Here is a 55,617-nt window from a genome sequence, read left to right as displayed (position 1 = left end):
AGCTGCCGACGAAGATCACGGCCGCGACCGCGCCAATGGCCAGGTTTGTTTTGCGCGACGGGTACATGGACCGCATGAAGACGAGCATGAGGACCGCCATCGGCGCGACCATCATCAGGGTCATGTAGACGTTGTTCAGGTTGAGATAGAAGTGACCGAGCGTGGCGATCATCGTGTACATGACCAGGTACATGATGACGAAGTCGAGCGCCAACTCCAGGTACAGGCTTCGGTAAGGGCCAAGTCCACGAGCGTTGCCTTGACCGCCGTGGTCCATCTGTTGATGAGACATCGTCCGTATCCTCTTCAGAAATTTCAGTTCGTCATCGCCTGCCGCTGCGAATGCTTGGAGACTGCGGTCAGCGTCTAAATCAATCCGGCCCGTCACAGCCGGTTCCTCCCTTAGGTGGGTGGGCGGACTGTTGATTGCCTATCTTGGCTAAAGCCTCACCGCGCGCAGTCTCAGCGCATTGCCGATGACGCTGACCGAGGAGAGCGCCATTGCGAGCGCCGCAAGGGCAGGCGAGAGAAGCCAGCCGAAGACGGGATAAAGCAGGCCAGCCGCCACGGGGATGCCAAGGGCGTTGTAGCCGAAGGCGAAAACGAGGTTCTGGCGGATGTTGCCCATCACCGCACGGGACAGATGCCGTGCGCGCACGATGCCTTGCAGATCACCGCCCAGCAGCGTGACGCCGGCGCTCTCGATGGCGACGTCCGAACCCGCCCCCATGGCGACGCCGACATCGGCTGCGGCGAGGGCAGGGGCATCGTTGACGCCATCCCCCGCCATGGCGACGATCCGACCCTGCGAACGAAGCTGTTGAACGACAGACGCCTTGTCCTGCGGCAGAACCTCCGCCTGGACTTCGTCGATGCCGAGGCGACGCGCGACCGCTTCGGCCGTCGTCCGGTTGTCCCCGGTCATCATCACCAGCCGCAGACCGGCCGCTTTCAGCGCGAGGATCGCAGCCGGCGTGGTGGCCTTGATGGGATCGGCGATGCCGATGACCCCGGCCGCCTTTCCGTCGATCGCCACGAATATGGCGGTGGCGCCGTCGTGGCGAAGGGCCTCCGCCTTCGGCTCCAGCGCGGAGACGTCGATCGAAAGCTCGCCGAGAAAACGGGTGTTGCCCAGGGCGACCTGGCGGCCCTCAATCGTCCCGCGAACGCCGCGACCGACCGGGCTGTCGAAGTCCACGGCCTCGGTAAGGGGGATGTCCCGGTCCTTGGCTGCCCGGACAATCGCGTCGGCCAACGGATGTTCGCTGCCCCGCTCGAGGCTGGCCGAAAGACGCAAGATGTCGGCTTCAACGAAGCCGAGGGCGGGCAGGATCGCCGTTACCGACGGACGGCCCTCCGTCAGGGTGCCGGTCTTGTCCAGAACGAGAGTGTCGACCTTCTCGAAGCGTTCGAGCGCCTCGGCGTTTTTGATCAGGACGCCGGCGTGGGCGCCACGTCCCACCCCGACCATGATCGAGATCGGCGTCGCCAGACCCAACGCACAGGGACAGGCGATGATGAGCACCGAAACGGCGGCGACCAGGGCGTAGGACAAACGGGGCTCGGGACCGACCAGGCCCCAGACGACGGCGGCGAGCAGGGCGATCGCGATCACCGTGGGAACGAACCATCCGGAGACCGTATCGGCCAGCCGCTGGATCGGGGCGCGACTGCGCTGGGCCTGGGCCACCATCTGGACGATCTGCGACAGCAGGGTGTCGGCGCCCACCTTGTCGGCGCGCATGATGAAGGATCCGGTCTTGTTGAGCGCGCCGGCCACGACGCGGTCGCCGACATCCTTGGTCACCGGCATGGACTCGCCGGTCACCATGGATTCGTCGACAGCGACCCGACCCTCCAGGAGTTCGCCATCGACCGGGATCTTCTCTCCGGGCCTTACCCGCAGGCGGTCGCCGACGGCGATCTGGTCAAGCGAGACATCTTCATCGACGCCGTCCGCCCGGATTCGGCGCGCGGTCTTGGGCGTGAGGTCCAGCAGGGCTCGGATCGCGCCCGACGTCTGTTCGCGGGCGCGCAGTTCCAGAATCTGCCCGACGAGGACCAGCACGGTGATGACCGCCGCCGCCTCGAAATACACCGGCGCGCTTCCGTCGGCCTTCAGGAAGGCGGGCGGGAACAGGGTTGGCGCGACGACGGCCACGACGCTGTAAAGCCATGCCACGCCGACCCCCATGGCGATCAGGGTGAACATATTCAGCCGCCGGGTGCGCAGCGATGTCCAGCCGCGCTCGAAGAAGGGCCAGCCGCACCAGAGAACCACGGGGGTCGCCAAAGCGAACTGGATCCAGTTCGACATCTGGCCCGGGATGAACATGTGGAGATTGGCCAGGTGTCCGCCCATTTCCAGGGCGAAGACCGGCAGGGTCAGGACCAGACCAACCCAAAAGCGTCTGGTGAAGTCGATCAGCTCGTGGTTGGGCGGGGCTTCCGCCGTGACCGTCTCCGGCTCAAGCGCCATGCCGCAGATCGGGCAGGAGCCTGGGCCTTCCTGCCGGATCTCGGGGTGCATCGGGCAGGTGTAGATGGCGCCGGGAACGGCCGGCTCGGCCTCCACGCGAGGGTTCAGGTAACGCATCGGATCGCCGATGAATTTGGTCCGGCACCCCGCCGAGCAGAAGAAATAGTCCTGACCGCCATGACTGGCTCGGTGAGCGGTAGTCGTGAGATCGACCGACTTGCCGCAGACGGGATCCTTGACCGTAGCCGCGCCATCCAAGGCCTTCGCCCCGCAGCAGGCGTGACCCGAGGCATGATTGTGAGGATGCGTGGACATGTCGCTCTCTCCGGCTGACCGAAGGGCTCACATATACCCATGGGGGGTATATCGCAAGATACCCGTCTGGGGTATATGGGGGCGCTCAGGAGGACAGGCCGCATGCAAACCGACACGAAACCCAAAGTCCTCAACAGGCTCAGCCGGATCGAAGGCCAGGTGCGGGGAATCTCCCGCATGGTTGAAGATGACCGGTATTGCGTCGACTTGCTGACCCAACTTCAGGCCGTTCGAGCCGCGCTCCATCGCGTGGAGACCGAAGTGCTACGGGATCACCTCGACCACTGCGTCATGGGCGCCATGACCGGCGACGATCCCGAGGATCGCAAGGCCAAGGCCGGCGAGCTGATCGAGCTCTTGGCGCGGGCCGGACGGTAGAGTTGGCGGAACGAATGGGCCCTCCTGGTCGCTAACGTCGGATCCCAAGGAGCCGTCATGAAACGCATCAGCCTCGTCCTCGCCGCCTGCGCCTTGGCTACGGCCTGTTCCCCGCAAGCCGAAGAGCCCGCCGTAGCCGCGCCTGAGGCCGCCGCAGCGGCGGACGCCCATGGCGGAATGGAGGGCGGCATGGCTGCGCCTGCGCCCGGCGACTCCGTCGCCACCCAAGGCTACAAGGCATCGATGAACACGATGATGGAGGCGATGCCTCCCTTCACCGGGGACGCGGACATCGACTTCATGACGCAGATGCGAGGTCACCACGTCGCAGCCGTCTCGATGGCCCGTGTGGAGCTCGCGCAAGGCAAGGACGCCCAAGCGCGGAACCTGGCCCAGGCGGTGATCTCGGCTCAGGAGCGCGAAATCACCCTGATCGACGCCTGGCTCGCCCAGAAGGGAGCGTCAGCGACTCCCGCCGCCTGATCGCGAGATCAGGGCACCGCGTCCGAGGACCAACGGATGTGCGTAATCCGCCATCTGTCGTCCTCGTGGCGAAAGACCGATCGGCCAGTCCCGCCGTCGTCGAAAATCAGGACGCCGTCGGCCGCAAAGCCAGTGCGGCGTTTGCATTCCGGTCGTCGAGCGCGGCATGACAGGCATCGACGACGCTTGTCGCTATCGCCATACGATCGAGCCGGTAAGCTCGACGACGAACATGCGCATGAGATACAGTGTACGTCCGAGTGATGGTGCAAAGTGGCAAGGCGAATCGAACTCGTTGCATTGCATCTCGGTGCTCAGAAAGTCCGATAGACCGCAAAAGATGACGAATTCACGCAAATGTTATTGCTTAGAATTTTCTGAATGTTTTCAGAATACTTCCCGTTTGTCGGTTATTCAATCGGTCCGGCGACCGATATGCGAGAAAAAACCCCAAGCCGATCAGCGGCTTGGGGTAATTTGTGTAATCGAGTGGGAGTGAGGCGGCGAGGTCCGCGGCGCTCGGCCAAGTGGTCGGGTCGCATTTCCGACACAGAGAACGTCGGCAGGCGTGGCGGATTGGTGAAGCGCGCATGTCGCGCGGGACCAGGAATATCGCCAATGAAACGTCTGATGATCAGCATCGCCGCCGCCGCCCTGGCGTCGGCCTGCGCCGCCGGGCCCACCGGTGAGGCCGTCACCGTAGCCCAGTCCGCCATGGACCAACCCGCGCCGACCGCCATGGACTTCGTCCGCATGGCGGGCGCTAGCGATCTCTACGAGATCCAGTCCAGTCAGCTTGTCATGCAAGACGGCGGCGATCCGGACCTGCGCCGCTTCGCCGAGATGATGATCGAGCATCACACGATGACCACCCGCACGGTGATGGACGCGGCCCGGGCCGCCGGCATGACGCCCCCGCCGCCGGCCCTGGACGCGCCGAAGGCCGAGATGATCCGGCAGCTGCAGTCCGCGCGCGGTGAGGCGCGACAGGCCCTGTATGTGGAGCAACAGGTGATGGCGCACCGGGAGGCGCTGATGCTCCACACCCGCTATTCCCGGAACGGCGACACGCCGCAACTGAAGCAGGCCGCGGCCGCGGCGGTCCCCATCGTCTCGCGCCACTACAACGAGATCGTGGCGATGCAGCGCGGGATGGGCGGCGCGGACCACGCCGGCCACGAAGGCGGCGGTTCCCGCTGAGGCAGGCGGCGCAGCGCTGGCGGAAGCCTCTCGAACGCCAGCGCTTCCAACCCGTGCGCAAGCGCCTGCGCCCGATCCCGGCCGGGGATCGTGATTTCGGCGGAATGGCGGGAGTCGGATTTTGGCGCTGCCGAAGGCATCGGAGCGAACCGGCGTCCTGAGAGTTCGGCTCTTTCCCCCATCCGTTCCAGGAGACCGCATGCGCGATTATCCCAAGCCCCCGTTCGATACGCCGGAGCAGCCCGTCCCAGGCCGAACCGACGCGATGAACCCGCGTCCCGACCACGGCGAAGAGTCCTACAAGGGCTCCGGGCGTCTTGAAGGCAAGGTCGCCGTGATCACCGGCGCCGATTCCGGGATCGGGCGGGCCGTCGCCCTGGCCTATGCGCGCGAGGGCGCCGACGTGGTCGTGGGTTATCTCAGCGAAACCCAGGACGCAGAAGAGACCGGACGCCTGGTCGAGGCGAGCGGGCGGTCGTGCCTGCTGTTCGCGGGCGACCTGGCGGACCCGCAGACCTGTCGCCGGATCGTTCAGGAGGCCGTCGATCGGTTCGGCCGGATCGACGTGCTGGTGAACAACGCAGCCCACCAGATGACGTTCGAGGCGATCGAAGACATCCCGGACGAGGAATGGGAGCGCACCTTCGCCGTCAACATCTCCGCCATGTTCTACATCACCAAGGCGGCGGTCCCGCACATGAAGCCGGGGGCGGCGATCATCAACACGGCCTCGATCAATTCGGACAAGCCCAATCCGACGCTTCTGGCCTACGCCACCACCAAGGGCGCCATCCAGAACTTCACCGCAGGCCTGGCGCAGCTGCTGGGCCCGAAGGGAATCCGCGCCAACGCCGTGGCCCCCGGCCCGATCTGGACGCCGCTCATCCCCTCGACGATGCCGGCGGACAAGGTCGAAAGCTTTGGCGCAAGCACGCCGATGGGCCGCCCCGGCCAGCCGGCGGAGCTGGCGCCCGTCTATGTCCTGCTGGCCTCCGACGAGGCCAGCTACGTCTCCGGCGCGACTGTGGCGGTCACCGGCGGCACGCCCATCATCTGAACAGCCCAAGGGGAACGAGAGGACCGCATGATGTCGAGGGACGCCAGGGTGCGGTCGCGCGCCAAGACACTCGACCTTGAGGGCGCCGTCGTCGTGATCACGGGCGCTTCCAGCGGGATCGGCGAGGCCGCCGCCGAGGCCTTTGCGCGTGAAGGCGCCCGCCTGGTCCTGGCCGCGCGCGATCCTGCGGCGCTGGACGCGGTGGCGGCGCGGTGCCGTGCTCTGGGCGTGGACGCCGTCGCGGTCGAAACGGACGTGACCGACGCCCAGGCCGTGCGCGCCCTGGCGGAGCAGGCCGTCGCCTTCGGCGGTCGGATCGACGTCTGGTTCTCCAATGTCGGGGTGGGGGCGGTCGGTCTGTTCCACGAAACGCCCATGACGGCGCATGAGCAGGTGATACGCGCCAATCTGATCGGCCATATGAACGACGCCCACGCCGTGCTGCCCATCTTTCTGAGGCAGGGCAGGGGCGTCTTCATCAACATGATCTCCTTGGGCGGTTTCGCCGCCGCGCCCTGGGCCGCCGCCTACAGCGCCAGCAAGTTCGGCCTGCGCGGGTTTTCCGAAGCGCTCCGCGGCGAGCTGACGGCGCACCGCGACATCCATGTGTGCGACGTCTATCCCGCCTTTGTGGACACGCCGGGTCTGAGGCACGGCGCCAACTATACGGGCGGCCAGGTATCCGCGCCGCCGCCGGTGCTGGATCCGCGACGTGTGGCGCGGGCGGTCGTGCGGCTGGCGCAACGTCCGCGTCCGGGCGTCACCATCGGCGCCCCGGCTTTCGCCGTCCAGGCGGCGCATGCGCTGGCGCCGAAGACTTTGGCGGCGGGTATGGATGTCTTCATGCGCGCCTACTTCCGCAGAGCGCGTCGCGCGCCTCGCTCAGACGGCAATCTGTTCGGCCCGCCCGCCGATCCGGGCGGCGTGGAGGGCGGATTCAAGCCGGTCAACGTCAAGGCCGCGCTGGTCGCGGGAGCCGGGGCGTTGCTGGTCGGCGGCCTGATCCTCGGCATGAGGCGTCGCCCCGCCTCGGAATGACCGGCGCCGGCGGATGAGCGGCCGAGCGGACGTCGCCGTTCGGCGCGACGGACCTGGGCCGTCGTCAGCCCGAGCAGGCGAGGCTCGGGCCTGCGTCCGTTTCCCGACATGCGGAAACCTCGGCCCCCCGCTCCGTTAGCCCTGCATCCCAATCGAAGGAGCGGATGCATGGCAGTGATGAACGACGATGTCTGGCGCGAGGTGTTCGTGACCGGGCTGAAGAACGCCCACGGCGTCGAGCATCAGGCCTTGGCCCTGATGGATCGCCAGATCGAACGCGCCAAGAACTTCACCGAAGTGGCGGATCAGCTGCGGGCGCACCGAGCCGAGACCGAACAGCAGATCACGCGCCTGGAGGAGGTGCTGGGGCAGTTCGAGGAGAACCCCTCCGGCCTGAAGGACGCGGCCCTGTCCATGGGCGGGTCCATGGCGGCGATGGGACATATGTTCGCCGAGGATGAGATCCTGAAGAACGCCTTCGCCAACTTCGCTTTCGAGAACTACGAGGCGGCCGTCTACAAGGGACTGATCCTCCTGGCGCGCCACGGCGACTTCTCACCAGCCCTCGATCCGCTGAATGAGACCCTGGAAGAGGAGCAGCGGATGGCCCGCTGGGTCGACGAAAGCCTGCCCGCCCTGACCGAGAAATACCTGCGCCTGAAGCGCGACGGCGAAAACCCCAGCCGTTGATCGGCGATCCAAATAAGGACTGACCCATGTTCATGCACAACAAGAAGCTGATGTACACGGTGCGGGTGGCGGAGCCGAACCCCGGCCTGGCCACCCTGATGCTGGAACAGTTCGGCGGGCCTCAGGGCGAACTGGCGGCGGCGATGCGCTATTTCACCCAGGGGCTGGCCGACGAGGACGTCAATCGGCGCGACCTGCTGATGGACATCGCGACGGAGGAACTGAGCCACCTGGAAGTGATCGGCTCGATCGTCGCCATGCTGAACCGCGGCGCCAAGGGCAAGCTGGCCGAGGCGGCGGAGGAAGAGGCGGATCTGTACGCCAGCATGACCTCAAAGGGCGACAGCCACACCATGTCCATCCTGTACGGCGGGGGCACGGCCCTGGTGAACTCGTCCGGCGTGCCGTGGACCGCGGCCTATATCGACTCCATCGGCGATCCGGCGTGCGACCTGCGCTCCAACATCGCCGCCGAGGCCCGCGCCAAGATCGTCTATGAGCGGCTGATCAATGTCACCGACGATGCAGGCATCAAGGACGCCCTGTCCTTCCTGATGACCCGCGAGGTGGCGCACCAGAAGTCGTTCGAGAAGGCGCTGTACGCTATCCCCGCCAACTTCCCGCCCGGCAAGATCCCGGGTCGTCCCGAGTTCGCCGACAAGTACTACAACATGTCTCAGGGCGAGGGCGACGCTACGGGCCCTTGGAACGAAGGCGAGCAGTGGGAGGTCGTCTCCGATCGCGAGACCCAGATGGCGGTGGACGGCGGCGACGGCCACGCCACGGTCAGTCTGCCGGCCAAGGAGCAGAAGGCGGTTGACGCCTTCATGACCCGGACCATGTCCGACCCCTCTTCGGCGCCGCTGACCGGCGCGGATTTGGGCGCGGGCCCCGGAGCCGGGCGGACCACCCCGTACAATCCGCAGACGGAGTGACAGCGTCCGAAGGGGCGTGAGCCTGTCTGAGCTACGACGACGCCCGGGCGCGACTGCGCGCCGGGCGTTTTCGTGGGGCGACCAGCGCAGCGGACACCTTGAAGCGCTCTCTTGGGTCACCGGCGGCGGCTGTCGCGCCCTTTGGCGGCGCCTTACCGCCTGCACGCCCCCACGCCTTGAGGGGCCATGAAAGGGCAAGGCCGGCTGGCGAGCGGCGCGGTGACGATTGCCGTCAGAAAGGCGGGGGTTGGGTGCGGAAGAAGGCTGTCGCGCCCACGCCGATATAGAGAAGGGCGAAGGCGATCAGAAGCAGGACTATCAGTCGGGCGAGCTTGCGACGGTTGCGAAGAACGGGCGGCTTGCGAGGATCAGAACCGGCCATGACGATCAGCGCCTGCGTGGCGCGGACGGGGCGCCGACTTCGGCGCGAGGCCCATCCGTCTTCATGGCGGCCAGGAAGGGCGGGGTTCGCCAGACGGCTGATACGTCGACGAGGTTCAGGATTCTCATGGCGCTCTCCTCCATCACGGACATCAATCCTGCAGGGTTTCATCTGACAGCGCGAAAGCCCGCGTGCGCGTTCCTGTGTCTGAAAGCAGACCTAGGTCGGGCAGCGAAAAAGGATCGTCTTTTCATGGAGATCGCGTCGCGCCTCGGCGGGGCAGGAACCGTGGCGGCGAGGGCGAGGTTGGCTGGAAGAATCCAGAGGAGCTCACCTTGTCGAACCCCGATCCCGAACGCGCGCCTCTACCGTCTTCGCCTCCGCGCTTTTTGGGGCGTTGCGCCATCGTGACCGGCGCGGCGCGCGGGATCGGCCGAGCCGTCGCCGTCGCCTTGGCTCGCGAAGGTTGTGACCTCGTTCTGGGCGACGTCCTCGCCGATCTGCCCGACGGCACGCCCTATCCCAAGGCGACCGCCGATGACCTTCAGGCCACCGTGGACGCCGTTCAGGCGGAGGGTGTCCGCTGCATCGCGCTCAAGGTCGATGTGGCGAGACATGATGAGGCGGCGATCCTGGTTCGGCGCGCCGAGGAAGGCTTCGGCCGTCTGGACTTCCTGGTGGCCAACGCAGGCCTGTCGATCGAGGGGCCGATCGCCGAGATGCGGCCCGACACCTTCGACACGGTGATGCGAGCGAACCTGAACGGCGTGTTCCATGTCTTGTCGCCAGCGTTGAAGCTGATGTTGGCTGCAAAGCGCGGGCGGGTCGTGGCCATCGGCAGCGGCCTCAGCAAACATGGGGAAAAGGAAGCCGCCCCCTATGTCGCCTCGAAGTTCGCCCTCGTCGGACTGTGCAAGACGGCGGCGTTGGAAGCGGCCAAGAGCGGCGTGACGGTCAATGTCGTCCTGCCTGGTCCCGTCGATACGCCGATGATGTCCAGCCAGGAGCGGTTCCAGCAGGCCGTGCCCGACAAGTCGGATCCGACGCGGGACGACTATCTTGAGGCCAACAAGGACGCCACGCCCATGGGCCTGGCTTGGGTGACGCCTGAAGACATCGCCTCGGCCGTGCTGTTCCTGCTGAGCGACGAGGCGCGCTTCATCAGCGGCGAGACGCTGGGAGTGGATGCGGCGGATTCCGCCAACTGGTCCTGATCGTTGCCGCCTCCGGTCACCACCTGGCCTGGACCGGACGGCGATCCGCCGGCGGGGAGCGGCGGTTCGCCTTGCAAAGCCGGCGCCGGACCGCTCGCGCCCCTGATGGTCGTGGCCGCGGTTGGGCTTTTCGCCTGCGCCGACCTGTTCGCCAAACCGCTGAGCGCGAGCTTGCCGGCCGCCCAGATCGCCTGGATGCGCTATGCCGTCCTGCTGGCCGTCGCCGTTTGGATCGTACGACGACGCGGCCGGCGGGGGGGGGCGAGCCGGCCGGAGCTCCAGCTTCTGCGCGGTATCGCGCTGCTGGGTTCGGGCCTGCTGTTCATCCGCGGTCTTCGCGATCTCGGCGTCGCGGAGGCGACGGCGATTTCGTTCGTCACCCCAGCCTTCGTGACCCTGTTGTCGATCGTCGTTCTGGGCGAGAGCGTCCACGTGCGGCGCTGGGCGGCGCTTCTCATCGGCCTGGCCGGAGTGCTGGTCATCCTGCGGCCGGGGGGCGAGGCTCTGCAGCCTGCGGCCCTGTTTCCGCTCGCCTCCGCGGCGTGCGGGGCGGCCATGGTCGTCACCACACGCAGGATCGGCGACAGCGATGCGGTGGAGACGATCCTGTTGTGGTCTTCAGGCGTGGGCTTTTTGGCGCTGACGGCGTCATGGCCGACGTTCGCCGTGGCGATGACGCCGTTGCAGGTCGCCCAGGCCGTGACGATGGGCGGTCTCTATGCGCTGGGGCAGTATCTGCTGATCGTCGGTTATACGCGGGGTGAGGCGTCGCTGCTGGCGCCCTTCTCCTACGCCCAGGTTCTGTTCGCGGTTGGGCTTTCCGCCCTCGTCTTCGGCGTGGTCCCCGATCGGACGACGCTGGCGGGCATCGGGCTGATCCTTCTGGGCGGGGCCTATACGCTGCATCGCGAAAGGGCGCTCTCGCGGCTCAGGCTGAGAGGCATGTCACCTCAGCGCGCGCGTCGCCGCGCCACGCTCTGATCCGGGCCTGACACCCGCGAAGCCGGGCCCGCCCGATCTCGACAGCCAGGCCGCGGCCCCCGGGTCATGCCGCATTAGCGGGCGTAGGGCGGATCGACGTGGATGGAAGCATGGCCGCCACGCCGTTCGTGGCGCTGGTCGATCTGCGCGATCAGGGCCAGACCGCGTTCCTTGCCGACCAGCTCAAGCAGCGCATCCAGCTTGGCCTCGGTCCGGTCGTCGTTCTCCTTGGACGACGGCGAGCCGACGTAGAGGAAGTAGGCCAGGCCGACGACCTGCCACAGCAGTTGCAGGAACTCCGACTGCCAGTTCTCGAAAGTGTCCCGCGCCATCTCGACCAGATAGGGGGTGAGCTGCGCGGCCTGGCCGTGCTCTCGCGCCTCGTCCACGAAGGCGAACCAGCCGAACAGCCAGTGCAGGATTATGGAGACGGAAAAGAAGGCCAGGGTGATCCAGGCGTAGCCATAACGCTTCAGCATAGGAGCCTCTCCCTTGGCGGCGAGGACGCCGCGCGATCGGTTGGAAAAACACGGGCGCCGTCCATTGGCATCAGTCCATGTCCGGCGATTGCAGCGCCGGCTGCATCCGGTCGTTCACCGGCGCGCCATGCCCATGGGCGCCGATCGATCTGCGACAGGCCGGGCGGCCGAGCGAAACGTAGTCCAGGCCCGCATCCACGACGGCATCGGGTGCAAAGAGGTTGCGGAAGTCGATCACGCGATGGCCCCGCATAACCCGTCGTATCCGCTCGAGATCAAGGCTCGCATAGGCCGGCCATTCGGTCAGCACGACCAGGACGTCCGCGCCCTGCGCCGCGGCATATGCGTCTCGGAAGAAGGCGGCGCCGGGCATCGTCGTCCGCGCGGCGTCGATAGCCTCAGGGTCGCTGGCGCGCACGATGGCGCCGCGCGCCTGGAGGCCGGGTATCAAGTCGAGAGCGGCGGCTTCGCGCATGTCGTCGGTGCCTGCCTTGAAGGCGAGGCCCAGCACAGCCACGACCTTGTCGGTCAGGTCGCCCGTCGCATCAGCGACACGCGCCGCGAGATTGCGTTTGCGGCGCCGGTTCGCGGTCTCTGCGGCCGCGACCACGGACAGGGTCGTATCGGCCCGTCGCGCCGTGGCGAGCAGGGCCTGAGTGTCCTTGGGAAAACAGGAACCGCCATAGCCGGGACCGGGCTGAAGGAACCGCGCGCCGATGCGCGCGTCCAGTCCCATGCCCTCGGCGACGCAGAGGGCGTCAGCGCCGATATTCTCGCACAGGTCGGCGATCTCGTTGATGTAGCTGATCTTGACCGCCAGGAACGCGTTGGAGGCGTATTTGATCAGCTCCGCCGTGCGGCGATCGCAGGCGAGCAGGGGGTGGCCTCGTGCGGTCAGCGGACGATAGACGGCCTCCATCATCGCCCTTGCGCGGGATGTTTCGGCGCCGACCACGATCCGATCGGGTTTCAGAAAGTCGCCGATGGCGCACCCTTCGCGCAGGAACTCCGGGTTGGACACCACGGCCGTTTCGACGTCCGGGGCATGGGCGGCCAGGATCGCTTCCACATCGTCGCCGGTCCCGACGGGAACGGTCGACTTGGTCGCCACCAGCGTGAAGCCACGCAGATGGCCGGCGATGTCGCGCGCGGCGGCGTGAACGAAGCTGAGGTCGGCCTCGCCGTCAGCGCCGGGCGGGGTGCCGACGGCGATGAAGACGACGTCGCTGGAGGTCACGCCGTCGGCCGTATTGCTGGAGAAGCTGAGACGACCCGCCATCCGGTTGCGCGCGATCAGGGCCGGCAGGTCCGGCTCATAGATGGGGCAGTCGCCGGCCAGCAGACGATCGACCTTGGCGCGGTCGTTGTCGATGCAGCAGACCTCATGCCCCAGTTCGGCAAGGCAGGCGCCGGTGACGAGGCCGACATAGCCGGTTCCGATGACGCCGATCCTCATGCCGCGCTCGCCTTGATCCGTTGCGGCGTGACGACCGGCGCGCGGGCCGGCGCATAGCGGGCGGTCATTTCGGCGCAGAACGCCGCGAACTCCTCCGGCGCCTGGGGCGGACTGGTGTGGTGGGCCTCCAGCCCGCGATGTTCGGGCGTGAAGCAGAAGGTGACGGTGACGTCGAAGTCGGACAGCGCCTGCATCTGGCGGTCGAACCAGTCCAGCGCGCCTTCGCGGTATCGGTCGGCCCAGGACAGTCCGGTGCGCAGCTGGCGGACGCCCAGATCCTTCAGCCAGCGCACGGCGTCGTCCAGGCGATGGTCCTGGAAGTGGAACCACTGACACACGCCCATGTCCGACGCATAAGGCCGGAAGGCCTCCACGGCGGGCTTGGGCGAGCCGTCCTCGCGCAGCAGGCCCATGTGGAAATGCCGGTAATAGGACGAGCCTTCGGCCTCGCGATGGCGCGTGGTCGCCTCCCATGTCCGCGGCAGGTCATAGAGGCTGTACCAATGGATGCGCGGCGCCTTGCCGATCAGCAGTTCGGCGGTCTTGCGCACGCCCCAGGCCTGGACCTCTTCGGAGCCGAAGGCGGAGACGCCGACCTCCGTCACCCAGACGGGCTTGTCCGTGACCGCCTTGATCTCCTCGATCCGGGCCGGCCATTCGTCGATGGGCCACAGGTTCCAGTCCAGCGGAAACCCATGGACGGCGATCACATCGACGGCGTCCATGACCCCTTGCGCCTCCAGCCTGCGGACGAAGGACGGGTCGATGGGCGACATTCCGCCAAGCACCCGCGTGAGCGCAGGATTTTCCGCACGGATGGCCGCCCCCGCCAGCCGCGTCATTTCGGAGAAGCGCTCCCATTCGGGGTCGAGCAGCGGATCCCAATGCGACTTGTTGTTGGGTTCGTTCCAGATCTTGACCGCTTCGATCATCGGCGTGTGTCCTTGGTCATGTCATGGCCGTTGGCGGCCCCACGGGCGGGATAGACGGGGCCGGCGTCGGTGGGCCGGTCCACGCGGCGGCACAGGAAGACTTCCTCCTCCGGCCGGTCGAGGACGTGGAACCCCGCACTGCGCAGCATGGCCGCGCTGGCCGAGGCGTTGGGCGCCCACCAATTGGTCCAGTCCCCGGCGTAGCGGTGCTCGATGAAGTGCAGCTTCGGATAGTCGGCGCGGTCGAAATGGGCCGTCTGGCTGAAGTCGTAGTCGATTTCGGGTTCGAAGATGTCTTGCGCGCCGCGTTGCATCGATTGGAACAGCAGCAGGTCGTCGGCCACGTGCTCGTGGATCAGGTCCAGCGCCAGCAGCGGGTGGCGCAGGTGGTAGAGAACGCCCATGAAGATGACGAGATCGAACCGTTCGCCGAGCTTGGCCAGGTCGTAGACGGACAGTTTGCGGAACTCGATGTCCGCGCCTTCGACCTCGGCGGCGAGCCGCGCCTGGTCGAGGTAGCGGTCGTCGAAGTCGACGCCCAGGACCCGGTTCGCCCCCCGCCGCTTCATCTCCAGCGAGTAGAAGCCGGCGTTGCAGCCGATGTCGAGGACGCTGCGGCCGCTCAGGTCTTCGGGCACCACATGGGCGAAGCGAGAGAATTTGTTGGCCGGATAGTCGTGCAGGAAGTGATCCGGCGCGGTGCGCACCCCCTTCAGCTCCATGTTGTGAAACCAGGGGCCCAGTTCGGAGACCCGGGCGCGGACCTGTGCAGGCGTGAGTTCAGCCATGAGGAACCTCGTTCAGGCGAAGAAGAGTGAGGGCGTCCGGCGTCGCGGACACGGTGGTGACCGATCCCGGCGCGACCTCGAACCGGTCGTGGTTTCGCAGCGACAGGCCCAGGGCCAGGGCGACGACTGATTTGACGACATCGGCGTGGCTGACCGCGGCCACTGTGCCTGCATCCGCCTTGGCCAGGGTTTCCAGCCAGCGCGCCAGGCGGCCCTGCACCTCCAGCATCGACTCGCCGTTCGGCGGTCGCGCCTGGTCACGTTCGGCGTTCCACCGCCGCCATTCCGCCAGGGGGTCGAGCTGGGCGAAGTCTTGGCCGGTCCAGTCTCCGAAATCGATCTCGTTCAAGGCGGCTTCCTCCTCCAGGGGACGGTCGTGGGCGGCGGCGATGACGGCGGCCGTTTCACGCGCCCGTTGCAGCGGGCTGGTGAGCACCCGGTCGGGCCGGGGGAGGGTGCGCGACACGGCCTGGGCCTGACGTCGGCCGGCCTCGCCTATCCCCACGCCCCCAGCGCGTCCGCAGAGCCGTCGGGAGACAAGATCGTGGGCGCCGTGCCGGATCAGGTGGATGATCGTCACGAAACCAGGCGGGCGGCGCGAACGGCGGGGGCGGGGGCGACCTCGTCCCCGCGGATGAAGCGCAGCGTCCGTTGGCGCGCCTCGTCGTCGGTGAACTGCTCGGGCGGGGATTTCATGAACCAGCTGGACGGTCCGACCAGAGGGCCCGAGACGCCGCGATCCATCGCCACCTTGGCGCAGCGCACCGCGTCGATGACCACGCCGGCGCTGTTGGGGCTGTCCCACACCTCCAGCTTGACCTCCATGCTGATCGGCACGTCGCCGAAGGTGGTGCCCTCCAGCCGGATGTGCGCCCATTTGCGATCGGTCAGCCACGGGACGAAATCGCTGGGGCCGACATGGACATCGTCATCGGCCAGGGGCGTCTCGAACTGGCTGGTGACCGCCTGGGTCTTGGAGATCTTCTTTGAAGTCAGCCGCTCGCGCTCCAGCATGTTCTTGAAGTCGGCGTTGCCGCCGAAGTTGAGCTGATAGGTGCGGTCCACCCGGACGCCCCGCTCGCGCATCAGATTGGCCAGAACCCGGTGGACGATGGTGGCGCCAACCTGGCTCTTGATGTCGTCGCCGACGATCGGCAGGCCGGCCTGACTGAAACGCTTCGCCCAGGCCGGGTCGGAGGCGATGAAGACCGGGATGCAGTTGACGAAGGCGCAGCCGGCCTGGAGCGCCTGCTCCGCATAATATTCGCTCGCCCGCTGCGACCCGACGGGCAGATAGGAGACCAGCACCTCGGTCCCGCTGTCGCGCAGAGCTTGCGCCACGTCGACGGCCGGGGCGGGGCTCTCTTCCAGGTCGTCGACCATATATTGGCCGATCCCGTCCAGCGTCGGCCCACGCTGGACGACTACGCCCGACGGTTGGGGCGAGGCGAAGCGGAAGGTGTTGTTCGGCGGGGCGAAGATGGCGTCCGACAGGTCGCGGCCCACCTTGGCCGCATGGATGTCGAAGGCGCTGACGACCTCCATGTCCCCGACACGATAGCCGCCGAGCTCCACGTTCATCAGGCCGGGCGGCGGGGCGTTGCCGGTCGCCCCCGCATAGTGGGCGAGGCCCTGTACGAAGGACGATGCGCAATTTCCGACGCCCACGACGCCGATCCGTACGGAGTTTCGCTGCATTGGCGGTCCCCTTGCCGTGAGGCGACCCAATCGGCCGCTGCAGGAGGAAGGATCTACAAAGCTGCCGGTTCCGCGAAACGGTCAAGTATCCATCAGATCAAAGAAGGAAGCGCGATCCAAGCGTCGATGTGTCGGGTTTTGAACACTGATTAAGTGCTGTATTCGCTCGCGATCCGGAAATATGTTCATAATTGAACACTTCGAAAATCGGAACGGATCGGTAGAAGAAGCTGTTGCTCAGGTGAACCCACCGGAGCCGCACCATGTCCGAAGCGAACCCCCTGACGAGCCACGACGATATCCGCGCCTGGGCTGAGGCGAGGGGCGCTCGGCCTTCTCGCGTGAAGAGCACGGCCGACGCCGACGGCGGCGGGGTGCTGCGGTTCGACTTCGGCGACAAGGAGGAGGCGCTGGAGGAGATCTCCTGGGACGACTTCTTCCGCATCTTCGATGAAAGCGATCTCGCCCTGCTCGCGCAGGAGGAGACCAGCGGCGGTCAAATGAGCCGCTTCTCGAAATTCGTGCAGCGCTGAGCCGGAGAAACATCATGACGGACACCGTCCTGATCACCGGCGGCGCGGGCTTCGTCGGTCGCCATCTGGCCCGTGCGCTTCTGGAGCAGGGGCACAGGGTGCGAGCGCTCGACAGCCTGATCGACCAGGTTCACCCCACTGGCGCGCGGCCCGACGAACTGGACCCCGAGGTTGAGCTGGTCGTCGGCGACATTCGCGACGAGGACCGGGTCCGGGCCGCGCTTCAGGGGGTGGACAAGGTCTTCCACCTGGCGGCGGAGGTCGGTGTCGGCCAGAGCATGTATGCGATCGACCGCTACACCTCGGTCAACGATTACGGAACGGCGGTCCTGTTCCAGCAACTGATCGACCAGCCGGTGAAGCGGGTGGTCGTGGCCTCCTCGATGAGCATCTACGGCGAGGGGCTTTACCGCACGGCGGACGGCGATCTGCGCCAGGAGGTGGTGCGGGGAGTGCGGAATCCCGACGGCTCCTGGGATCCGACGGATGAGCTGGGACGGCCGCTGGTCCCCGTGCCGACGCCTGAGACCAAGTCCCCGGCGCTGAAAAGCGTCTATGCGATCAACAAGTTCGTCCAGGAGCGGCTGACCCTGACCCTGACGGCGCAATACGGCATGGAAAGCTGCGCGCTGCGGCTCTGGAACATCTACGGGCCGGGGCAGGCGCTTTCCAATCCCTATACCGGCGTCCTGGCCATCTTCGCTTCACGTATCGCCAACGGCCAGGCGCCGATGGTGTTCGAGGATGGTCGGCAGCGGCGTGACTTCGTGCACGTCTCGGACGTGGCGCGCGCCTTCCTGCTTGCGTTGGAGAAGCCCGAGGCGAACGGCGAAGTCTTCAACATCGGCTCCGGAGAAGACAGGACCGTCGAGGATGTGGCGCGGCTGCAGGCGGCCTCGATGGGGCGGCCGGACATCGCGCCCCAGATCACCAACAAGGCGCGGGCGGGGGACATCCGTCACAATATTCCCGATCTGACCAAGGCGCGCGACGTGCTGGGTTACGAGGCGCGTCAGGACTTCGCCGAGGGTCTTGAGGAACTGGCCGAATGGGTGGCGCGTCAGGAGGCCCAGGACCGGGTCGACCAGGCGCGCAGCGAGCTGGAGCTCCGGGGTCTGGTGGCATGAGCCGGGTCCTGATCACGGGCGGCGCGGGCTTCATCGGCTCGAACCTCGCTGACCGTCTCGCGGGCGAGGGGCATGAGGTCGTGGTGATGGACACCCTGGCCCGCCCCGGGGTGGAGACGAACCTGAAGTGGCTGCTCCTGCGTCACGGCGCGGCGGTCAGACATGTCAGGGCCGATCTGCGCCAGGCCGACGCCGTCGAGACGGCGGTCGCACAGGCCGACGTGGTGTTTCATCTCGCGGCCCAGGTGGCGGTCACGACCAGCCTGGCCGATCCGCGCACCGACTTCGACGTCAATCTGATCGGGACGCTGAATGTGCTGGAGGCGGCGCGTCGCCGCCGGACGCCAGTCATCTTCGCCAGCACGAACAAGGTCTATGGCGATCTGGCCGATATCGAACTGGCCATCCAGAACGAGGCCTGGCAGCCGACCGAGCCGGCCCTTCGCGTGCGCGGCGTGGACGAGCATCGGCCGCTTGATTTCCACACGCCCTACGGCTGCTCCAAGGGCGCCGCCGACCAGTATGTGCTGGACTATGCGCGCAGTTACGACGTGCCGACCTGCGTGCTGCGCATGAGCTGCATCTACGGCCCCCGCCAGATGGGGACGGAGGACCAGGGCTGGGTCGCGCACTTCCTGATCCGGGCCCTGGAAGGCGCGCCGATCACGCTTTACGGCGACGGGCGTCAGGTGCGCGACATCCTGAACGTCGCCGACGCGGTCGACGCCTATGTCGCCGCCTGGGAGCGTATCGAAGCCGTGTCGGGCAGGGCGTTCAACCTGGGGGGCGGACCGGAGAATGCGGTCAGTCTGAAGGGCCTGATCAGCCATATCGATCAACTCATCGGCCGGCCGACGGATCTGCGGTTCGAGGACTGGCGGGCCGGGGACCAGCGCTATTTCGTGGCCGACGCCTCCGCGGCCCACCGCGCCCTTGGGCTCGGGGCGCCCAAGCCGTGGCGCTCTGGCGTGTCGGAGCTGGCGGACTGGCTGCGGGTGGAGCGGCGTCTGGACGCCCGCGCCGGATCGGCGGCGGCATGAGCCTGCGCCCGCGTCATGTGCTGATGACCGCCGACGCCGTGGGCGGCGTATGGACATACGCGCTGGACCTGGCCGAAGCGCTCCTGGCGCGGGGCGTGCGGGTCAGCCTGGCCGTCCTCGGCCCGGCGCCCGGGGGCGTCCAGCGGCGCGCGGCGCAACGCATCAACGGCCTGAGACTGATCGAAGCCGGCGGAACGCTGGATTGGCTGGCGGAGGGGCCCTCCCAACTGGACCGGACCGCCAGGGCCTTGCGGGGGCTGGCGGTGCAGACCGGGGCGGATCTGGTGCATCTGAACGCCCCGGCGCTGCGCGGCGACGACGACTGGGGCGCACCCGTGGTGGGGGGATGTCACTCCTGCGTCGCGACCTGGTGGGACGCGGTGCGCGGGACCGATCTGCCGCAGGATTTTCAATGGCGGACGGAACGCCTGGCGCAGGGCTATCGCCGGTGCGACCGCCTCGTTGCGCCCAGTTTCGCCTTCATGCAGGCGACGGCGGCCCGCTACGGCGTCCTGCCCGCGACGGTTCGCAACGGCCGCCGTCCCGCTGAGGCCGGCCCGGAGACGCGACGGCGTGGGGTGCTGACTTCGGGCCGTCTGTGGGACGAGGGCAAGAACATCGCGACGCTGGAACGGGCGGCGCGGCGGATGCGCGGCCGGGTCGAAGCCGCTGGCGCGGTCGAGGGGCCGAACGGCCAGGCCGTCGCCCTGGATCGGGTTCACGCTCTGGGGCGACTAAGCGCGTCAGATCTCCAGCAGCAGTTGCGGCAGGCGTCGGTGTTCTGCGCGCCGGCGCTTTACGAACCCTTCGGCCTGGGCGTGCTGGAGGCGGCCCAGGCGGGGTGTGCGCTGGTTCTGGCCGATATCCCGACCTTCCGGGAGCTGTGGGAGGGCGCCGCTCTCTTTGTCCCGCCGCGGGATGACGGGGCGCTGGCGGCGGTGCTGGACGACCTGCTGGACGACGCCGACCGGGCGCGCCGGCTGGGACGACTGGCGTCCGCCCGCGCCCGCCAGTTCAGCATCGACGCCATGGTCGAGGGCACGCTGGCCGTCTATGCCGAGGCTCTGGCCCAGCGCGCCCCGTTCGGGGAGGCGGCGGCGTGAAGATCGTCTATTTCACCCATTCGCTGGAGTCGTGCTGGAACCACGGCAACGCCCATTTCCTGCGCGGCGTGCTGCGCGAACTGATCGCGCGCGGGCATCAGGTTGAGGCGTGGGAGCCGCACGACGCCTGGAGCCGGGCCAATCTGGTCGCTGACCATGGCGAAGGCGGACTGAGCCCGTACCGTCAGGCCTATCCCGAGCTGGTCAGCAGACGTTTCCATCCGCCGCTGGACGTCGACCGGGCCTTGGACGGCGCGGATCTGGTCATTGTTCACGAGTGGAACGATCCGGCGTTGGTCGCCGCGATCGGCCAGGCCCGCACGCGCGCCCGCTTCACCCTGCTGTTCCATGACACCCATCACCGGGCGGTCAGCGAGCCGGACGCCATGCAGGCCTTCGACCTGTCGCCCTACGATGGCGTCCTCGCCTTCGGCGAGACCCTGGCGGCGGTCTATCGCCGATGGGGCTGGGGCGATCGCGTCTTCGTCTGGCACGAGGCGGCGGACGTTCGCCTGTTTCATCCGCCGCTTGAGCCGCAGCCGCGCGACGGCCTGGTCTGGGTCGGCAACTGGGGCGACGGCGAACGCACCGCTGAACTTGAGCGTTTTCTGTTCGCCCCGGCGGCGGCGAGCGCGCTCACCCTCGATCTCTACGGCGTCCGCTATCCCGATGCGGCCCGGCGCCTGCTTGCGCGCTACGACGTGCGTTATCACGGCTGGCTGGCCAATGCGGCGGCGCCGGGAGTGTTCGCCCGTCACCTGGCGACGGTTCACGTCCCGCGTCGTTTCTACGTCGAGACGCTGCCGGGCATTCCCACCATCCGCGTGTTCGAGGCCCTGGCGTGCGGCGTCCCCCTGGTCAGCGCGCCGTGGACGGACAGCGAGGGCTTGTTCGACGTCGGCCGCGACTTCCTGATGGTCCGGTCCGGCAGCGAAATGGCGTCGGCGCTTCGGGCCGTGAAGTCGGATCCCGAACTGCGCGCCGATCTGGCTGCGCATGGGCTGGCCACGATCCGCGCCCGCCACACCTGCTCACACCGTGTCGATGAACTGATGGCGGTTCTGGCGCGGCTCGGCGCGTCTGGCGCTGAGCCCGTCCAGGCCCGCGCCCCCGTTATGGAGATTGCGGAATGAAGATCGCCTTCTACGGCTCCAGCCTGCTGTCGTCCTATTGGAACGGCGCGGCCACCTATTATCGCGGCCTCCTGGGCGCCCTGGCGGAGCGGGGATGGGAGATCCTGTTCCTGGAGCCGGACGCCTTCGACCGGCAGCAGCATCGCGACATCGATCCGCCGGACTGGGCGGAGGTCGTGGTGTGGGACAACACCGTCGAAGGCTGCACCGCAGCCATGGCCCGCGCGGCGGAGGCGGACGTCGTGGTCAAGGCGTCCGGCGTCGGGGTCTTCGACGATGTCCTGCTGGGCGTGTTCGACAAGGCGCGGCCTGACGCCCTGACCGTCTATTGGGATGTGGACGCCCCGGCGACTTTGGCGGAGGTGAAGGCCGCGCCCGATCACCCGCTGCGCCGTGTCCTGCCGCAGATCGATCACGTCCTGACCTATGGCGGCGGGGATCCGGTGGTCCAGGCCTTCCACGCGCTAGGCGCGCGCGACTGTCGCCCCATCTACAATGCGCTCGATCCCGCCACCCATCACCCGGTCGCGCCGGACGCCCGCTTTTCCGCCGACCTCGCCTTGCTGGCCAATCGTCTGCCGGATCGCGAGCGCCGTATCGAACAGTTCTTCCTCGAACCCGCGGCGTCCCTGCCGCAGCGGCGCTTCCTGCTGGGGGGCAACGGCTGGGGCGACAAGGCCATGCCCGCGAATGTTCGCGCCCTGGGTCACGTGGGAACGGCCCAGCACAACGCCTTCAACTGCACGCCCCTGGCGGTGCTGAACGTGGCCCGCGACAGCATGGCCGAGGTCGGCTTTTCGCCGGCCACACGGGTGTTCGAGGCCACCGGCGCCGGGGCCTGCCTGATCACCGACTACTGGGAAGGCGTCGAACAGTTCCTGACGCCGGACGTCGAGGTGCTGGTCGCGCGGGACGGCCAGGACGTGGCCGCGCATCTGGCCGCCCTGACGCCGGAACGGGCGGAGGCCATCGGCCATGCGGCGCGCGCCCGGGTGCTGGCCGACCATACCTATGCTCAGCGGGCCGAGACGGTGGACGCCCTGTTCCGCAGCCGGCTGTCGGCGCGACGCGAGAGGAGCGCCGCATGAAGCTGGTGGTGCTGGGGCTCAGCCTGTCGTCCGCCTGGGGCAACGGGCACGCCGTGACCTTCCGCGCGCTGCTGTCCGCCTTCGCCGAGCGCGGGCACGAGGTGGTGTTCCTGGAGCGCGAAACGCCCTGGTACGCCGCGCACCGGGACCTGTCGGACCCCGACTACTGCCGCCTGGCCTTCTATTCGGACCTGAAGGATCTGGAGCGTTTCGAAGGCGAGGTGCGGACCGCCGACGCCGTTCTGGTCGGTTCCTATGTGCCTGAGGGGATCGAGGTCGGCCGGTGGGCGCGGCGCACCGCGAACGGCGTGGTCGCCTTCTACGACATCGATACGCCCGTGACCCTGGCGCGGCTGGCGCGGGGCGACTGCGACTATCTGCAGGCTGACCAAATCCCGCGCTACGACGTCTATTTCTCCTTCACCGGAGGGGACACGCTGAAACGTCTGGAGCGTGACTATGGCGCGCCGGCCGCGCGGGCCCTCTACTGTTCGGCCGACCCCGACATCTACCGTCCGCACGCCGTCGGCGCGCGGTGGGATCTGTCCTACCTCGGCACCTATAGCCCCGACCGCCAGCCGACGCTGGAGCGGCTGCTCCTGGAGCCGGCCCGCCGCATGCCTGACCGTCGCTTCGTGGTGGCTGGGCCCCAGTATCCTGACGACATCGACTGGCCCGCGAACGTCGAGCGGATCGACCATCTGCCGCCGGCCGAGCATTCCGCCTTCTACGCCGCCAGCCGCTTCACCCTGAACGTCACCCGCGACGACATGAGGGCGGCCGGACACAGCCCGTCGATCCGGCTGTTCGAGGCCGCCTCTTGCGGCTGCCCGATCATCTCGGACGCCTGGCCGGGGATCGAGACCCTGTTCACGCCCGGCGACGAGATCATCCTGGCGGAGGCCGCCGAAACGGTGATCGAGGCGCTGTCCGCGCCTGCGGGCCAGGCCCGGGCGATGGGCGAGGCCGCCCGTCGCCGCATCCTTTCCGAACATACCCCCTCCCACCGCGCCCAGACCCTGGAGCGTGAGTTGATCGCGGCCCGACGCGCCAAGACGAAGGACCGACCCATGAAGTCCATTTCCGACACCCCCGCTGTCCTGGTCGCCGGCGGCGCCGGTTTCCTCGGTTCGCACCTGTGCGACCGGCTTCTGGCGGAGGGCTGCCACGTCGTCTGCCTCGACAATCTGCAGACGGGCGACCTGAGCAACCTGAAAGCCGCGATGAAACAGCCCCGTTTCGAGTTCGTGCGACATGACGTCGTCGAGCCCCTGCCGGAACGGATCACCGAACGCCGCTTCGACCGCATCTACGACCTGGCCTGCGCCGCCTCGCCGCCGCAGTACCAGCAGGATCCTGAGCACACGATGCTGACCTGCATCCTGGGCGTCCGCCATATGCTGCAACTGGCGGAGAAGACCGGCGCCCGCCTGCTGCTGACCTCCACCAGCGAGGTCTACGGCGATCCGGAAGTGCATCCCCAGCCGGAGACCTATCGCGGCAACGTCAATCCGATCGGGCCGCGCGCCTGTTACGACGAAGGCAAGCGCGCGGCCGAGACCCTGGTGTTCGACTATGACCGGGCCGGGCGGTCCGATGTGCGTGTGGCGCGCATCTTCAACACCTATGGGCCGCGCCTGTCCGCCGCAGACGGTCGGGTGGTGTCCAACCTGATCACCCAGGCGCTCGCGGACCAGCCGATCACCATCTACGGCGACGGCAGCCAGAGCCGGTCGTTCTGCTATGTGGACGACATGATCGGCGGCCTGATCGCGCTGATGGAGCACGAGGGGCCGCAGCCCGGCCCGATCAACCTCGGCAACCCCGTGGAACTGACGGTGTCCGAACTGGTCGAAGTCATCGTCGATCTGACCGGATCGGGCTCGGAGATCGTGTACCGGCCGCTGCCGATCGATGACCCCCGTCGCCGTCGCCCGGATATCGCCAAGGCGGACGCGGTCCTGCAATGGCGCCCTTCCACGGCCCTGCAGGATGGATTGCGGCGTACGATCGACTGGTTCGACGCAGATCGCTCGCCGGCGCTCGGCGATCGTCCGGCCCTCAGCGCCTGAGGTGCGGCGTGACGGGGACATGGCGGAGGTTCTGCGGCGCAACATCGAGGTCATGCGCACGCAGCGGCGAGAGGCGGCCGAGGCGGAGCCTTGGCCGAAACGGCTGGCGCAGCGCATCACCGACTTCGCCGGAAGCCTGGGGTTCGTGCTGCTGCACCTGCTGATCTTCGGCGGCTGGATCATCTCGAACCTGTGGGGACCGGAGCCCTGGCGGTTCGATCCGACCTTGGTGATCCTGGCCATGGCGGCGTCGGTGGAGGCGATCTTCCTGTCGACCTTCGTGCTGATCAGCCAGAACCGGATGGCGGCGGCGGAGCACGAGCGGGCGGAACTGGACCTGCAGATCAATCTGCTGGCGGAGCACGAAATCACCCGACTGATCGATCTTGTCGGCCGCCTGGCCGCGCACGCGGGTCTGGCGCCTGACGATCCGGACCTGGACGACCTGCGCCGCGACGTCGCCCCCGAGGTCGTTCTCGAACACATCAGCCAATCCAACGAGGAAGACCATGACCGAGGTTCTTGACCAGACGCGCACCATGCGCGCCGCCGTCGTCACCGGGCCGGGCCGGATGGAGGTGCGCCGCGTGCCTCGACCCGAGCCGGGCGCCGGTCAGGTCCGCATCAGGCTGGAAGGCTGCGGCGTCTGCGCCTCCAATCTGACGCCCTGGGCAGGCCCTGAGTGGATGACCTTCCCCACCCCGCCCGGGGGGCTGGGCCACGAAGGCTGGGGCGTCGTCGACGCGGTCGGACCGGGTGTTTCCAGCGTCGCCGTCGGCGACCGGGTCGCCGCCCTCTCGCACAGCAGTTTCGCGGAATACGATGTGGCGGACCAGGACGCCGTCGTACCCCTGCCGCCCGCACTCGATGGTCTTCCGTTCGCGGGCGAGCCTCTGGGCTGCGCCATGAACATCTTCCGGCGCAGCGGGATCGAGGCCGGCCAGACCGTGGCCATCGTCGGCATCGGCTTTCTGGGCGCGGTGCTGACGCGACTTGCGACGGACGCCGGAGCGCGGGTCATCGCCCTGTCGCGACGGCCCTATTCGCTGGAGGTGGCGCGTCGGATGGGCGCGGCCGACACCCTGACGCTCGACGATCACTACGCCCTGATCGCCAAGGTGTCGGAGCTGACGGACGGGCGGTTCTGCGATGTGGTGATCGAGGCCGTCGGCAAGGCCTGGCCGCTGGACCTGGCGGCCGAGCTGACGCGAGAGCGCGGGCGGCTGGTGATCGCCGGCTATCATCAGGACGGGCCACGGCAGATCAATATGCAGCTGTGGAACTGGCGCGGGCTGGACGTGGTCAATGCGCACGAGCGCGATCCCGCCGTCTACGCCCAGGGCGTGCGCGAGGCCGTCGAGGCGGTGGGCGCCGGGCAACTGAACCTGCGCGACCTGGTGACCCACGCCTATCCGCTGGAACAGCTGGATCAGGCGCTGGACGCCACCCGGGATCGGCCGGACGGCTTCCTCAAGGCCGTGGTGACGATGTGATGACCGACGTCCTTCTGAAACCCGCGCCGGCGTCCGCCCTGCGTCGGCCCCGCGTCGGCTTCCTGGGCGTCGGCTGGATCGGTCGACATCGGATGGCGGCGATGTTGGACGGCGGGCGGATCGAGGCGGTCGCACTCGCTGATCCGAACCCCGACATGGCCCGCGAAGCCCTTGGTCTCGCGCCTGGGGCCGCGGCTTGCGCCGATCTCGACGACCTCTTGGCCCAAGGGCTGGACGGGCTGGTCATCGCCACCCCCAGCGCCCTCCACGCCGAACAGGCCCAGCGGGCCCTGGATGCGGGCGTCGCCGTCTTCTGCCAGAAGCCGCTTGGGCGCAATGAGGCGGAAACCCAGGCCGCCATCGCGGCGGCGAAACGCGCTGACCGGCTGCTGGCGGTGGACCTCAGCTACCGCCACACGGCGGCGGTGCAGGCCCTGAAGGCGCAGATCGGGACGGGGGCGCTGGGCCGGGTTCACGCCGTCGATCTGACCTTCCACAACGCCTATGGCCCGGACAAGCCGTGGTTCTACGATGCTGCGCTTTCCGGCGGTGGATGCGTCATGGACCTGGGCGTCCACCTCGTGGACCTGTGTCTGTGGCTGCTGGACGAAGAGGTCGCCGGCGTCGAGGCGCATCTTCTGCGCCAAGGGCGGCCGCTGAAGGCACGGAGCGAGGCGGAGGATTATGCGGTCGCGACCCTGGTGCTGGGTTCGGGCGTCGTGGTGCGGCTGGCCTGCTCGTGGCGATTGCCTGCGGGCCAGGACGCGGTGATCGAAGCGGCCTTTTACGGACACGGCGGCGGCGCCGCGATGCGGAACGTCGGCGGCTCCTTCTACGATTTCGAGGCGACGGCGTTTGAAGGCGTCACGCCCCGCCGGCTGACGTCGCCTCCCGATGACTGGGGCGGCCGTGCGGCCCAGGCCTGGGCTCAGGCTCTGGCGGAAGGCGGGCGGTACGATCCGGCCGTCGAAGACTTGTTGCGGGTCGCGCGCACCCTGGACCGGATCTACGCCGCTGCGACGTGAACCTCATAGAGGCGACCGCCGCCCGCATTGAACAGGACGAGATCCACCCGGGCTCCGTACACGCCGCGGATAGCCTGATCCCGCAGCATGTCGCCCATGGTCAGCAACGCCTGGCGGCGCGCCGCGTTGTCATCCTCAGCCGTCAGTTCGAGGCGCTCATCCACCCCCGCAACGCCAAGCTCGAGTCGGTATCCGCTCATGACGTCGACTACGCGCAAGTTGGAAAACTGGATCACTCCGGGGCGGCTTTGTTCAATGCTGGACATTCTGGCCTGCAAGTTTGAACGCCGGGACGACATCTCCAGCGCGCAACGCGACGCCATTCTCGCGCTGCCCGTCGAACCCCGACGCTTCCGGCCAGGCGATCTGATCGCCACGGAAGGGGAGCGCCAGACGGACAGCCTGCTTCTGGTGTCCGGATTCGCGGGCCGATTTGCGCTGTTGAGCAATGGGGGGCGACAGTTCACCGAACTGGGTCTGCCCGGCGACTTCATGGACCTGCACGGCCTGGTCACGAAGCGGCTTGATCACAGCGTCATGGCGATCTCGGCCTGTGAACTGGCCGCTGTCCCCCACGACGCCCTGCGACGCCTGATGGCCGAGGATCCCCATCTTGCGCGTCTGTTCTGGCTGGAAACCGTCGTGGACGCCGCCGTCCACCGCGTATGGCTGGTCGGGTTGGGGCGCCAGGACGCGCAGGCCCGGATGGCCCATTTGTTCTGCGAAACCCAGGTCCGATTGGAGGCCGTGGGGCTGGCCGACGAGGACGGCTTCGATTTTCCGCTCAACCAGATCGAACTGGCGGATGTGCTTGGCCTGTCCTCGGTGCACGTCAACCGCACCTTGATGGCGTTACGGAGCGGGGGGCTGCTGGACTGGAAAGAGGGTCGGGTGACCATCAATGACTGGACCCGCCTGGTCCGTCTCGCGGAGTTCGACCCGCTCTATCTGCGGTTCTGGAAAGAGCCCGTCTGACACGTCGACGGTCAGACCCGCCACTGCCATCTACGCGAAGAGGTTTCGCGGGCCGCCGCCATGGCCGCCTGCGCCCTTCGCCCATTCCGGCGGCGAGATCGACGCCCCTGATCCGATCCGCCGCCGCCTGCCCCTGCCACAGGGGCGAGGGGTCAGCAGCCGCAGGCGAAACGCTCGAGCCGCGCAGGGTCGGTGACGATCAGCCGGCCCCGCGACAGTCGCACCGCGCCGTCACGCTCCAGCGCCTTGACCGCGGCGTTCACGCTGGTGCGCTGCACGCCCATGGCCTGCGCGAGGATCGCCTGTGTGGTGCGCAATTCGGGGCCCGCGACCTGGTACAGGCGAAGAACCCAGTTGGCGGTGCGATGCGGCACCTGATGCACGGCGTTGCAGGCGGCTTCGGCCTGGACACGCGCCAGCCGATCCAGGGCATGGCGCGCGAAGACGTGCTCGACCCAGGCCTGACCCATGAGATCCGCAAGGTCCTCGGCCGGCGCCTCGATCCATCGGGTGTCCAGCATCGGCAGAAATCGCACGGGGACGAAGGCGGACGCCAGGGAGGTTTCCCAGCCGAACATCGAACCCCGCCCATGCAGGCCCACGCAGGCGATGTTCTTGCGATCAAAGGCGCCGAGCGCGCCCTCGAGGACAAAACCAATGGCGGCGCGACCGGCGGCGCATTCGCCGGCCTGCAGGCTGCGCGACTGACCTCGGTCACGGATCAGATCCTGGACCTCGTCCGGCATCAGCCGCAGGACAGGATGATCCAGAACCGCCTGGGCGCGGTCGTCGATCCGAACAGGCTGGGCGAGGGGCGCGCTCGCAGGAGAGGAGGCGTCGAACATCCGCCGACACTGACCCAGTGTGAAAGGTGAAGGCATTCACATGAGTTAGTCCCTTGCTCTGGCGCGGCGGTTTTTTCGCGCCTGATAGGATTGGAATCGACCTGTCAGGGACGGCGGCGCGCCTCTCGGGTTGTAGAAAAGGCGACGCCGGCGTGCGGACTGACTCGCGTCCGCATTTGATGTCGGACAATATGGCGAACCGTCTCGGCTGAGGGCGGGATGACTAGACCGGATGTGACGCCATGGTCCTGACCACCCGCCGCCGAACCCTACTGGGCATGGGAGGAGCCTGCTCGCTGGGGCTGCTCGGAACGTCGGCGGAAGCGTTGGCGGCGCAGGAGAACGGGCGCAAGCTCGGCTATGCGATCGTGGGGCTAGGGACCTACGCCGACGTCATTCTGCCGCGCTTCGCCGAATGCCGGCATTCGCGCGTGACGGCCCTGGTCAGCGGCTCGCCGGAGAAGGCGCGCCGATATGCGGCGCAGTACGGCGTGCCGGACAGCGGCCTCTACAGCTACGACACCTTCGACACGATCCGGGACAATCCGGACGTGGACATCGTCTATGTGATCCTGCCCAACGGCATGCACCACGAATACACCCTCAGGGCCGCGGCGGCGGGCAAGCACGTCATGTGCGAAAAGCCGATGGCCAATACGGCGGCCCAGGCCGAGGAGATGATCGCCGCCTGTCGCGCCGCGGGGCGCAAGCTGATGATCCGCTATCGCAGCCACTTCGAGGCGAACAACCGCGAGGCCATGCGCCTGGCCCGCAGCGGCGAGCTGGGGACGCTCAGGATCGTTACGGCCGAGCACGGCTTCAACATCGGCGACCCCACCCAGTGGCGTCTGAACCGCGCCCTGGCCGGCGGCGGATCGTTGATGGACATCGGCATCTACAGCCTGCAGGCTGCCCGCTACCTGACGGGCGAGGAGCCGATCTCGGTCTCGGCGGTCGAGTCCACCGACCGATCGGATGTCCGGTTTCGAGAGGTGGAGGACACCATCAACTTCCAGCTGGTCTTCCCGTCGGGCGTGGTGGCCGACTGCGTCTCGACCTATGGATCGCATCACAATCGCTATCGCGTCGTCGGCACGCAGGGCTGGTTGGACGCCGAGCCTGCGACGGCCTACGAGGGCAATCGCCTGCGCCTGCGTCGGGAATGGCGCACCGCCGACCATCCGGCGCCCGAACTGGCGCTCAACCAGTTTTCGGGCCAGCTCGACCACCTGTCGCAGTGCGTCATGACCGACAGCGATCCCATCGTTCCGGGCGAGGAAGGCTTGCGCGACATGAGGATCATCGAGGCGATCTATCGATCGGCGCGCGAGGGCCGGACCGTCGCGCTTTGAGGTCGTGGGTGATCGCCGAGGCCCGGCGCCACGCTCCCGGATTTGCTGCGGCCGGCGCCCGGCCCTAGGAATGACTGCCACATCGCCCACCCTGTCAGGGACGCCGCCATGCTTCTGCGAACGCTCCGTATCGCCCTGGCCCTGAGTCTGGTTGGGCTATGTCTGTCCAGTCCGGGCGTCGCCGTCGGCCAGCCGGTCGAGGCGGCTTCCCCGCGCGTGCGCGACCTGCTCGAGCGCATGACCGTGGACGAGAAGATCGGCCAGCTGAACCAGACGCCGGGCGGGCGCCAGCGCGCCCTGAACTCGCGCCTGGACGCCGCGGCCCTGGAGCGGGTGCGGCGCGGGGAGATCGGCTCGTTCCTTCATGTCGCCGGCGCCGCCGAAATCCGCGAGCTGCAGCGGGTGGCGGTGGAGGAGTCCCGGCTCGGCGTGCCGCTGCTGTTCGGCATGGATGTGGTGCATGGCTATCGCACCCTGTTTCCCGTGCCCCTGGCCCTGGCGTCCAGCTGGGATCCGGAGCTGATGGAGCGGACGGCGCGGGTGGCGGCGGTCGAGGCCACGGCGGCCGGCCTGAACTGGACCTTTTCGCCCATGATCGACATCGCCCGCGATCCCCGGTGGGGCCGGGTGGTCGAGGGACCGGGCGAGGACCCCTATCTGGCCTCGATCCTGACCACGGCCCAGGTGCGCGGCTATCAGGGGACGTCCCTGGCCGACGACACCGCCATCCTGGCCACGGCCAAGCATTTCGTCGGCTATGGCGCGGCCCAGGGCGGACGCGACTACGACAGCGCCGACATCTCGGAGCGCACCCTGCACGAGGTCTATCTGCCGCCCTTCCATGCGGCGGCCAAGGCCGGGGCCGGGTCGATGATGACCGCCTTCAACGACATCGCCGGCGTGCCCCTGACGGCTCATCCCGAGCTGGTGCGCGGGGTGCTGCGCGAACGCTGGGGCTATGACGGCCTGATCGTCAGCGACTGGAACGCCATTCCCGAACTGCTGAACCACGCCGTCGCCGCGACCCCCGAGGAGGCCGGCGCCCTGGCGCTGCGCGGGGGTGTCGACATGGACATGGCGGGGAACCTGTATTCCACCCGTCTGAAGGCGGCGGTCGAGGCCGATCCGGGGCTGCTGCCGCTTCTGGACCAGGCGGTCACGGCGGTGCTGACGGCCAAGGAGCGGCTGGGCCTGTTCGACGATCCTTACGGCCGCGCCGATCCGGCGCGAGAGGCCCAGGCCATGCTGACGCCCGAGCATCGCGCGGTCGCGCGCGAGGCGGCGCGCCGGTCGATGGTGCTGCTGAAGAACGACGGCGACATCCTGCCGCTGGCGTCGAGCGCCCGCCGCATCGCCGTCATCGGCGCCCTGGCCGAGGACGCCAATTCGTCGCTGGGCAGCTGGCGCGCGCAAGGGCGGGTCGAGGATGTGCGGCCGCTGATCCCCGCCCTGCGCGAGGCCCTGCCGCAGGCCCGCATCACCTATGCGCCCGGCTATCGGCCCGAAGCGGCCCAGGCGATCGCCGTCACCGCGGCGGGGGAGGGCGCCCAGGGCGTGGACGAGGTGTCGGACGCTCAGGCTCTGGCGCAAGCCGTCGAGACCGCGCGGGCGGCCGATCTGGTGCTGCTGGTGGTGGGCGAGCATTTCGACCGGTCCGGCGAGGCCCGCAGCTATACCGACATCGGCCTCAGCGCCGCGCAGGAAGCCCTGGCCGCCGCCGTGCTCGACACCGGCAAGCCGGTCGTGGTCATCCTCATGAACGGTCGGCCCCTGGCCCTAGCCGAGCTGGCCCGGCGCGCGCCGGCGATCCTGGAGACCTGGTTCCTGGGCGTGGAGTCCGGGCCGGCCATCGCCGAGGTCCTGACCGGCCGCGTCTCGCCCGGCGGCCGCCTGCCCGTCAGCTTTCCGCGCGCCAGCGGCGCGGCGCCGCTGACCTATGCGCACCTGCCGACCGGCCGCCCAGCGGCGGAGGATTTGACCCGGGATACGGCGCGCTACCGCGACCAGCCGATCACGCCGCTGTTCGCCTTCGGCCACGGGCTCAGCTATGGCCGGTTCGACTATGGGCCGCTGGAGATCAGCGAGGCCGAGATCGACGCCCAGGGCCGGGTCGAGGTCAGCGTCGTCGTGCGCAACACCGCCGACGTCGCCGCCGACGAGGTGATCCAGCTCTATGTCCGCGATCCGGTCGCCGCCGTTTCCCGGCCGGTGCAGGAGCTGCGCGGCTTTCGGCGCGTGGCCTTCGCGCCGGGGGAGGCCAAGCGCGTCCGCTTCACCCTGACCCCGGCGCAGCTCGCCTTCTGGGACGCCGACCGCTGGCGCATCCAGTCCGGCGCGGTCCAGGTGATGATCGGGGCCTCGTCCGCCGACATCCGCGCGCGGGGCCAGTTCACCATCACATCGGACGCCGTGGGAGACATCCCCGCGGCGGCGATACCGACCCCATCCGTCGAGGAGCCCTTGTCTTGACCCTGTCCCGTCGCGCGATCCTGGCCGGCGCCGCCGCCCTTTCGACCGCCGCCTGCGCCTCCGTCGCCCCGGCCGTTCGCCATCCGACCGTCGGCCGCATCGTCCGCGAGGACCCCGCGCTGGATCGCCTGATCGCGCCCGACGCCGTGATCGAGCGCCTGGCCGAGGGCTTCACCTGGTCCGAAGGCCCGGTGTGGATCGCCGACGGCGGCTATCTGCTGTTCAGCGACGTGCCGCAGAACCGGATCCACCGCTGGTCCGCGCGCGACGGAGCCTCGGTCTTCATGTCGCCGTCCGGCTACGATGGACCGGACGCATCGGGCTTCCGCGAGCCCGGATCGAACGGGCTGATCGCCGGGCCGGCCGGGTCGATCTTGATGGCCGACCATGGCAATCGCGCCATCGCGCGGGTCGATCTGGCGACGAAGGCCAAGACCCTGCTGGCGACGCATTACCAGGGCAAGCGATTCAACTCGCCGAACGACCTGGTTCAGGCGGCCGACGGCGCGATCTTCTTCACCGATCCGCCCTACGGCCTGAAGGACATGGCGCAGTCTCCGCTGAAGGAACTGCCCTACAGCGGCGTCTATCGGCTGGCCCCCGATGGCGAGGTGACCCTGCTGGAGGACAGCCTGACCTTCCCCAACGGCGTCGCCCTGTCGCCCGACCAGCGCACCCTTTACGTCACCGTGTCCGACCCGGCGCGGGCGGTGATCATGGCCTATGATCTGGACCGCGCCGGCCGAACGTCCGGCGGCCGGGTTCTCAGGGACTTCACCGCGATGGTCGGAGCCTCCGCGCCGGGCCTGCCCGACGGCCTGGCCGTCGACGCCCAGGGCCACCTGTTCGTCACGGGTCCGGGCGGCGTCCATGTCCTGACGCCCGAGGGCCGTTCACTGGGACGGATCGACACCGGCGCAGCGGCGGCCAACTGCGCCTTCGGCGAGGACGGCCGGACCTTGTTCATCACCTCCGGCGCGTTTCTCGTCAGGGTGCGGACGCTGACGCGCGGCTGACGGCCCGCCGGCGCCGCCCGCCATCCGCCAGAGACCGTCCCGGCGCGACTGAGACGATCAGTGGCCCGCGTGTTCGGCGCCGGCGCCGGCGACCGGCGGCTGGGCGACCCGGGCGCGGACCTGCACCGGTTGCGCGTGTTCGAAGGTGAAGGCGAGGGGGACCTTTTGCCCGGCCGTCAGGGGCTGGGTCAGGCCCATCAGCATGATGTGGTCGCCGCCCGGCTGAAGCGAGACCGCTTCTCCGGCCGGCAGGGCCAGGCCGTCCTTGAGTTCGGCCATCTTCATCATGCCGTCCTCGATCTTCATCTCGTGCACCTGGGCCGTCGCGGCCAGCGGGGCGGCGACCGAAACCAGGCGGTCGTCGCGACTGGCGGTCAGCGTCACGTAGCAGCCGGTCACATCGCGGCCGTTGAGCGTGGGACGGCAGGTCGCATCGACCACGGCGACCGAGGCCAGGGCGTCGGGGTCCGCCGCCGGGCTGCAGCCGGCGAGAGCGAGAAGCGCGACGGGAATGAGAAGGCGGGTCATGAGAAATCTTCCAGGGCTCAGGCGAACAGGCGACGACGGAGGGCCAGCACGACCCGCTCGCCCAGCAGGGCGGCGAGCAGGCTGAGGCCGGTCAGAGGATAGAGGATGGACAGCGGCAGGACGATGCCGATCACCGCGGCGCGAACGCGCGGTCCCGGCGGCGCCTCCGGGGCGCCGATGCGCCCCCTGGCCAGGTCGGGCGGGCGCCGCTTCCACCACATCACGAGGCCGCTGATCGCCAGCAGCCATACGGCGATGCAGCCGCCCAGCATCAGGAACTGGTTCAGCCGGCCGTACTGCGTGCCCTGGTGGACGGCCACGCCCCATTCGAAGGCTTTGGCGCCGACGCCGAACTGGTCGTAGCGGATGTCGGCCTTCACCTGACCGGTGACCCCGTCGATGTAGAGCGAACGGGCGTCCTCGACGCGGCGGTTCTCTCGCGCCGCGGTGAAGGCCAGCGCGGGATCGGAGGGAATGGAGACGACGTAGGGCCGCGCCAGGCCCTGAGCGTCGGCGGCGGCGACGACGGTCGAGAGGCGCGCGGTTTCGTCATGGACGTGAGGGGCGGAAAGGACGGCGCCCTCCATCGTCCATCCCACGCCCGCCGGGTGGTCCTTGTGCGCGGCATGGGCCCAGGGGCTGGCGGCCGGCGGCGCCTTGGGACGGCCGATGCCGCTCTCGCGGACCACATTCGCGTACTGGGCGCCCCAGAAGGCCGACCAGGGCATGCCGGTCACCGCCAGGAAGGCGATAATCGCCCCCGCATAAAGGCCCGTGACGGCGTGCAGGTCGCGCCAGAAGGGGCGGCGGCGGATGTCGGTCGCCCGGACCGCGGCGACGCCCACGTCCCGCTTGCGCGGCCACCACAGGAAGACGCCCGTGGCGACCAGGATGACGGCCCAGCCGGCGACGATCTCAACCAGATAGTTGGCCCATGGGCCGACGATCGACAGGCTGTGCAGCTGTTTGACCGTCTCCATGACGCCGCCGAACGGGGTGACGCCGATCAATTGCGCATCATGGGGATCGACGAAGGCGGTGCGCTTGCCGCCGTCGGGCAGATCGAGGTTCAGCCGAACGGCCTCGTCCGGCCGTGCCGGCAGGCGCACGCTGGAGACCGTGCCGCCGGTCCCCGCCTGGGCCGCCGCGACCCAGCGATCCGGCGACGCCGTCACGGCGCGCGCCTCGACGCGGGCCATGGGGCGATAGACGGCGGCGTCGATGCCGTCCTTGAACAGATAGAGGCCGCCGGTGAGCGCCATCAGGCACAAGAAGGGCAGGACCAGCAGGCCCGCATAGAAGTGCCAGCGCCAGACGGCGCGATAGGCGCCCGAGATCGGGCGGGCCTGGGCGGGGGCGCGTCGTGTGTCGGTCATCGAGCGCTCCGTTGCCGCGACCCCAGTCCGCGCCCTTCGTGGCGCGGTGGGGCGGCGAACATCGCGAGCAGCAGCGCGCAGGGCGCGACCGTGGTCTTGAGAGACATGGATGGGTGTCCTGAACAGGGAAGGGCGGCGCGGACCGGCGGTCAGCGCGCGGAGCGTCGTCTGTTCAGGCGAGCGGCGGGGCGGTCGAGGGCGGGCGCAGGCCGGCGCGGACCTGGGTGGACGGCAGGCTGGCCCAGACCGCCCGGGGTTGGACGGCCGCGATGCGCGGCGGCGCGACCGGATGGATCGGCGGCGGCGGCGGCAGGGCGGTGAAGTTCGCCAGGACGCAGGACGCGCACTTCAGGCTGTCGAGCGGCGACGGCTTGCGCTGTTTCGACAGGCCGTCGGCGTCCTGCACCACCAGGATCTGGTTGCCGGAGCACAGGACGATGGGCGAGCCGGTCGCCGTCGAGGCCGCGACCGCCGACGGCAGCATCGCGCCGAACACGATGGCGAAGGTCGCGGCGAGGAACGCCAGCGATCGGAACAGCGACCAGTGCTCGGTTGAGGATGCACGCACGCCGCGGCCATACTTCGCCGGGCGCGTCAGGGGAAGGGCGTCGCGCATGACGGAATGTCTGACGGCGGGCCGCGGCGGCGCCCGCATCAGGCCTCTTCGGCCTCGTCCGGGCCGTTGACGATCCGCGTGGCCGCCAGGTCGGCGGTGACGTTGCCGACCGTGCGGAAGATGTCCGGGATGACCTCCACCGCCAGCAGCAGGGGCAGCACCCCCAGCGGCAGCCCCATGGCCAGGCAGATGGGGCCGACGGAAGCGAAGAAGCTGACCTGGCCGGGCAGGCCGACCGAGGCGATCGAGACGGCGATGGCGGTCAGGCCGCCGGCGATCAGCGCCGGCAGTCCCAGCTCCACCCCCGACAGCTGGGCGACATAGAGGCAGACCGCCAGATTGGCGACCGGGCTGGTCAGCCGGAACACCGCCACGGCCAGCGGCAGCACCAGGCCGGCCGAGGCCTGGGGCACGCCCAGCCCCTCGCGGGCGCGCTCGATCATCACCGGCAGGCTGGCCAGCGACGATTGGGTCGAGACGGCGACGACCTGGGCGGGGGCCACGGCGCGGGCGAACCGACCCAGCGGTATCCGCCCCCAGACCACGGCCACGATGTAGGTCAGCAGGATGAGGCCGATCTGGCTCAGGCAGACGATGGCGACGTAATGGCCCAGCGTGCCCGCGACGCCCAGGCCCGCGCGCAGGCCGACGCCCAGCGCCAGGGCGAAGACCCCGAACGGCGCGGCCAGCAGCACCCAATGCACGATGACGACCATGGCCTCGGCCACGGCCTCGAAGAAGGTCGCCAGCGGGCGGCGAAGGTCCTGCCGCACCTGGGTGGCGGCGAAGCCGAAGGCGATGGCGAAGACGACCACCGCCAGCACGCCGTCGTCGGCGGCGGCGCGGATCAGATTGGCCGGGGCCAGACTCGCCAGGAAGGCTTGGAAACCGTCGGTGTGGGCCGCCACGCCCACCGTCTGCGCGGCGTCGGCGGGCACGCCGGCCAGAAGCGCGGCCCCGGCCTGCGGGTCGATGGGCCAGATCTGCAGCAGCCCCAGGCCGGCCAGGATGGCGTACACCGTCGCCCCCACCAGCAGGATGGCGAACACCATCAGGGCCCGCCCGGCCATTCGGCCCGTGGCGGCCGCGTCGGCGATGGACACGATGCCGGTGACCAGCAGGCTGAAGACCAGGGGGATGACCGTCATGCGAAGCGCATTGAGCCAGACCTGGCCCAGCGCCTCGATCATGCCGAGGCCGGAGGTCACCAGGGGTGCGTCCGCATCCTGCGCAAGGGCGCCGACCACGACGCCCGCGACCAGGGCGGCCACGACGAAAAAGCTCAGCGAGGAGAAGAAGGCGGCGACGCGGGAACGATTCATGACGCACCGCTAGCACTGCTTTGCGACTCGCGCCTGTGAATCCTGCTTCCCGCGGCCTGCAGCAGAGGCGCCGGCTGCGGTCCAATCATCGCGGCGTCGAACAGGGCGGGCGTTCAGGCGTTCAGCGCGTTTGAAGGAGAACCGGACATGATTCGTATGCACAAGCTCGTCCCGCTGGTCGGCGGTCTGCTGTTGTCGAAGGGCGGGCGGCGCATGGCGGGACGTCACGCGGGCAAGCTGGCCCTGGCGACCCTGGCCTATGAGGTCTGGCGCAGCCGGCGCGAGAAGCAGGCCCCGCCGGCCCAGCCGTCGCGCGCGCGCTGGAGCGGCCGCAGGCCGCGATAAGGACTGTGGCGGCGTCCGCCGCTCGTCTATAGGGGCAGGCTCACGGAGCGCCGCCATGATCATCGTTCACCACCTCGCCGACAGCCGGTCCCAGCGCGTGCTCTGGCTGCTGGAGGAACTGGGCCTCGACTACGAGGTGAAGCGTTACGAGCGCGATCCCCGCACCCGCCTGGCCCCGCCCGAACTGAAGGCCGTCCACCCGCTCGGCAAGTCGCCGGTGCTGCAGGACGGCGACGTCACGGTGGCCGAGACCGGCGCCGTGGTCGACTATCTGCTCGAAACCTATGGCCAGGGGCGGCTGCGGCCGGCCGCCGGAACCGAGGCGGGGCGACGCTTCACCTACTGGCTGCACTACGCCGAAGGCTCGGCCATGCCGCCGCTGTTGCTCAAGCTGGTGTTCACGATGCTGCCCCGCCGCAGCCCGGCCTTGCTCCGCCCGCTGGTGAAGGGCGTCGCCGCCAAGGCGCTTGCGTCCTTCGTCGATCCCCAGACCCGCACGCACGTGGACTATTGGGAAAGCGAACTGGGACGGTCCGCCTGGTTCGCCGGCGACGACTTCTCGGCCGCCGACATCATGATGAGCTTCCCGGTGGAGGCCGGGGCGGACCGCGCCTACGACATCGAGGACAAGCCCAGGCTGAGGGCTTTCCTTGAACGCATTCACGCCCGTCCCGCCTATCAGCGGGCGCTCGAGCGGGGCGGCGCCTACACCTACGCGTGATCCGCGCGGGGCAACCCCCAGGCCGCGGGGGCGTTAAGCCGGTATGAAACTGCATACTGTCCAGATCGTCGCCGGCCTGTTCGCGGCTGTCGCCTTCATTCTCGCCTTCATGGCGGCGGGCGCGGCCCTGGCGTCCGCGCTCTTCATGGGGCTGGGTCTCGCCGCCCTGGGCTGGCTGGCCTACAGCCTGATAAAGCGCGTCGGACGGCGCGCCTCCAACCCTCGCGCCAAGGCTTGAGCGCCCTGATGCGGGCGGAGGCCCTTGAGTTTCCGCCCTTGGCGCCCTAGTATATCTGCCCGGCCGCGCCCGCCCCGCGGCCTTTTCTATTGTCGCGTACCCATTCCCTGTCTCCGGGCGAAACCAGAAAAATCACGACACCAATGGAAAAAGTGCCGATGACGGCCGAGGGCTACCGTGTCCTCGACGATCAACTGAAGCAATTGAAGTCGGTCGAACGGCCGAGCGTGATCTCGGCCATTTCGGAGGCGCGCGAGCACGGCGACCTGTCCGAAAACGCCGAATATCATGCCGCCAAGGAGCGCCAGGGCTGGATCGAAGGCCAGATCGCCGAGATCGAGGACAAGCTGAGCCGCGCCCAGGTGATCGACGTCTCCAAACTGTCCGGCTCCCAGGTCAAGTTCGGCGCCACCGTGACCGTGGTGGACGAGGACACCGAGGAAGAGAGCCGCTACCAGATCGTCGGCGAGCACGAAGCCGACGTGAAGCAGGGCAAGGTCTCCATCGCTTCGCCCATCGCACGCGCGCTGATCTCCAAGGAGGTCGGCGACGTGGTCGAGGTCAACACGCCCGGGGGCGTGAAGGCCTACGAAATCCTCAAGGTCGAGTGGAAGTAACTGCGGTGGGGACGGTTTCTCGTCCCCATTCGCCCGACGGCCTGCGCATCTGGGTCGTCTCCGACGGCCGCGCCGGCATCGAAAACCAGGCTCTGGGGCTGGCCGAGGCCGTCCAGCGCCTGACGCCCGCCCGGATCGACGTCAAGCGCATCCGCTGGCGGCCTATGTTCGACCGTCTGCCGTCGGCGTTGAAGACGCCGGCGATGCTGGACCCGACCTCCGACACCCTGACATCGCCATGGCCCGATCTGTGGATCGCCGCTGGCCGCGCGACCCTGCCGCTCTCCGTGCGCGCCAAGAGGTTGAGCGGCGGGCGGACCTTCGTGGTCCAGACCCAGGATCCGCGCTGGGCGACCGATCGTTTCGACATGGTGGTGGCGCCGGCGCACGACGGCCTGTCCGGCGACAACGTCCTTGAGATCACCGGCTCGCCGCACCGCATCACGCCCGCGCGCCTGCTCCAGGCGGCGCCGGCTTTCGCGGACCGGCTGGCGGGGCTGCCGCATCCCCGCGTCGCCGTGCTGGTCGGCGGACGATCGAAGGCCTTCGACCTGACGGAAACCCACGCCGCCACCCTGGCCGAGACGATCGCGGGGGCGATCCAGGCCGCGGGCGGTTCGCTGCTGCTGACCTTCTCGCGCCGCACGCCCCCGGCGGCCAAGGCGGCGATGACGGCGCGCCTGGCGTCCCTGCCGGGCTGGATCTGGGACGGGCAGGGCGACAATCCCCTGTTCGCCTTCCTGGACGCCGCCGATCACGTGCTGGTCACCGAAGACAGCGCCAACATGGCCGCCGAAGCGGCTTCCACCGGCAAGCCGGTCCACATCCTGCCGATGGTCCCCCTGAAGCCTCCCGGCAAGTTCGCCCGCCTGCACGCCGAGCTGGAGGCCCGTGGCGCGGCGCGGCCGTTCGACGGGACGCTGGAGCCCTGGACCTATGAGCCGCTAGCCGAGACGGACCGCGCGGCGCGCGCGGTCCTCCAAGCCATGAAGGCGGCTCAGGCGTAGGCCTGGATCGCCTTCACATCCAGATCGCCGGCCTTGATCGCGCCGATGGCCTGGGCCGCCGCCAGGGCGCCGGCGGTGGTGGTGTAATAGGGGATCTTCATCATCAGGGCGGTGCGGCGCAGGCTGAAGCTGTCCTGCAGCGACTGCTTGCCCGAGGTCGTGTTGAAGACCAGCTGGACCTCGCCGTTCTTCATGGCGTCCACGATGTGCGGACGGCCTTCCAGCACCTTCTTGACCAGCTTCGCCTCCAGCCCCTGTTCGACCAGATAGGCGTGGGTGCCCCCCGTGGCGATCAGGGTGAAGTCTTCCGCCAGAAGCGTCCTTGCGGCGTCCAGGATGAAGGGCTTGTCCTCGTCCTTGACCGAGATGAAGGCGCAGCCTGAGGTCGGCAGGGTGGTGCCGCCGCCGATCTGGGACTTGGCGAAGGCGCGGGCGAAGGCGGGGGCCATGTCGGCCTCGCCCTCGCGCTTCCAGTCCAGGCCCATGACTTCGCCGGTCGAGCGCATCTCGGGGCCCAGAACGGTGTCCACGCCTGCGAAACGGGCGAAGGGGAAGACCGCTTCCTTCACGGCGATATGGTCGTACGGCTTGTCGGTCAGGCCGAAGGATTTCAGCGGCGCGCCGGCCATGACCTTGGCGGCTATGGCGGCGATCGGCTGGCCGATGGTCTTGGCCACGAAGGGCACCGTGCGGCTGGCGCGCGGGTTCACTTCCAGCACGAAGATGCGCGGGTTCTCGCCGTGCGGCTCCTCGATGGCGAACTGCACGTTCATCAGGCCGCGCACCTTCAGGGCCTTGGCCATTTCGGTGGTCTGGCGCTTCAGCTCGGCGACCGTCTCGGCGGACAGGGAGTAGGGCGGCATGGAGCAGGCGCTGTCGCCCGAGTGGACGCCAGCTTCCTCGATATGCTCCAGCACGCCGGCCACGAAGACCGTCTCGTCGTCGCACAGGGCGTCGACGTCCACCTCGGTGGCGCGGTTCAGATAGTGGTCGATCAGCACCGGATCGTCGCCCGAGACGCGCATGGCCTCGTGGACGTAGCGGTCCAGCTGCTCGCGATCGTGGACGATCATCATGCCGCGCCCGCCCAGAACGTAGGAGGGGCGCAGGACGACGGGATAGCCGACCTCTTCCGCCTTCTGCGCGGCTTCCTCGGCCGATCGGGCCAGGCCGTTCGGCGGCTGGCGCAGGCCGATGCCCTCCAGCATCTGCTGGAAGCGTTCGCGGTCCTCGGCCAGATCGATGGAGTCGACGCTGGTGCCCAGCACCGGCACGCTGTCGTCCTGAAGCGCATGGGCCAGCTTCAGCGGGGTCTGACCGCCGAACTGGACGACACAGCCGATCAGCTCGCCCTTCGACCGCTCGACCTCGATCAGCTCCAGCACGTCCTCGGCCGTCAGCGGCTCGAAATACAGGCGGTCGGAGGTGTCGTAGTCGGTGGAGACGGTCTCGGGGTTGCAGTTGACCATGATCGACTCGACGCCGATGTCGTCGAAGGCGAAGGCCGCGTGGCAGCAGCAGTAGTCGAACTCGATGCCCTGGCCGATCCGATTCGGACCGCCGCCCAGGATGATGGCCTTCTTCTTGTCCGACGGCTCGGACTCGCACTCGGGGATCTGGCCCAGGGCGCCGGTCTCATAGGTCGAATACATATAGGCGGTGGCGCTGGCGAACTCGGCCGCGCAGGTGTCGATGCGCTTGAACACCGGGCGGACGTTCAGGCCGCGACGGGCGGTGCGGACGGCCTTTTCCGTGGACCCGACAAGATGGGCCAGGCGGGCGTCGGAGAAGCCCTTGGCCTTCAGGCGACGGAACTCGGTCGGGTCGGTCGGCAGGCCCTTGACCCGGACATGGCCTTCCTCGCGCACGATGTCGGCGATCTGGCGCAGGAACCAAGGCTCGTAGGAACAGGCGGCGGCCACTTCCTCGACCGTCAGGCCGTGGCGGAAGGCCTGGGCGATGACGCGGATGCGGTCGGGCGTGGGGACGCCCAGGGCGCGGATCACGGCGTTGCGCGCCGTTTCGTCCTCGGCGCCGGCCACGCCGTCGATCTCGATCTCGTCGAAGCCGGACAGGCCGGTCTCAAGACCGCGCAAGGCCTTCTGCATCGATTCCTGGAAGGTCCGGCCAATGGCCATGACCTCGCCCACCGACTTCATCGAGGTGCCCAAGAGGGGCTCCGAGCCCGGATATTTCTCGAAGGCGAAGCGCGGGATCTTGGTGACGACATAGTCGATCGACGGCTCGAAGCTGGCCGGCGTGACCTGGGTGATGTCGTTCTGAAGCTCGTCCAGGGTGTAGCCGACGGCCAGACGCGCGGCGACCTTGGCGATCGGGAAGCCGGTCGCCTTGGACGCCAGGGCCGAGGAGCGCGACACGCGCGGGTTCATCTCGATCACGACCATGCGGCCGTCCTTGGGATTGATCGCCCACTGGACGTTCGACCCGCCGGTCTCGACCCCGATCTCGCGCAGGACGTTGATCGAGCCGGTCCGCATCCGCTGATATTCCTTGTCGGTCAGCGTAAGCGCGGGGGCGACGGTGATGCTGTCCCCCGTGTGGACGCCCATTGGGTCCACGTTCTCGATCGAGCAGATGATGATGCAGTTGTCCGCCGTGTCGCGGACGACCTCCATCTCGTACTCCTTCCAGCCCAGCACCGATTCCTCGATCAGCACCTCGGTGGTCGGCGACAGGTCCAGGCCGCGCAGGACGATCTCCTCGAACTCCTCGCGGTTATAGGCGATGCCGCCGCCGGTGCCGGCCAGGGTGAAGGACGGGCGGATCACGGCGGGCAGGCCGACGAACTCCAGCCCGTCCAGCGCCTCTTCCATCGAATGGGCGGCCTTGGAGCGGGGGCTTTCCAGACCCAGCTTGTCCATGGCGTCGCGGAATTTCTGGCGGTCCTCGGCCTTGTCGATGACCTCGGCCTTCGCCCCGATCATTTCGACGCCGTACTTCTTCAGCGCGCCCGAAGCGTCCAGGGCCAGCGCCGTGTTCAGCGCCGTCTGGCCGCCCATGGTCGGCAGCAGGGCGTCGGGCTTCTCCTTGGCGATGATCTTCTCGACCATCTCGGGCGTGATCGGCTCGATATAGGTGGCGTCGGCCACCTCCGGGTCCGTCATGATGGTGGCGGGGTTCGAGTTGACCAGGATGACCCGGTACCCCTCGGCCTTCAGCGCCTTGCACGCCTGGACGCCCGAATAGTCGAACTCGCACGCCTGGCCGATGACGATCGGGCCGGCGCCGATGATGAGGATGGACTTGATGTCCGTGCGCTTGGGCATGGGAGCCTCTTCTTCTTATTGAACGCTAGTGGGTCACGACCGCGCATTCCCAGCCGTCGTAGTCCAGCTGGAAGGCCGCGGCCCAGGTCTGCATCATGGCGGAGACGGGCGCGAAACTGGCTGCGTCGACCGCCATGGTGGTCTCGAGAATGGTGGAATCGCCGGAGCCGCGGGTCAGAAAGCCGGCGCGGCGCGCGACCTCGTTCAGATCGCCGTGGTCGCCCTCGCCATAGAAGTAGAAGATCGTGTGACGCGGGGTCACGCCGCTGTCGCCCTGTTCGGCCAGCGCCGCGCGCACCATGGCGTCGCGTTCGTCATGACTGATGTCCGAGGCGTCCAAGAATGTGCGATCCTTCGTTCGTCGCGCGCAAAGGCCGCCGCTGGCGAAGACAGGCCATGCGGGGCAAGGGTGAGGTGTTCGGCTAAGCCGCCCGTTTAGTGGGCGGGGGCCACGGGAGCAAGTCTTCTCCCGCGACGCCTTCATGTCGCCACGACTGAGGCCAATTCGCCACACATCGCTGCGGAATCGCCATCTTTGCGTCATGAGATTGAAACAACGACGCCGGTGGCTCTAAGCCAGTACCCTGATATCTGAAAATGGGGTTGCCTGTGGCTTATCGCATCGGTCTATTCAACACGTCCGCTCTCGTCGGCGGCGCATTGGTGGCGCTGGCGGCCACAGCGCCGGCTCTCGCGCAGGAGACGTCGGTTCAGGGCGAGGCGCAGCAGACGAGCGAACAGCCGGCGGAGGTCGGCGAGATCGTGGTCACCGGTTCGCGTATTCCGCGTAACGAGTTCACCAGCGCATCGCCGGTGCAGGTGCTGACGTCCGAGCGCGCCGAGCAACGCGGCATCAGCGATACGGCGCAGTTCCTGCAATCCTCCACCCTCGCGGCCGGCTCGCCTCAGGTGAACTCGGCCATTTCCAGCGCCTTCGTGACCGACGGCGGGCCGGGCGCGGCGACCATTTCGCTGCGCGGCCTCGGCGCCAACCGGACGCTGGTGCTTCTCAACGGGCGTCGTGCGGGCCCGGCAGGCACGCGTGGCGGCGTGTCGTCCTTCGACCTGAACGTCATCCCGCAGTCCGCCATCAACCGCATCGACATCCTGAAGGACGGCGCCTCGTCGATCTACGGATCCGACGCCGTCGCCGGCGTGGTGAACCTGATCACCGACCAGAACCGCGACGGCGGTGAAATGTCGGCCTTCGTCACGGCGCCGTTCGAAGGCGGCGGCGAGCAGTTCAACCTGTCCGGTTCGTTCGGCAAGAGCTTTGACCGCGGCCACATCAACATTTCGGCCGACTATTACCGCCACGAGGCCCTCCGCGCCGGCGACCGCGATTACCTGACCTGCACCAATCAATATGTGTTTGAGCCGGGCACGCGTAACCGCGCAGACCGCATCGATCCCCGCACCGGTCAGCCGCAGTGCACCGACTCGCCCTGGGGGCAGGTCTACGTCTACGGCAGCGATTTCTCGGGCCGCGCCGGCCGCTTCCAGTACGACTATGACGGCGACCTGGGGCAGTATATCCCCACGCGTCCGACCGACCCGGCTGTTTCGGCGATGTATCCGACAGCGCCCGCCGGTTTCTACCTGGTCAACTACGACACCCCTTCCCGGGCGGTGACGAACAACCTGCCGGAGTTCGCTAAGGAAGCTTCGGTCATTCCCGAGGTGGATCGCTACACAGCCTTCATCGAGGGCTCTTACGACCTCGGCGGCGCAGAGGTTTACGGCGAGTTCCTGCTGAACCGCCGTGAGAGCCGCACGGACGGTTTCCGTCAGTTCTGGAACTACACCTACACCGCTGACTTCCTGGACTACTACTATGGTCCGGGCTCCGGCGGTGACCCGGTTACGGGCTTCACGGGCCTGAACCTGCTCAGCGCCACGCCGATCACCGATCACTTCGACCAGTCACAACGCGTCGATTATATCCGCGGCGTCGCCGGAATCCGCGGCGACCTCAGCGTCGGCGCGCTGAAGAACTGGAAGTGGGACGTCTTCGTCCAGTACAGCCGCTCGGATGGCGACTACACGTCCGACGTCATCCTGCAGGACGCCGTCGACTCAACCAGCTTCAAGACCGAGAGCTGCGTGGGTTCGAACCTGCCGGTCAGCGGCCGCCCCTGCATCGACGTCGATTTCACGGATCCCGACTTCCTGGCCGGTCGTCTGACGGACGAGGAACGCGCCTTCCTGTTCGACACCGATACGGGCAACACCCTGTATGAACAGACCTATGTCGAGGGCTTCATCGGCGGCGACGTGATGGAGCTGCCGGCGGGTCCGCTCGGCTTGGCGTTGGGCTTCCACCTTCGCCGCGACGAGATCAACGACACGCCGGGCGAGATCACCTTGGCGGACAACAGCTGGGGTCTGTCGGGGTCGGGCATCACTGCAGGTTCGGACGACACGCGTGAGGTCTACGCCGAACTGTCCGTTCCGCTCCTGAGGGACGTGGCTTTCGCTCGTGAACTCGACCTGTCCCTGTCCGGCCGCTACACGGACACCAAGACCTCGGGCGACGCCAATACCTACAAGGTGGGGCTGAACTGGGAACCGATGGACGGCATTCGCTTCCGTGCATCGCACGGCACCTCTTTCCGCGCTCCGGCGCTGTTCGAGCTCTACCTGGCCGACCAGACCGGCTTCCTGTCCCAGCGTTCGATCGACCCGTGCCTCAACCTGGACAACAGGCTGGCGGAGGGCTCCGTCTCGCAACAGGTCTATAACAACTGCACCAGCGCCGCTGGGCCGGGCGGCGGGGTTGACGGCTCCTATGCGGGCGCTCCGTCTTCGGCGGAAATCGTGACGGGCGGCGGCCTCGGCGTTCTGGAGCCGGAAACGTCCGAAGCCACGGTTCTGGGCGTGATCCTCACCCCGCCGGACAGCGGGCTCAGCATTGCGGTCGATTACTTCGAGATCGAAATCCAGGACGAGGTTCGCAACCTCGGCGCTGCGGGCATTCTGAACGCCTGCTACACCTCGGACAATTTCCCGTCCGATCCGATCTGCAACCAGTTCGACCGCGACGCGGGGACCAGCGGCATCACACAGGTCCGGGATTCCTATCTGAACGTCGCCGAGCAGACCAACCGTGGTCTGGACTTTACGGTGCGTTACATCGCCGATACGCCGTGGGGTGAACTGACCCTGGACAGCCAGACCACCTGGACGCTGGAAGATCGCACGGCTCTGTTTGAAGACGCGCCGGTCGATCCGCTGGGTCGCATCGGCAACCCTGAGCTCGTTGGCAACATCAACGCCAGCTTCGCGCGCGGACCTTGGACGGCGTTCTGGGGCTTTGACTGGATCGGCAATCAGGACAGCAGCCTCGACTACATCGACGACAACGGCGATCTCTTCGAGACGATCGATGGTCGCCGGGTCGAGGTGAAGGCTGTGGCCGAGTTCACCAGCTTCCACAGCGTCTCGCTGAGCTACGACAGCGACAACGGCTGGCGTATCAGCGGCGGCGTGTCGAACCTGTTCGATGAACTGCCGCCGGCGGCCACCTCGTTCGCCACCACGGTGCAGGGCAACTCCGTCTTCGGGTCGCAGTACACCGAGGCCTTCTACGGTCGTCGTGGCTTCCTGCGGGTCAGCAAAACCTTCTAACGCGCTCTTGCGCATCGGAAGGACCAACGTCTAGGGCGGGGGCGGCGGAGCGATCCGCTGCCCCCGCTGCGTATATCGGCAGTCTCCGAAAGGCTTTATTTATGGCGCGTATCGGCGGCATTCCTGACACCCTGAACGAACAGGTCACGCGGTTTGTTCAGGCTCCGCTTGAGCAACCGGTGCTGCTCAACAGCGTCCCGAAGGGCGGCACGCATCTTCTGCGCAACATCATGAGAATGTTCGTGCCGGTAGAGCAGCATTACGACGCCGACTTCGTTCAAATCCCGAACATGCACCTACATCTGGATGCGTTTAACCCTCACGCGCCGATGTTAAGTGCGGCGCATCTTCTGTTCAGCGACCAGTCCTACGCCAACGTTCGCACCGCCCGTCATATTCTCATGGTCCGCGATCCGTATGACTGGGTGCTGGCGCGGGCGCGGTTCTTCGTCTCGGAGGAGTTCCAGCAGGACAACATCGCTCATCTCAAATCCGGCGTGTTTCCTGCTGAGGCCATCATCAACATGATGATCTTCGGCATTCACCAGAAGTCGCCTGGTCTGATCGACATCTTCACGCACAATGCGGCGGCTTGGCTTGGAACCGGTGTCCATCTGATCCGATACGAGGACCTTCTGGCATCGGTTCAGGATCTGGAATCTCGTCGATCTGAAGCGTTGTTCGCGAACCTTTTGGAGGCCTGCGGCGTCGCCATGCCGGCGGACTGGCGCGAGCGAGTGCGGATCGGCGCCGACCGAAAGTTCAGCCGCACGGCCAGGGAAAACCTGAAGCCGGTCGCCAATGTCGTCTTTCCACACGAACTCTCGGCGACGCAGAAGGCTCTGGTCGATTATCACGCCCCCGGCTTGAGGGCGCTCCTGGGCTACGCCTGATCGCCGATCGCGGCGATCCAGTCTGGCAGTTCGTCGATGCGGCTCAGCGAGACATAGCGCGGATGGCCCTCGGGCGCGTCGGCCAGTTCGTGGGCCCAGGTGACGTGGTAGGGGATGTGGACGCCGAAGGCTCCCGCCTCGATGGCCGGAAGCACGTCGGACTTCATCGAGTTGCCGGCCATCACCGCCTCTTCTGGACCCGTGCCGTGACGCGCGAAGACCCGCTCGTAGGTGGCGCGGTCCTTTTCCGAAACGATCTCGACGGCGCTGAAGCGGTCGCCCAGGCCGGACGCGGCCAGCTTGCGCTCTTGGTCGAGCAGGTCGCCCTTCGTGACCAGGACCAGACGGTATTTCCCCGCCAGTTCGTCCACCACCGCGTCGACGCCCGGCAGGGTCTCGACAGGGTGGGCCAGCATCTCGCGTCCTGCGGCCAGGATCTCGCGCACCACCTCGGGCGGCGCGCCGCCGTCGCAAAGCTCCATCGCCGTCTCGATCATCGACAGGGTGAACCCCTTCACTCCATAGCCGTAGAGCCGCAGGTTGCGCCGCTCGACATCGGCCAGGCGCGCCTCGATCGTCTCCGCGTCGCCGTGATCATCCAGCAGGTCGACGAAGCGCGCGTGGGTCAGGCGGAACAGGGTCTCGTTGTGCCAGAGGGTGTCGTCGGCATCGAGGCCCACGGTGGTGATCGGCATGGTCGCTCCGGCGCTGGGGAGGGCTGTTTGGCGCCTCGTTCAGAGCGACGCAAGACAACCGACGGGGCCGTCCGCGCGTATCCGGATGCAGATGGAGGAGGGCGACGTGAAGCAGTCGGCTGTCGTCGTGGGCGCGACGGGGGGAATCGGCCAGGCCCTGGTGCGGCGCATTGCGGCCGATCCGCAGTTCGACATGTGCTGGGCGACGTCCCGCGCCGGCGCGCCGGTTCCGGGCGCCCAGGCGGTCGCTCTGGACCTTCAGGACGACGCATCCCTGCAGGCGCTGGGTGAACGCATTGGTCAGGGGCCGCCGCCGACGCTGATCGTGGTCGCGACAGGCGTGCTGCACGACGGCAAGAGCCCCGAGCGCGCCTATCGGCAGTTGGACCGCGACCATCTGGAGCGGGATTTCCGGATCAACGCCATCGGGCCGGCCCTGGTCGCGCGCAGCCTGCTGCCGCTCATGCCCCGCGACCGGCGTGCGGTGTTCGCGGCCCTGTCGGCGCGCGTGGGTTCGATCAGCGACAATCGCCTTGGGGGCTGGCACGCCTATCGCGCGTCCAAGGCGGCGCTGAACATGATCCTGAGGAATCTGGCCATCGAGATGGCGCGCACCCACCCGCTGGCGGTCGTCGCGGGCCTGCATCCCGGCACGGTGGACACGCACATGTCGGCCCCGTTCCAGAAGGGCGTGGCGCCCGAGAGACTGTTTTCCCCCGAGGCGGCGGCCGAACATCTGCTTGGCGTGCTGGCCGGCCTGACGCCGTCCGACACCGGCGGGGTGTTCGCCTGGGACGGCGCGCGCATTCCATCGTGACTTGAACCGCGCGGGCTCACGGCCGAGAAGGACGTATGAAGCGTATTCGGCTCGCCCGACTGGTCTCCGCCGTCACGGCGTCTGCGGCCCTCGTTCTGGCGACGGCGCCCCTGCCGGCCCCGGCCGCAGACGCCTCGGCCGTGGTCGCCGAAACGTCTGCGCCCTCTCGCGAGCGGATGCGCATGAACCAGCGCGTGTTCGACCGCGTCTGGGACGAGGTGCGGCGGGGCTATTACGATCCGGCGCTGCACGGCGTGGACTGGCGTGCGGCGCGCGAGCGGTTTCGCCCTCTGGCCGTGACCGCCTCCGACGATCGCGCGCTGTATGGCGTGCTGAACGACATGCTGGATCTGCTGGACGACGGGCATGCCGGGGCCAGCCCGCCGGCCGCCGTGCGCCGCCAGGCCCGCCAGTATCAGCGCCGCGCCGTCCTGGGGCTGACCCTGATGGCGGGCGACGCGCGGGACGTCTGGACGGTGGAGCGCGTTCGGTCCGGTTCGCCGGCCGAGGCCGCCGGCGTCCAGGTCGGCTGGACGCTGAACAGTCTGGACGGGCGGCCCTGGGGCGCCGACGTCGAGGTGTTCGACGGGCGGCCGGTCCAGCTGGTCCTGACCGACGAGGACGGCGTCGGGCGCGAGGTGACGGTCACGCCGCGCCTGATGGACGGGCCGCAGCCCTTCGTCGCCGACCGCTCGCGGCCGGGCGTGCTGGTCCTGACGGTCGAGCAGTTCGACGAGGGTCTGGGGCGCTGGGTCGGGGGGCAGCTGGAAGGCCTGGACCCGGACGTGGACGTGATCCTGGACCTGCGGGCCAATCCCGGCGGGCGGCTGTGGGAGGCGGAGTCGGTGCTGACCTGTTTCCTGCCGCGCGGCCAGGTCTGGGCGACGCGGACGACCCGGTCGGGGCGGGCCGTGACCTTGCGGGCGGACGGCGACTGCGGCGACCATGACCAGCCGGTCCCGAACGCCGTGGCGGTTCTGGTCGATCAGTCCAGCCGCAGCGCGGCCGAGCTGACCCCGGCGGCGCTGCAGGAGGCGGGACGGGGACTGGTGGTAGGCGAAACGACCGGAGGCTCGGTCCTGATCGCTCAGGACACCGATCTGCCCGACGGGGGGCGCCTGACGCTTAGCCGCTCCGACTTCGTCACCCGGGGCGGCGTTCGGCTGGAGAAGCGCGGCGTGACGCCGGACCTGCTGGCTCCGCGCACCCTGGCCCAGCGGCGCACGGGCGCGGACCCGACGCTGGAGGCGGCCATCGCCGCATTGGATGGGGCGGGCTCGACGGCCGCGGCCGCTGCGATCGACCGCTAGGATCAGCCCCGAATGGGTCTGACGCGCGATGCCGCCTCGCGCGCGCGTTCGCGCGCTTCATCCACCGTCGCCCCGCGCGCGGTGGCCACGCCCATGCGCCGCCGCTCGAAGCTCTCGGGCTTGCCGAACAGGCGCAGGTCGGCGGTCGGGACGGACAGGGCCTCCGCCACGCCCTCGAAAGCGATCCCTTGGGCCTCTATGCCGCCGTAGATGACCGCGCTGGCGCCCGGTTCGCGCTGGGTGACATCGACGGGCAGGCCCAGAATGGCGCGGGCGTGCAGGGCGAATTCGCTCATGGTCTGGGTGGCCAGGGTGACCAGGCCCGTGTCGTGCGGGCGCGGGGAGACCTCCGAGAACCAGACCTGGTCGCCCTTGACGAACAGCTCCACGCCGAAGACGCCCAGGCCGCCGAGCGCGTCGGTGACCTTGCCGGCGATGTCCTGCGCGGATTTCAGGGCGGCGGGCGTCATGGCCTGGGGCTGCCAGCTCTCGACATAGTCGCCCTTCACCTGGCGGTGGCCGATGGGCGCGCAGAAATCGGTTCGGACCTGGCCGTCGGCATCCAGCGACCGCACGGTCAGTAGGGTGATCTCGAAATCGAAGTCGATGCGGCCCTCGACGATGACGCGGGCGGTGTCGACCCGCCCGCCGGACTGGGCGTAGGTCCAGGCGTTGGCCGCGTCCTCCAGGGCCTCGATCATCGACTGGCCCTTGCCGGAAGACGACATGACCGGCTTGACGAAGACCGGCAGGCCGATGCGTTCCGCCGCCTCGGCCAGTTCCGCGGCGCTGCCGGCGAAGGCGTAGGGGCTGGTCGGCAGGCCCAGGTCCTCGGCGGCCAGGCGGCGGATGCCCTCGCGGTTCATCGTCAGCTGGGTCGCGCGCGCCGTGGGAATGACGCGGGCCAGACCGGCGGCCTCGATCCCCGCCAGCACGTCGGTGGCGATGGCCTCGATCTCGGGCACGATGATGTGCGGCGCCTCGGCCAGGATGACGCCGTTCAGCACCTGGGCGTCCGTCATGGGGATGACGTGGCTGCGGTGCGCCACCTGCATGGCGGGAGCGTTGGCGTAGCGGTCGACGGCGATGACCTCGACGCCCAGCCGTTGCAGCTCGATGGCGACTTCCTTGCCCAGCTCGCCGGAGCCCAGCAGCATGACGCGGACGGCGGTGTCGGAAAGCGGGGTGCCGAGTTTCATCGTCTGCTCCACAAGCTTCCCTCTCCCGCTGGGAGAGGGCTTGAGCGCACGGCGGCGAAGCCGTCGTTCTTGCGCGAAAGGGAGAGGGTCGGGCGGTGCGAACTGGCCCACCGGCCGACCCTCATCCGGCCCTGCGGGCCACCTTCTCCCAACGGGAGAATGGCAGGTTCTTTAAAGCCGCGCCTTGGCCGCCGCGACCACCGCCTCGGCGGTGACGCCGAACTTCTCGTACAGGACTTCGGCCGGGGCCGAGGCGCCGAAGCCGGTCATACCGACGAAGGCGCCGTCCTCGCCGATGAAGCGTTCCCAGCCCTGCTTGATGGCGGCCTCGACGGCGACGCGCACCGTGCCGCGACCGATGATGGAGGCCTGATAGGCGGCGTCCTGCTGCTCGAACAGTTCGAAGCAGGGCACGGAGACGACGCGGGTCGCCACGCCTTCGGCCTCCAGCGTCTCGGCCGCCTTCAGCGCCAGGGCCAGTTCCGTGCCGGTGCCGAACAGGGTGACCTTGGCCTCGCCGGACGCCGGCTTGATCTCATAGGCGCCCTTGGCGGACAGGTTTTCCGACGCGGCGACGGTGCGGACGGCCGGCGTCTTCTGGCGCGACAGGGCCATGGCCGACGGGGCGGTCTTCGTCTCCAGCGCGATCTTCCAGCACTCCATGGCCTCGACCGTGTCGGCGGGGCGGAAGACCAGCAGGTTCGGAATGGCGCGCAGGGCCGCCAGATGTTCGACCGGCTGGTGCGTCGGGCCGTCCTCGCCCAGGCCGATGGAGTCGTGGGTCAGGACGTGGATGGCGCGCACGCCCATCAGGGCGCCCAGGCGGATGGCCGGACGGCTGTAGTCCGAGAAGACCATGAAGGTGCCGCCGTAGGGGATGACCCCGCCGTGCAGCGCCAGGCCGTTCATGGCCGCGGCCATGCCGAACTCGCGGATGCCCCAGTTGACGTAGCGGCCTTCATAGGACGGGGCGTCCAGGATCGGCGTGCCGGCGACGAAGGTGTTGTTCGATCCGGTCAGGTCGGCCGAGCCGCCGACCAGTTCGGGAATGGCGGCGAACACCTGCTCAAGGGCCGCGCCCGACGACTGGCGCGTGGCCTGGGCGGGCTTGGTCTCGACCAGTTCGGCGATCTTGGCGTTCAGAGCATCGAAGGCGCCCTCGGGCAGGTCGCCCTTCATGGCGCGGGTGAAGTCGGCGGCCTGGGGCGAGGCGGCGAGGCGGGCCTCCCACTTCTTGCGGTCCTTGGCGCCGCGACGACCGACCTTGGCCCAGGCGTCGGCGATGGTCTGGGGCATTTCGAAGGGCTCGTGATCCCAGGCCAGGCCCAGTCGGGTGGCGGCGATCTCGGCGGCGCCCAGGGCGGCGCCGTGGGTCTTGTGGCTGCCCTCCATGGTGGCGGCGCCCTTGCCGATCTTGGTCTTGCAGGCGATCAGCGTCGGCTTGTCCTGGCGCTGGGCCCACTTCAGGGCCGCCTTGATCTCGCTCATCGAATGGCCGTCGATGGCGCGCACGGCCCAGCCCGCGGCCTTGAAGCGCGCCTTCTGGTCGGTGGCGTCCGACAGGGACACCTTGCCGTCGATGGTGATCTCGTTGTCATCCCACAGCACGGTCAGCTTGTTCAGCTTCAGCCGGCCGGCCAGGGCGATCGCTTCCTGGGACACGCCTTCCATCAGGCAGCCGTCGCCGGCGATCACCCAGGTGCGGTGGTCCACCAGGTCGTCGCCGTACTTGGCCGCCAGGTGACGCTCGGCCAGGGCGAAGCCGACCGAGGTGGCCAGACCCTGACCCAGCGGGCCGGTGGTCACCTCGACGCCCGGCATGTGGCCGTATTCCGGGTGGCCGGCGGTCTTGGATCCCCACTGGCGGAAGTTCGACAGCTCTTCCTTGGTCGCCGCCTTGTAGCCGGTCAGGTGCAGCAGGGCGTAGATCAGCATCGAGCCGTGGCCGGCCGACAGGATGAAGCGGTCGCGGTCGGCCCAGTCCGGGCGGCTCGCGTCGAACTTCAGGAACTTGGAGAACAGCACCGTGGCGACGTCGGCCATGCCCATCGGCATGCCGGGGTGGCCCGACTTGGCCTTTTCAACCCCGTCCATGGCGAGGACGCGGATGGCGTTCGCCATCTGCTCGGGCGTGGCCTTGGGGGCGGTTTTGGCGTCGGTCACGGCGAAGACCTTTCGTCGGAAGGCGGAAAAACAGGGGCGCGCCGCCTTTACCCCGGCGCGCGGTCGGGTTCTATACGGATTCTCAAGGAGCGACCGATGGCCGACGCCACCACGGCCGCACGGGCCCGGATCGACCGGGCTCTGGCCGAACTGGAACGCAAGATACTGGAGCTGAAGGCGCGCCCCGCCTCGGCGCCGCCCATCGCCGACGACGACCTGTTCGCGCCGCGTCCCCAAACCGCGCGCGTCGCCGAGCTGGAGGCCGCGGGGCGCGAGGCGTCCCAGGCCCTGGCGCGCGCCGCCGACGCCGTGCGCGAGGTTCTGGCCGAGACGGAAGGGGCCGACTGATGGCGACGGTGACGGTGGAGGTGAATGGCCGCCCCTACGCCGTGGGTTGCGCCGACGGCCAGGAAGAGCGCGTCCGCGCCCTCGCCGGACAGTTCGACGCCCAGGTCCGCTCGGTCGCCGAGAGCGTCGGCAATGTCGGCGACCTGCGTCTGTTCCTCATGTCGGCGCTGATCCTGGCCGACGAACTGCATGAGGCGCGCGCGGGCGGCGGCAAGGACGAGACGCCGTCGTCACCCCCGACGCCATCGAACGACGGCGTGGCCGAGGCGCTGAATGCCGTCGCCGCCCGGCTCGAGAAGATCGCGCAGCGTATTTGACGATGCGGTGACGCGGCCACGAAGATCGGCGCTGGCGCCCGGCCGGGGGAACGCCTATCTTGGCTGACGGCGGGTCCTGCTGCGGCCCTCGTCGAAGGCAACATTTCCTCGCGACCTTAATTCACTCGAAGGGATCTGTCCCTGTTTGGGCTCGAGGGCCCGGGCACACGGAGCCCACCTGGCTACCCAGGTCGAGAGGATTTAAACCGCCCTTCACGGTTCTTGCGGCGCCGCCACCCTTCTTTCCGTCGAGCGCTCGCGACGTGGTCGCTCGCTGCATGAGCGCCCTGGGGCGCATCGCCCGGGCGCCGTCATGTCAGACAAGCACGAACGCCGATCCGCCGCCCGGGCGCTGCGAAAGCGGCTGGCCGAGGCCGACCCGGCGGCCGCCGCGCGCGCCGCCGCGCACGCCGAT

Annotated in this window: 54 protein-coding genes (1 of these 54 only partly in view); 34 read left to right on the top strand and 20 right to left on the bottom strand. The window is 68.4% G+C overall.

Translation table 11 applies throughout. The annotated features are described in order from the left end of the window. A protein-coding gene (locus tag ACE3PU_RS00270; RefSeq protein WP_040349973.1) for a DUF305 domain-containing protein crosses the window boundary here: on the bottom strand, positions 1 to 277 show its 5' portion. Its footprint begins 203 nt before the window's first position; the window shows 277 of its 480 coding nt (coding positions 1–277); it begins with the start codon at positions 275 to 277; its stop codon lies beyond the left edge, outside the window. 162 nt (positions 278 to 439) lie between these two features. After that, a complete protein-coding gene (locus tag ACE3PU_RS00265; RefSeq protein WP_040349359.1) occupies positions 440 to 2,794 on the bottom strand; it encodes a heavy metal translocating P-type ATPase in 2,355 nt (784 codons plus the stop codon). A gap of 102 nt (positions 2,795 to 2,896) precedes the next feature. Here ACE3PU_RS00265 and ACE3PU_RS00260 point away from each other — a divergent pair, with 102 nt between their 5' ends. From ACE3PU_RS00260 to ACE3PU_RS00230, 7 genes are all read left to right on the top strand, one after another. Continuing rightward, positions 2,897 to 3,172 (top strand): metal-sensitive transcriptional regulator, encoded by a 276-nt coding sequence (locus tag ACE3PU_RS00260; protein ID WP_040349360.1) that lies wholly within the window; start codon positions 2,897 to 2,899, stop codon positions 3,170 to 3,172. Between the two features lie 57 nt (positions 3,173 to 3,229). Continuing rightward, positions 3,230 to 3,655 carry a DUF305 domain-containing protein gene (locus tag ACE3PU_RS00255; RefSeq protein WP_008259726.1) on the top strand — a complete coding sequence of 142 codons (426 nt, stop codon included), beginning with the start codon at positions 3,230 to 3,232 and terminating at the stop codon, positions 3,653 to 3,655. A gap of 618 nt (positions 3,656 to 4,273) precedes the next feature. After that, complete coding sequence (locus ACE3PU_RS00250) at positions 4,274 to 4,855, top strand: DUF4142 domain-containing protein (protein ID WP_374385462.1); 582 nt, start codon at positions 4,274 to 4,276, stop codon at positions 4,853 to 4,855. A gap of 199 nt (positions 4,856 to 5,054) precedes the next feature. Continuing rightward, the gene (locus ACE3PU_RS00245) at positions 5,055 to 5,912 is read left to right on the top strand and encodes an SDR family oxidoreductase (RefSeq protein ID WP_374385460.1); all 858 of its coding nucleotides are present in this window, start codon (positions 5,055 to 5,057) and stop codon (positions 5,910 to 5,912) included. 30 nt (positions 5,913 to 5,942) lie between these two features. Then, complete coding sequence (locus ACE3PU_RS00240; protein WP_374385458.1) at positions 5,943 to 6,950, top strand: SDR family oxidoreductase; 1,008 nt, start codon at positions 5,943 to 5,945, stop codon at positions 6,948 to 6,950. Positions 6,951 to 7,118: 168 nt separating this feature from the next. Continuing rightward, positions 7,119 to 7,640 carry a ferritin-like domain-containing protein gene (locus ACE3PU_RS00235; RefSeq protein WP_374385456.1) on the top strand — a complete coding sequence of 174 codons (522 nt, stop codon included), beginning with the start codon at positions 7,119 to 7,121 and terminating at the stop codon, positions 7,638 to 7,640. A gap of 26 nt (positions 7,641 to 7,666) precedes the next feature. Next, complete coding sequence (locus ACE3PU_RS00230; RefSeq protein WP_374385454.1) at positions 7,667 to 8,575, top strand: manganese catalase family protein; 909 nt, start codon at positions 7,667 to 7,669, stop codon at positions 8,573 to 8,575. 232 nt (positions 8,576 to 8,807) lie between these two features. Here the strand turns inward: ACE3PU_RS00230 and ACE3PU_RS00225 are convergent, their stop codons facing one another. Further along, on the bottom strand, positions 8,808 to 8,957 hold the full coding sequence (locus ACE3PU_RS00225) for a hypothetical protein (RefSeq protein WP_374385452.1): 150 nt from the start codon (positions 8,955 to 8,957) through the stop codon (positions 8,808 to 8,810). A gap of 335 nt (positions 8,958 to 9,292) precedes the next feature. Here ACE3PU_RS00225 and ACE3PU_RS00220 point away from each other — a divergent pair, with 335 nt between their 5' ends. Further along, positions 9,293 to 10,171, top strand: a complete 879-nt coding sequence (locus tag ACE3PU_RS00220; protein WP_374385450.1) for an SDR family NAD(P)-dependent oxidoreductase — start codon at positions 9,293 to 9,295, stop codon at positions 10,169 to 10,171. Between the two features lie 105 nt (positions 10,172 to 10,276). Continuing rightward, positions 10,277 to 11,152, top strand: coding sequence for a DMT family transporter (locus ACE3PU_RS00215; RefSeq protein WP_374385447.1), 876 nt, complete (start codon positions 10,277 to 10,279; stop codon positions 11,150 to 11,152). A gap of 74 nt (positions 11,153 to 11,226) precedes the next feature. On the opposite strand, the gene ACE3PU_RS00210 is transcribed toward ACE3PU_RS00215, so the two are convergent. The 6 genes from ACE3PU_RS00210 to ACE3PU_RS00185 form a co-directional block, all read right to left on the bottom strand. Further along, positions 11,227 to 11,631: a DUF6766 family protein gene (locus ACE3PU_RS00210; protein WP_374385445.1), complete on the bottom strand. Its 405-nt coding sequence runs from the start codon at positions 11,629 to 11,631 to the stop codon at positions 11,227 to 11,229. Between the two features lie 70 nt (positions 11,632 to 11,701). Beyond that, a complete protein-coding gene (locus ACE3PU_RS00205) occupies positions 11,702 to 13,087 on the bottom strand; it encodes a UDP-glucose/GDP-mannose dehydrogenase family protein (protein ID WP_374385444.1) in 1,386 nt (461 codons plus the stop codon). After that, positions 13,084 to 14,019, bottom strand: coding sequence for a beta-xylosidase (locus ACE3PU_RS00200; protein WP_374385443.1), 936 nt, complete (start codon positions 14,017 to 14,019; stop codon positions 13,084 to 13,086). Before ACE3PU_RS00200 ends, ACE3PU_RS00205 begins: the two co-directional genes overlap by 4 nt. Then, a complete protein-coding gene (locus tag ACE3PU_RS00195; protein WP_374385442.1) occupies positions 14,016 to 14,807 on the bottom strand; it encodes a TIGR04290 family methyltransferase in 792 nt (263 codons plus the stop codon). Before ACE3PU_RS00195 ends, ACE3PU_RS00200 begins: the two co-directional genes overlap by 4 nt. Next, the gene (locus ACE3PU_RS00190; RefSeq protein WP_374385441.1) at positions 14,800 to 15,387 is read right to left on the bottom strand and encodes a histidine phosphatase family protein; all 588 of its coding nucleotides are present in this window, start codon (positions 15,385 to 15,387) and stop codon (positions 14,800 to 14,802) included. Before ACE3PU_RS00190 ends, ACE3PU_RS00195 begins: the two co-directional genes overlap by 8 nt. Continuing rightward, complete coding sequence (locus ACE3PU_RS00185; RefSeq protein ID WP_374385440.1) at positions 15,384 to 16,505, bottom strand: inositol-3-phosphate synthase; 1,122 nt, start codon at positions 16,503 to 16,505, stop codon at positions 15,384 to 15,386. Before ACE3PU_RS00185 ends, ACE3PU_RS00190 begins: the two co-directional genes overlap by 4 nt. A gap of 263 nt (positions 16,506 to 16,768) precedes the next feature. Here ACE3PU_RS00185 and ACE3PU_RS00180 point away from each other — a divergent pair, with 263 nt between their 5' ends. The 10 genes from ACE3PU_RS00180 to ACE3PU_RS00135 are packed head-to-tail and all read left to right on the top strand — an operon-like array spanning position 16,769 to position 27,119. Next, complete coding sequence (locus ACE3PU_RS00180) at positions 16,769 to 17,038, top strand: hypothetical protein (protein WP_374385439.1); 270 nt, start codon at positions 16,769 to 16,771, stop codon at positions 17,036 to 17,038. A 14-nt stretch (positions 17,039 to 17,052) separates the two neighbouring features. Next, positions 17,053 to 18,165 carry an NAD-dependent epimerase/dehydratase family protein gene (locus ACE3PU_RS00175; protein ID WP_374385438.1) on the top strand — a complete coding sequence of 371 codons (1,113 nt, stop codon included), beginning with the start codon at positions 17,053 to 17,055 and terminating at the stop codon, positions 18,163 to 18,165. After that, on the top strand, positions 18,162 to 19,205 hold the full coding sequence (locus ACE3PU_RS00170; protein WP_374385437.1) for an SDR family NAD(P)-dependent oxidoreductase: 1,044 nt from the start codon (positions 18,162 to 18,164) through the stop codon (positions 19,203 to 19,205). Before ACE3PU_RS00175 ends, ACE3PU_RS00170 begins: the two co-directional genes overlap by 4 nt. Next, the gene (locus ACE3PU_RS00165) at positions 19,202 to 20,308 is read left to right on the top strand and encodes a glycosyltransferase family 4 protein (protein WP_374385436.1); all 1,107 of its coding nucleotides are present in this window, start codon (positions 19,202 to 19,204) and stop codon (positions 20,306 to 20,308) included. Before ACE3PU_RS00170 ends, ACE3PU_RS00165 begins: the two co-directional genes overlap by 4 nt. Continuing rightward, positions 20,305 to 21,441, top strand: a complete 1,137-nt coding sequence (locus ACE3PU_RS00160) for a glycosyltransferase (RefSeq protein ID WP_374385435.1) — start codon at positions 20,305 to 20,307, stop codon at positions 21,439 to 21,441. Before ACE3PU_RS00165 ends, ACE3PU_RS00160 begins: the two co-directional genes overlap by 4 nt. Continuing rightward, positions 21,438 to 22,529, top strand: coding sequence for a glycosyltransferase (locus tag ACE3PU_RS00155; protein WP_374385434.1), 1,092 nt, complete (start codon positions 21,438 to 21,440; stop codon positions 22,527 to 22,529). The genes ACE3PU_RS00160 and ACE3PU_RS00155 overlap by 4 nt, the downstream gene beginning before the upstream one ends. Continuing rightward, positions 22,526 to 24,601, top strand: coding sequence for a bifunctional glycosyltransferase/UDP-glucuronate decarboxylase (locus ACE3PU_RS00150; protein ID WP_374385433.1), 2,076 nt, complete (start codon positions 22,526 to 22,528; stop codon positions 24,599 to 24,601). The genes ACE3PU_RS00155 and ACE3PU_RS00150 overlap by 4 nt, the downstream gene beginning before the upstream one ends. Positions 24,602 to 24,620: 19 nt before the next feature. Continuing rightward, complete coding sequence (locus ACE3PU_RS00145) at positions 24,621 to 25,127, top strand: DUF1003 domain-containing protein (protein WP_374385432.1); 507 nt, start codon at positions 24,621 to 24,623, stop codon at positions 25,125 to 25,127. Continuing rightward, entirely contained in the window at positions 25,111 to 26,094 is a 984-nt protein-coding gene (locus ACE3PU_RS00140) for a zinc-binding dehydrogenase (RefSeq protein WP_374385431.1), read from the top strand. The genes ACE3PU_RS00145 and ACE3PU_RS00140 overlap by 17 nt, the downstream gene beginning before the upstream one ends. Next, positions 26,094 to 27,119: a Gfo/Idh/MocA family protein gene (locus ACE3PU_RS00135; protein WP_374385430.1), complete on the top strand. Its 1,026-nt coding sequence runs from the start codon at positions 26,094 to 26,096 to the stop codon at positions 27,117 to 27,119. The genes ACE3PU_RS00140 and ACE3PU_RS00135 overlap by 1 nt, the downstream gene beginning before the upstream one ends. Here the strand turns inward: ACE3PU_RS00135 and ACE3PU_RS00130 are convergent. Then, the gene (locus ACE3PU_RS00130) at positions 27,101 to 27,385 is read right to left on the bottom strand and encodes a hypothetical protein (protein ID WP_374385429.1); all 285 of its coding nucleotides are present in this window, start codon (positions 27,383 to 27,385) and stop codon (positions 27,101 to 27,103) included. The two genes, ACE3PU_RS00135 and ACE3PU_RS00130, sit on opposite strands and share 19 nt — an antisense overlap. Here ACE3PU_RS00130 and ACE3PU_RS00125 point away from each other — a divergent pair. Continuing rightward, a complete protein-coding gene (locus ACE3PU_RS00125) occupies positions 27,375 to 28,094 on the top strand; it encodes a Crp/Fnr family transcriptional regulator (RefSeq protein ID WP_374385428.1) in 720 nt (239 codons plus the stop codon). The genes ACE3PU_RS00130 and ACE3PU_RS00125 overlap by 11 nt on opposite strands. Before the next feature lie 152 nt (positions 28,095 to 28,246). Here ACE3PU_RS00125 and ACE3PU_RS00120 read toward each other — a convergent pair whose 3' ends face one another. After that, positions 28,247 to 28,975: a Crp/Fnr family transcriptional regulator gene (locus ACE3PU_RS00120; protein ID WP_374385427.1), complete on the bottom strand. Its 729-nt coding sequence runs from the start codon at positions 28,973 to 28,975 to the stop codon at positions 28,247 to 28,249. Between the two features lie 206 nt (positions 28,976 to 29,181). On the opposite strand from ACE3PU_RS00120, the gene ACE3PU_RS00115 reads away from it, so the two are divergent. The 3 genes from ACE3PU_RS00115 to ACE3PU_RS00105 all read left to right on the top strand — a co-directional run bounded on the left by ACE3PU_RS00115 (position 29,182) and on the right by ACE3PU_RS00105 (position 33,776). Then, on the top strand, positions 29,182 to 30,291 hold the full coding sequence (locus tag ACE3PU_RS00115) for a Gfo/Idh/MocA family protein (protein ID WP_374385426.1): 1,110 nt from the start codon (positions 29,182 to 29,184) through the stop codon (positions 30,289 to 30,291). A 108-nt stretch (positions 30,292 to 30,399) separates the two neighbouring features. Beyond that, positions 30,400 to 32,760 (top strand): beta-glucosidase BglX, encoded by a 2,361-nt coding sequence (gene bglX / locus ACE3PU_RS00110; protein ID WP_374385425.1) that lies wholly within the window; start codon positions 30,400 to 30,402, stop codon positions 32,758 to 32,760. Continuing rightward, positions 32,757 to 33,776 (top strand): SMP-30/gluconolactonase/LRE family protein, encoded by a 1,020-nt coding sequence (locus ACE3PU_RS00105; protein WP_374385424.1) that lies wholly within the window; start codon positions 32,757 to 32,759, stop codon positions 33,774 to 33,776. Before bglX ends, ACE3PU_RS00105 begins: the two co-directional genes overlap by 4 nt. 57 nt (positions 33,777 to 33,833) lie before the next feature. Here the strand turns inward: ACE3PU_RS00105 and ACE3PU_RS00100 are convergent, their stop codons facing one another. From ACE3PU_RS00100 to ACE3PU_RS00085, 4 genes are all read right to left on the bottom strand, one after another. Then, positions 33,834 to 34,304 carry a copper chaperone PCu(A)C gene (locus tag ACE3PU_RS00100; protein WP_374385423.1) on the bottom strand — a complete coding sequence of 157 codons (471 nt, stop codon included), beginning with the start codon at positions 34,302 to 34,304 and terminating at the stop codon, positions 33,834 to 33,836. 17 nt (positions 34,305 to 34,321) lie between these two features. Further along, positions 34,322 to 35,680: a PepSY-associated TM helix domain-containing protein gene (locus ACE3PU_RS00095; protein WP_374385422.1), complete on the bottom strand. Its 1,359-nt coding sequence runs from the start codon at positions 35,678 to 35,680 to the stop codon at positions 34,322 to 34,324. 172 nt (positions 35,681 to 35,852) lie between these two features. Continuing rightward, positions 35,853 to 36,296 (bottom strand): hypothetical protein, encoded by a 444-nt coding sequence (locus ACE3PU_RS00090; RefSeq protein ID WP_374385421.1) that lies wholly within the window; start codon positions 36,294 to 36,296, stop codon positions 35,853 to 35,855. 38 nt (positions 36,297 to 36,334) lie between these two features. Then, entirely contained in the window at positions 36,335 to 37,618 is a 1,284-nt protein-coding gene (locus tag ACE3PU_RS00085) for a dicarboxylate/amino acid:cation symporter (RefSeq protein ID WP_374385420.1), read from the bottom strand. Between the two features lie 147 nt (positions 37,619 to 37,765). Here ACE3PU_RS00085 and ACE3PU_RS00080 point away from each other — a divergent pair, with 147 nt between their 5' ends. The 5 genes from ACE3PU_RS00080 (at position 37,766) to ACE3PU_RS00060 (ending at position 40,546) form a co-directional block, all read left to right on the top strand. Continuing rightward, complete coding sequence (locus ACE3PU_RS00080) at positions 37,766 to 37,963, top strand: cysteine protease (protein WP_374385419.1); 198 nt, start codon at positions 37,766 to 37,768, stop codon at positions 37,961 to 37,963. A gap of 55 nt (positions 37,964 to 38,018) precedes the next feature. Then, positions 38,019 to 38,684 carry a glutathione S-transferase family protein gene (locus ACE3PU_RS00075; RefSeq protein ID WP_374385418.1) on the top strand — a complete coding sequence of 222 codons (666 nt, stop codon included), beginning with the start codon at positions 38,019 to 38,021 and terminating at the stop codon, positions 38,682 to 38,684. A 43-nt stretch (positions 38,685 to 38,727) separates the two neighbouring features. Continuing rightward, positions 38,728 to 38,922 (top strand): hypothetical protein, encoded by a 195-nt coding sequence (locus ACE3PU_RS00070; RefSeq protein WP_374385417.1) that lies wholly within the window; start codon positions 38,728 to 38,730, stop codon positions 38,920 to 38,922. Positions 38,923 to 39,065: 143 nt separating this feature from the next. Further along, positions 39,066 to 39,539 carry a transcription elongation factor GreA gene (greA, locus tag ACE3PU_RS00065; RefSeq protein WP_374385416.1) on the top strand — a complete coding sequence of 158 codons (474 nt, stop codon included), beginning with the start codon at positions 39,066 to 39,068 and terminating at the stop codon, positions 39,537 to 39,539. Between the two features lie 5 nt (positions 39,540 to 39,544). Beyond that, positions 39,545 to 40,546: a mitochondrial fission ELM1 family protein gene (locus ACE3PU_RS00060; protein ID WP_374385415.1), complete on the top strand. Its 1,002-nt coding sequence runs from the start codon at positions 39,545 to 39,547 to the stop codon at positions 40,544 to 40,546. On the opposite strand, the gene carB is transcribed toward ACE3PU_RS00060, so the two are convergent. Both carB and ACE3PU_RS00050 read right to left on the bottom strand, forming a co-directional pair. Then, complete coding sequence (carB, locus tag ACE3PU_RS00055; protein ID WP_374385414.1) at positions 40,537 to 43,833, bottom strand: carbamoyl-phosphate synthase large subunit; 3,297 nt, start codon at positions 43,831 to 43,833, stop codon at positions 40,537 to 40,539. The genes ACE3PU_RS00060 and carB overlap by 10 nt on opposite strands. Positions 43,834 to 43,858: 25 nt before the next feature. After that, positions 43,859 to 44,173, bottom strand: a complete 315-nt coding sequence (locus tag ACE3PU_RS00050; protein WP_374385413.1) for a hypothetical protein — start codon at positions 44,171 to 44,173, stop codon at positions 43,859 to 43,861. Positions 44,174 to 44,442: 269 nt separating this feature from the next. Here ACE3PU_RS00050 and ACE3PU_RS00045 point away from each other — a divergent pair, with 269 nt between their 5' ends. Together ACE3PU_RS00045 and ACE3PU_RS00040 are read left to right on the top strand one after the other, a co-directional pair. Then, entirely contained in the window at positions 44,443 to 47,460 is a 3,018-nt protein-coding gene (locus ACE3PU_RS00045) for a TonB-dependent receptor domain-containing protein (RefSeq protein ID WP_374385412.1), read from the top strand. Positions 47,461 to 47,561: 101 nt separating this feature from the next. Beyond that, positions 47,562 to 48,353 carry a hypothetical protein gene (locus tag ACE3PU_RS00040; RefSeq protein ID WP_374385411.1) on the top strand — a complete coding sequence of 264 codons (792 nt, stop codon included), beginning with the start codon at positions 47,562 to 47,564 and terminating at the stop codon, positions 48,351 to 48,353. Here ACE3PU_RS00040 and ACE3PU_RS00035 read toward each other — a convergent pair. Then, positions 48,344 to 49,048, bottom strand: coding sequence for an HAD family hydrolase (locus tag ACE3PU_RS00035; RefSeq protein ID WP_374385410.1), 705 nt, complete (start codon positions 49,046 to 49,048; stop codon positions 48,344 to 48,346). The two genes, ACE3PU_RS00040 and ACE3PU_RS00035, sit on opposite strands and share 10 nt — an antisense overlap. Before the next feature lie 106 nt (positions 49,049 to 49,154). Between ACE3PU_RS00035 and ACE3PU_RS00030 the strand changes: the two genes are divergently transcribed. Together ACE3PU_RS00030 and ACE3PU_RS00025 are read left to right on the top strand one after the other, a co-directional pair. After that, positions 49,155 to 49,865 (top strand): SDR family NAD(P)-dependent oxidoreductase, encoded by a 711-nt coding sequence (locus ACE3PU_RS00030; RefSeq protein ID WP_374385409.1) that lies wholly within the window; start codon positions 49,155 to 49,157, stop codon positions 49,863 to 49,865. A 35-nt stretch (positions 49,866 to 49,900) separates the two neighbouring features. Further along, the gene (locus ACE3PU_RS00025) at positions 49,901 to 51,175 is read left to right on the top strand and encodes a S41 family peptidase (protein ID WP_374385408.1); all 1,275 of its coding nucleotides are present in this window, start codon (positions 49,901 to 49,903) and stop codon (positions 51,173 to 51,175) included. A 2-nt stretch (positions 51,176 to 51,177) separates the two neighbouring features. Here the strand turns inward: ACE3PU_RS00025 and purT are convergent, their stop codons facing one another. Together purT and tkt are read right to left on the bottom strand one after the other, a co-directional pair. Next, a complete protein-coding gene (purT, locus tag ACE3PU_RS00020) occupies positions 51,178 to 52,374 on the bottom strand; it encodes a formate-dependent phosphoribosylglycinamide formyltransferase (RefSeq protein WP_374385407.1) in 1,197 nt (398 codons plus the stop codon). A gap of 171 nt (positions 52,375 to 52,545) precedes the next feature. Continuing rightward, a complete protein-coding gene (gene tkt / locus ACE3PU_RS00015) occupies positions 52,546 to 54,537 on the bottom strand; it encodes a transketolase (protein ID WP_374385406.1) in 1,992 nt (663 codons plus the stop codon). Positions 54,538 to 54,633: 96 nt separating this feature from the next. On the opposite strand from tkt, the gene ACE3PU_RS00010 reads away from it, so the two are divergent. Then, entirely contained in the window at positions 54,634 to 54,885 is a 252-nt protein-coding gene (locus ACE3PU_RS00010; protein ID WP_374385405.1) for a hypothetical protein, read from the top strand. After that, positions 54,885 to 55,202: a cell division protein ZapA gene (locus ACE3PU_RS00005; RefSeq protein WP_374385404.1), complete on the top strand. Its 318-nt coding sequence runs from the start codon at positions 54,885 to 54,887 to the stop codon at positions 55,200 to 55,202. Before ACE3PU_RS00010 ends, ACE3PU_RS00005 begins: the two co-directional genes overlap by 1 nt. Positions 55,203 to 55,617: the final 415 nt, after the last annotated feature.

The organism is Brevundimonas sp. (assembly GCF_041911375.1).
GTDB lineage: Bacteria > Pseudomonadota > Alphaproteobacteria > Caulobacterales > Caulobacteraceae > Brevundimonas.
The sequence above is the reverse complement of the archived record's forward strand: the minus strand, read 5'-3'. Positions and strand labels throughout refer to the sequence as shown.

Bases quoted from the DNA above. Each gene is read 5' to 3' on its own strand.
- ACE3PU_RS00200 (WP_374385443.1), bottom strand. From the start codon at position 14,019: ATGATCGAAGCGGTCAAGATCTGGAACGAACCCAACAACAAGTCGCAT.
- ACE3PU_RS00240 (WP_374385458.1), top strand. From the start codon at position 5,943: ATGTCGAGGGACGCCAGGGTGCGGTCGCGCGCCAAGACACTCGACCTT.
- ACE3PU_RS00025 (WP_374385408.1), top strand. From the start codon at position 49,901: ATGAAGCGTATTCGGCTCGCCCGACTGGTCTCCGCCGTCACGGCGTCT.
- ACE3PU_RS00145 (WP_374385432.1), top strand. From the start codon at position 24,621: ATGGCGGAGGTTCTGCGGCGCAACATCGAGGTCATGCGCACGCAGCGG.
- ACE3PU_RS00195 (WP_374385442.1), bottom strand. From the start codon at position 14,807: ATGGCTGAACTCACGCCTGCACAGGTCCGCGCCCGGGTCTCCGAACTG.
- bglX (WP_374385425.1), top strand. From the start codon at position 30,400: ATGCTTCTGCGAACGCTCCGTATCGCCCTGGCCCTGAGTCTGGTTGGG.
- ACE3PU_RS00040 (WP_374385411.1), top strand. From the start codon at position 47,562: ATGGCGCGTATCGGCGGCATTCCTGACACCCTGAACGAACAGGTCACG.
- ACE3PU_RS00010 (WP_374385405.1), top strand. From the start codon at position 54,634: ATGGCCGACGCCACCACGGCCGCACGGGCCCGGATCGACCGGGCTCTG.
- ACE3PU_RS00130 (WP_374385429.1), bottom strand. From the start codon at position 27,385: ATGTCCAGCATTGAACAAAGCCGCCCCGGAGTGATCCAGTTTTCCAAC.
- ACE3PU_RS00135 (WP_374385430.1), top strand. From the start codon at position 26,094: ATGACCGACGTCCTTCTGAAACCCGCGCCGGCGTCCGCCCTGCGTCGG.
- ACE3PU_RS00150 (WP_374385433.1), top strand. From the start codon at position 22,526: ATGAAGCTGGTGGTGCTGGGGCTCAGCCTGTCGTCCGCCTGGGGCAAC.
- ACE3PU_RS00230 (WP_374385454.1), top strand. From the start codon at position 7,667: ATGTTCATGCACAACAAGAAGCTGATGTACACGGTGCGGGTGGCGGAG.
- ACE3PU_RS00080 (WP_374385419.1), top strand. From the start codon at position 37,766: ATGATTCGTATGCACAAGCTCGTCCCGCTGGTCGGCGGTCTGCTGTTG.
- ACE3PU_RS00245 (WP_374385460.1), top strand. From the start codon at position 5,055: ATGCGCGATTATCCCAAGCCCCCGTTCGATACGCCGGAGCAGCCCGTC.
- ACE3PU_RS00225 (WP_374385452.1), bottom strand. From the start codon at position 8,957: ATGGCCGGTTCTGATCCTCGCAAGCCGCCCGTTCTTCGCAACCGTCGC.
- ACE3PU_RS00205 (WP_374385444.1), bottom strand. From the start codon at position 13,087: ATGAGGATCGGCGTCATCGGAACCGGCTATGTCGGCCTCGTCACCGGC.
- ACE3PU_RS00175 (WP_374385438.1), top strand. From the start codon at position 17,053: ATGACGGACACCGTCCTGATCACCGGCGGCGCGGGCTTCGTCGGTCGC.
- ACE3PU_RS00170 (WP_374385437.1), top strand. From the start codon at position 18,162: ATGAGCCGGGTCCTGATCACGGGCGGCGCGGGCTTCATCGGCTCGAAC.
- carB (WP_374385414.1), bottom strand. From the start codon at position 43,833: ATGCCCAAGCGCACGGACATCAAGTCCATCCTCATCATCGGCGCCGGC.
- ACE3PU_RS00035 (WP_374385410.1), bottom strand. From the start codon at position 49,048: ATGCCGATCACCACCGTGGGCCTCGATGCCGACGACACCCTCTGGCAC.
- ACE3PU_RS00085 (WP_374385420.1), bottom strand. From the start codon at position 37,618: ATGAATCGTTCCCGCGTCGCCGCCTTCTTCTCCTCGCTGAGCTTTTTC.
- ACE3PU_RS00115 (WP_374385426.1), top strand. From the start codon at position 29,182: ATGGTCCTGACCACCCGCCGCCGAACCCTACTGGGCATGGGAGGAGCC.
- ACE3PU_RS00185 (WP_374385440.1), bottom strand. From the start codon at position 16,505: ATGCAGCGAAACTCCGTACGGATCGGCGTCGTGGGCGTCGGAAATTGC.
- ACE3PU_RS00250 (WP_374385462.1), top strand. From the start codon at position 4,274: ATGAAACGTCTGATGATCAGCATCGCCGCCGCCGCCCTGGCGTCGGCC.
- ACE3PU_RS00155 (WP_374385434.1), top strand. From the start codon at position 21,438: ATGAAGATCGCCTTCTACGGCTCCAGCCTGCTGTCGTCCTATTGGAAC.
- ACE3PU_RS00140 (WP_374385431.1), top strand. From the start codon at position 25,111: ATGACCGAGGTTCTTGACCAGACGCGCACCATGCGCGCCGCCGTCGTC.
- ACE3PU_RS00090 (WP_374385421.1), bottom strand. From the start codon at position 36,296: ATGCGCGACGCCCTTCCCCTGACGCGCCCGGCGAAGTATGGCCGCGGC.
- greA (WP_374385416.1), top strand. From the start codon at position 39,066: ATGGAAAAAGTGCCGATGACGGCCGAGGGCTACCGTGTCCTCGACGAT.
- ACE3PU_RS00165 (WP_374385436.1), top strand. From the start codon at position 19,202: ATGAGCCTGCGCCCGCGTCATGTGCTGATGACCGCCGACGCCGTGGGC.
- ACE3PU_RS00260 (WP_040349360.1), top strand. From the start codon at position 2,897: ATGCAAACCGACACGAAACCCAAAGTCCTCAACAGGCTCAGCCGGATC.
- ACE3PU_RS00265 (WP_040349359.1), bottom strand. From the start codon at position 2,794: ATGTCCACGCATCCTCACAATCATGCCTCGGGTCACGCCTGCTGCGGG.
- ACE3PU_RS00235 (WP_374385456.1), top strand. From the start codon at position 7,119: ATGGCAGTGATGAACGACGATGTCTGGCGCGAGGTGTTCGTGACCGGG.
- ACE3PU_RS00005 (WP_374385404.1), top strand. From the start codon at position 54,885: ATGGCGACGGTGACGGTGGAGGTGAATGGCCGCCCCTACGCCGTGGGT.
- purT (WP_374385407.1), bottom strand. From the start codon at position 52,374: ATGAAACTCGGCACCCCGCTTTCCGACACCGCCGTCCGCGTCATGCTG.
- ACE3PU_RS00095 (WP_374385422.1), bottom strand. From the start codon at position 35,680: ATGACCGACACACGACGCGCCCCCGCCCAGGCCCGCCCGATCTCGGGC.
- ACE3PU_RS00255 (WP_008259726.1), top strand. From the start codon at position 3,230: ATGAAACGCATCAGCCTCGTCCTCGCCGCCTGCGCCTTGGCTACGGCC.
- ACE3PU_RS00215 (WP_374385447.1), top strand. From the start codon at position 10,277: ATGGTCGTGGCCGCGGTTGGGCTTTTCGCCTGCGCCGACCTGTTCGCC.
- ACE3PU_RS00070 (WP_374385417.1), top strand. From the start codon at position 38,728: ATGAAACTGCATACTGTCCAGATCGTCGCCGGCCTGTTCGCGGCTGTC.
- ACE3PU_RS00120 (WP_374385427.1), bottom strand. From the start codon at position 28,975: ATGCCTTCACCTTTCACACTGGGTCAGTGTCGGCGGATGTTCGACGCC.
- ACE3PU_RS00100 (WP_374385423.1), bottom strand. From the start codon at position 34,304: ATGACCCGCCTTCTCATTCCCGTCGCGCTTCTCGCTCTCGCCGGCTGC.
- ACE3PU_RS00125 (WP_374385428.1), top strand. From the start codon at position 27,375: ATGCTGGACATTCTGGCCTGCAAGTTTGAACGCCGGGACGACATCTCC.
- ACE3PU_RS00180 (WP_374385439.1), top strand. From the start codon at position 16,769: ATGTCCGAAGCGAACCCCCTGACGAGCCACGACGATATCCGCGCCTGG.
- ACE3PU_RS00210 (WP_374385445.1), bottom strand. From the start codon at position 11,631: ATGCTGAAGCGTTATGGCTACGCCTGGATCACCCTGGCCTTCTTTTCC.
- ACE3PU_RS00075 (WP_374385418.1), top strand. From the start codon at position 38,019: ATGATCATCGTTCACCACCTCGCCGACAGCCGGTCCCAGCGCGTGCTC.